Source organism: Kaistella treverensis, assembly GCF_900114045.1.
Classification (GTDB): domain Bacteria; phylum Bacteroidota; class Bacteroidia; order Flavobacteriales; family Weeksellaceae; genus Kaistella; species Kaistella treverensis.
Genome location: NZ_FORQ01000001.1, coordinates 1 through 55308, shown reverse-complemented (window position 1 = coordinate 55308; position 55308 = coordinate 1). Strand labels below are relative to the sequence as shown.

At 38.8% G+C, this 55308-nt stretch carries 61 protein-coding genes and 1 tRNA gene (1 of these 62 only partly in view); 14 read left to right on the top strand and 48 right to left on the bottom strand.

Translation table 11 applies throughout. The annotated features are described in order from the left end of the window. The 3 genes in view from BMZ55_RS00305 to BMZ55_RS00295 are tightly spaced (at most 24 nt apart) and all read left to right on the top strand, a layout consistent with a single transcriptional unit that may run on beyond the window. Positions 1-613 carry the 3' portion of a DUF6427 family protein gene (locus BMZ55_RS00305; RefSeq protein ID WP_089817652.1) on the top strand. The gene continues 293 nt to the left of window position 1, outside the view, so the window shows 613 of its 906 coding nt (coding positions 294-906); its start codon lies beyond the left edge, outside the window; its stop codon occupies positions 611-613. A 1-nt stretch (position 614) separates the two neighbouring features. Further along, positions 615-1199: a DUF3109 family protein gene (locus BMZ55_RS00300; protein ID WP_089817649.1), complete on the top strand. Its 585-nt coding sequence runs from the start codon at positions 615-617 to the stop codon at positions 1197-1199. 24 nt (positions 1200-1223) lie between these two features. Beyond that, positions 1224-1868, top strand: a complete 645-nt coding sequence (locus BMZ55_RS00295; protein WP_089817647.1) for an MgtC/SapB family protein — start codon at positions 1224-1226, stop codon at positions 1866-1868. A 66-nt stretch (positions 1869-1934) separates the two neighbouring features. Here BMZ55_RS00295 and BMZ55_RS00290 read toward each other — a convergent pair whose 3' ends face one another. The 4 genes from BMZ55_RS00290 to BMZ55_RS00275 form a co-directional block, all read right to left on the bottom strand. Next, positions 1935-3269: a trigger factor gene (locus BMZ55_RS00290; protein ID WP_089817645.1), complete on the bottom strand. Its 1335-nt coding sequence runs from the start codon at positions 3267-3269 to the stop codon at positions 1935-1937. Positions 3270-3370: 101 nt separating this feature from the next. Continuing rightward, the gene (locus BMZ55_RS00285; protein ID WP_089817643.1) at positions 3371-3934 is read right to left on the bottom strand and encodes a hypothetical protein; all 564 of its coding nucleotides are present in this window, start codon (positions 3932-3934) and stop codon (positions 3371-3373) included. 9 nt (positions 3935-3943) lie between these two features. Then, positions 3944-6307 carry a TonB-dependent receptor gene (locus BMZ55_RS00280; protein WP_233701853.1) on the bottom strand — a complete coding sequence of 788 codons (2364 nt, stop codon included), beginning with the start codon at positions 6305-6307 and terminating at the stop codon, positions 3944-3946. A gap of 108 nt (positions 6308-6415) precedes the next feature. After that, positions 6416-6772, bottom strand: a complete 357-nt coding sequence (locus BMZ55_RS00275) for a hypothetical protein (RefSeq protein WP_089817640.1) — start codon at positions 6770-6772, stop codon at positions 6416-6418. A gap of 164 nt (positions 6773-6936) precedes the next feature. Between BMZ55_RS00275 and pfkA the strand changes: the two genes are divergently transcribed. Next, entirely contained in the window at positions 6937-7923 is a 987-nt protein-coding gene (pfkA, locus tag BMZ55_RS00270) for a 6-phosphofructokinase (protein ID WP_089817638.1), read from the top strand. 32 nt (positions 7924-7955) lie between these two features. After that, positions 7956-8960, top strand: a complete 1005-nt coding sequence (gene gap, locus BMZ55_RS00265; protein WP_039345552.1) for a type I glyceraldehyde-3-phosphate dehydrogenase — start codon at positions 7956-7958, stop codon at positions 8958-8960. Between the two features lie 319 nt (positions 8961-9279). On the opposite strand, the gene BMZ55_RS00260 is transcribed toward gap, so the two are convergent. From BMZ55_RS00260 to aceB, 9 genes are all read right to left on the bottom strand, one after another. Continuing rightward, the gene (locus tag BMZ55_RS00260) at positions 9280-12150 is read right to left on the bottom strand and encodes an alpha-amylase family glycosyl hydrolase (RefSeq protein WP_089817635.1); all 2871 of its coding nucleotides are present in this window, start codon (positions 12148-12150) and stop codon (positions 9280-9282) included. A 100-nt stretch (positions 12151-12250) separates the two neighbouring features. After that, positions 12251-12985, bottom strand: a complete 735-nt coding sequence (locus BMZ55_RS00255; protein ID WP_089817633.1) for a DUF4230 domain-containing protein — start codon at positions 12983-12985, stop codon at positions 12251-12253. Between the two features lie 75 nt (positions 12986-13060). Next, a complete protein-coding gene (locus BMZ55_RS00250) occupies positions 13061-13600 on the bottom strand; it encodes a hypothetical protein (RefSeq protein ID WP_089817630.1) in 540 nt (179 codons plus the stop codon). 12 nt (positions 13601-13612) lie between these two features. Beyond that, the gene (locus BMZ55_RS00245; protein ID WP_089817628.1) at positions 13613-14641 is read right to left on the bottom strand and encodes a LuxE/PaaK family acyltransferase; all 1029 of its coding nucleotides are present in this window, start codon (positions 14639-14641) and stop codon (positions 13613-13615) included. Positions 14642-14727: 86 nt separating this feature from the next. Beyond that, positions 14728-15141: a hydroxyisourate hydrolase gene (gene uraH / locus BMZ55_RS00240; RefSeq protein WP_039345567.1), complete on the bottom strand. Its 414-nt coding sequence runs from the start codon at positions 15139-15141 to the stop codon at positions 14728-14730. 81 nt (positions 15142-15222) lie between these two features. Continuing rightward, the gene (locus tag BMZ55_RS00235; protein ID WP_089817626.1) at positions 15223-15987 is read right to left on the bottom strand and encodes a UDP-2,3-diacylglucosamine diphosphatase; all 765 of its coding nucleotides are present in this window, start codon (positions 15985-15987) and stop codon (positions 15223-15225) included. Positions 15988-16026: 39 nt separating this feature from the next. Further along, on the bottom strand, positions 16027-16473 hold the full coding sequence (locus tag BMZ55_RS00230; protein WP_089817624.1) for a 6-pyruvoyl trahydropterin synthase family protein: 447 nt from the start codon (positions 16471-16473) through the stop codon (positions 16027-16029). Between the two features lie 164 nt (positions 16474-16637). Beyond that, on the bottom strand, positions 16638-17924 hold the full coding sequence (aceA, locus tag BMZ55_RS00225; protein ID WP_089817622.1) for an isocitrate lyase: 1287 nt from the start codon (positions 17922-17924) through the stop codon (positions 16638-16640). A 44-nt stretch (positions 17925-17968) separates the two neighbouring features. Further along, positions 17969-19546, bottom strand: coding sequence for a malate synthase A (aceB, locus tag BMZ55_RS00220; RefSeq protein ID WP_089817620.1), 1578 nt, complete (start codon positions 19544-19546; stop codon positions 17969-17971). Between the two features lie 167 nt (positions 19547-19713). On the opposite strand from aceB, the gene BMZ55_RS00215 reads away from it, so the two are divergent. Both BMZ55_RS00215 and BMZ55_RS00210 read left to right on the top strand, forming a co-directional pair. After that, positions 19714-21183 (top strand): helix-turn-helix domain-containing protein, encoded by a 1470-nt coding sequence (locus BMZ55_RS00215; protein ID WP_089817618.1) that lies wholly within the window; start codon positions 19714-19716, stop codon positions 21181-21183. A 42-nt stretch (positions 21184-21225) separates the two neighbouring features. Continuing rightward, the gene (locus BMZ55_RS00210) at positions 21226-21879 is read left to right on the top strand and encodes a ComF family protein (protein WP_089817616.1); all 654 of its coding nucleotides are present in this window, start codon (positions 21226-21228) and stop codon (positions 21877-21879) included. A 73-nt stretch (positions 21880-21952) separates the two neighbouring features. Here the strand turns inward: BMZ55_RS00210 and upp are convergent, their stop codons facing one another. The 6 genes from upp to BMZ55_RS00180 all read right to left on the bottom strand — a co-directional run bounded on the left by upp (position 21953) and on the right by BMZ55_RS00180 (position 27446). Continuing rightward, positions 21953-22603 carry a uracil phosphoribosyltransferase gene (upp, locus tag BMZ55_RS00205; protein ID WP_039345591.1) on the bottom strand — a complete coding sequence of 217 codons (651 nt, stop codon included), beginning with the start codon at positions 22601-22603 and terminating at the stop codon, positions 21953-21955. A gap of 282 nt (positions 22604-22885) precedes the next feature. Then, positions 22886-24193: a ribosome biogenesis GTPase Der gene (gene der / locus BMZ55_RS00200; protein ID WP_089817614.1), complete on the bottom strand. Its 1308-nt coding sequence runs from the start codon at positions 24191-24193 to the stop codon at positions 22886-22888. A 152-nt stretch (positions 24194-24345) separates the two neighbouring features. After that, positions 24346-25653 (bottom strand): UDP-N-acetylglucosamine 1-carboxyvinyltransferase, encoded by a 1308-nt coding sequence (gene murA, locus BMZ55_RS00195; RefSeq protein ID WP_089817612.1) that lies wholly within the window; start codon positions 25651-25653, stop codon positions 24346-24348. A 2-nt stretch (positions 25654-25655) separates the two neighbouring features. Continuing rightward, positions 25656-26318: a DUF4290 domain-containing protein gene (locus BMZ55_RS00190; protein ID WP_089817609.1), complete on the bottom strand. Its 663-nt coding sequence runs from the start codon at positions 26316-26318 to the stop codon at positions 25656-25658. A gap of 220 nt (positions 26319-26538) precedes the next feature. Next, positions 26539-26949 (bottom strand): thiol-disulfide oxidoreductase DCC family protein, encoded by a 411-nt coding sequence (locus tag BMZ55_RS00185; protein WP_089817607.1) that lies wholly within the window; start codon positions 26947-26949, stop codon positions 26539-26541. Further along, entirely contained in the window at positions 26949-27446 is a 498-nt protein-coding gene (locus tag BMZ55_RS00180; RefSeq protein WP_089819321.1) for a heme-binding domain-containing protein, read from the bottom strand. Before BMZ55_RS00180 ends, BMZ55_RS00185 begins: the two co-directional genes overlap by 1 nt. Positions 27447-27682: 236 nt before the next feature. Between BMZ55_RS00180 and BMZ55_RS00175 the strand changes: the two genes are divergently transcribed. From BMZ55_RS00175 to BMZ55_RS00165, 3 genes are read left to right on the top strand one after another with little or no spacing between them, the layout of a single operon-like run. Further along, positions 27683-28318, top strand: a complete 636-nt coding sequence (locus tag BMZ55_RS00175; protein ID WP_039345605.1) for a peroxiredoxin — start codon at positions 27683-27685, stop codon at positions 28316-28318. A gap of 11 nt (positions 28319-28329) precedes the next feature. Further along, complete coding sequence (locus BMZ55_RS00170) at positions 28330-28638, top strand: thioredoxin family protein (RefSeq protein ID WP_089817606.1); 309 nt, start codon at positions 28330-28332, stop codon at positions 28636-28638. Then, on the top strand, positions 28638-28886 hold the full coding sequence (locus tag BMZ55_RS00165) for a DUF6952 family protein (RefSeq protein ID WP_089817604.1): 249 nt from the start codon (positions 28638-28640) through the stop codon (positions 28884-28886). The genes BMZ55_RS00170 and BMZ55_RS00165 overlap by 1 nt, the downstream gene beginning before the upstream one ends. A gap of 59 nt (positions 28887-28945) precedes the next feature. On the opposite strand, the gene BMZ55_RS11295 is transcribed toward BMZ55_RS00165, so the two are convergent. From BMZ55_RS11295 to uvrA, 3 genes are all read right to left on the bottom strand, one after another. After that, on the bottom strand, positions 28946-29422 hold the full coding sequence (locus BMZ55_RS11295) for a hypothetical protein (protein ID WP_177179764.1): 477 nt from the start codon (positions 29420-29422) through the stop codon (positions 28946-28948). 76 nt (positions 29423-29498) lie between these two features. Next, the gene (locus BMZ55_RS00155; RefSeq protein ID WP_089817602.1) at positions 29499-29999 is read right to left on the bottom strand and encodes a GNAT family N-acetyltransferase; all 501 of its coding nucleotides are present in this window, start codon (positions 29997-29999) and stop codon (positions 29499-29501) included. A gap of 29 nt (positions 30000-30028) precedes the next feature. Beyond that, positions 30029-32860, bottom strand: a complete 2832-nt coding sequence (gene uvrA, locus BMZ55_RS00150) for an excinuclease ABC subunit UvrA (protein ID WP_089817600.1) — start codon at positions 32858-32860, stop codon at positions 30029-30031. A 425-nt stretch (positions 32861-33285) separates the two neighbouring features. Here uvrA and BMZ55_RS00145 point away from each other — a divergent pair, with 425 nt between their 5' ends. Continuing rightward, positions 33286-33960, top strand: a complete 675-nt coding sequence (locus tag BMZ55_RS00145) for a YceI family protein (RefSeq protein ID WP_089817598.1) — start codon at positions 33286-33288, stop codon at positions 33958-33960. Positions 33961-34079: 119 nt separating this feature from the next. On the opposite strand, the gene BMZ55_RS00140 is transcribed toward BMZ55_RS00145, so the two are convergent. The 8 genes from BMZ55_RS00140 to BMZ55_RS00105 form a co-directional block, all read right to left on the bottom strand. Then, positions 34080-34153: transfer RNA gene (locus BMZ55_RS00140), tRNA-Ala, on the bottom strand. Positions 34154-34208: 55 nt separating this feature from the next. Further along, entirely contained in the window at positions 34209-35024 is an 816-nt protein-coding gene (locus tag BMZ55_RS00135; RefSeq protein ID WP_089817596.1) for a class I SAM-dependent methyltransferase, read from the bottom strand. Positions 35025-35067: 43 nt separating this feature from the next. Continuing rightward, complete coding sequence (gene hisS / locus BMZ55_RS00130; RefSeq protein WP_089817593.1) at positions 35068-36417, bottom strand: histidine--tRNA ligase; 1350 nt, start codon at positions 36415-36417, stop codon at positions 35068-35070. Between the two features lie 89 nt (positions 36418-36506). Then, positions 36507-36782 carry a GNAT family N-acetyltransferase gene (locus BMZ55_RS11380; protein WP_262493331.1) on the bottom strand — a complete coding sequence of 92 codons (276 nt, stop codon included), beginning with the start codon at positions 36780-36782 and terminating at the stop codon, positions 36507-36509. 3 nt (positions 36783-36785) lie between these two features. Further along, positions 36786-36989, bottom strand: a complete 204-nt coding sequence (locus BMZ55_RS11375) for a GNAT family N-acetyltransferase (RefSeq protein WP_233701852.1) — start codon at positions 36987-36989, stop codon at positions 36786-36788. Between the two features lie 206 nt (positions 36990-37195). Next, the gene (locus BMZ55_RS00120) at positions 37196-37648 is read right to left on the bottom strand and encodes an HRDC domain-containing protein (RefSeq protein ID WP_233701851.1); all 453 of its coding nucleotides are present in this window, start codon (positions 37646-37648) and stop codon (positions 37196-37198) included. Positions 37649-37711: 63 nt separating this feature from the next. Continuing rightward, on the bottom strand, positions 37712-38041 hold the full coding sequence (locus BMZ55_RS00115; RefSeq protein WP_089819319.1) for a single-stranded DNA-binding protein: 330 nt from the start codon (positions 38039-38041) through the stop codon (positions 37712-37714). Between the two features lie 378 nt (positions 38042-38419). Continuing rightward, positions 38420-39025: a hypothetical protein gene (locus tag BMZ55_RS00105; RefSeq protein ID WP_089817587.1), complete on the bottom strand. Its 606-nt coding sequence runs from the start codon at positions 39023-39025 to the stop codon at positions 38420-38422. A 163-nt stretch (positions 39026-39188) separates the two neighbouring features. Here BMZ55_RS00105 and rpsO point away from each other — a divergent pair, with 163 nt between their 5' ends. After that, a complete protein-coding gene (gene rpsO, locus BMZ55_RS00100; protein WP_039346238.1) occupies positions 39189-39458 on the top strand; it encodes a 30S ribosomal protein S15 in 270 nt (89 codons plus the stop codon). 129 nt (positions 39459-39587) lie between these two features. Here rpsO and BMZ55_RS00095 read toward each other — a convergent pair whose 3' ends face one another. Continuing rightward, positions 39588-39830 (bottom strand): GlsB/YeaQ/YmgE family stress response membrane protein, encoded by a 243-nt coding sequence (locus tag BMZ55_RS00095; protein ID WP_039346237.1) that lies wholly within the window; start codon positions 39828-39830, stop codon positions 39588-39590. Between the two features lie 354 nt (positions 39831-40184). Between BMZ55_RS00095 and BMZ55_RS00090 the strand changes: the two genes are divergently transcribed. Next, the gene (locus BMZ55_RS00090) at positions 40185-42536 is read left to right on the top strand and encodes a polyribonucleotide nucleotidyltransferase (RefSeq protein ID WP_089817585.1); all 2352 of its coding nucleotides are present in this window, start codon (positions 40185-40187) and stop codon (positions 42534-42536) included. A gap of 317 nt (positions 42537-42853) precedes the next feature. Here the strand turns inward: BMZ55_RS00090 and BMZ55_RS00085 are convergent, their stop codons facing one another. After that, positions 42854-44341 carry a TIR domain-containing protein gene (locus BMZ55_RS00085; RefSeq protein ID WP_089817583.1) on the bottom strand — a complete coding sequence of 496 codons (1488 nt, stop codon included), beginning with the start codon at positions 44339-44341 and terminating at the stop codon, positions 42854-42856. Between the two features lie 218 nt (positions 44342-44559). On the opposite strand from BMZ55_RS00085, the gene BMZ55_RS00080 reads away from it, so the two are divergent. Further along, the gene (locus BMZ55_RS00080; protein ID WP_089817581.1) at positions 44560-44895 is read left to right on the top strand and encodes a HopJ type III effector protein; all 336 of its coding nucleotides are present in this window, start codon (positions 44560-44562) and stop codon (positions 44893-44895) included. A 287-nt stretch (positions 44896-45182) separates the two neighbouring features. On the opposite strand, the gene BMZ55_RS00075 is transcribed toward BMZ55_RS00080, so the two are convergent. The 16 genes from BMZ55_RS00075 to BMZ55_RS11290 form a co-directional block, all read right to left on the bottom strand. Then, positions 45183-46172 carry an NAD(P)H-dependent flavin oxidoreductase gene (locus BMZ55_RS00075; protein ID WP_089817580.1) on the bottom strand — a complete coding sequence of 330 codons (990 nt, stop codon included), beginning with the start codon at positions 46170-46172 and terminating at the stop codon, positions 45183-45185. A 364-nt stretch (positions 46173-46536) separates the two neighbouring features. Next, positions 46537-46728, bottom strand: a complete 192-nt coding sequence (locus BMZ55_RS00070) for a hypothetical protein (RefSeq protein ID WP_089817577.1) — start codon at positions 46726-46728, stop codon at positions 46537-46539. Between the two features lie 99 nt (positions 46729-46827). Beyond that, positions 46828-47160, bottom strand: coding sequence for a hypothetical protein (locus BMZ55_RS00065; RefSeq protein ID WP_089817575.1), 333 nt, complete (start codon positions 47158-47160; stop codon positions 46828-46830). A 55-nt stretch (positions 47161-47215) separates the two neighbouring features. Then, the gene (locus BMZ55_RS00060; protein WP_089817572.1) at positions 47216-47410 is read right to left on the bottom strand and encodes a hypothetical protein; all 195 of its coding nucleotides are present in this window, start codon (positions 47408-47410) and stop codon (positions 47216-47218) included. Positions 47411-47594: 184 nt separating this feature from the next. After that, positions 47595-48677, bottom strand: a complete 1083-nt coding sequence (locus tag BMZ55_RS00055) for a calcium:cation antiporter (protein WP_089817570.1) — start codon at positions 48675-48677, stop codon at positions 47595-47597. 293 nt (positions 48678-48970) lie between these two features. After that, on the bottom strand, positions 48971-49333 hold the full coding sequence (locus BMZ55_RS00050; protein WP_089817568.1) for a DUF2200 domain-containing protein: 363 nt from the start codon (positions 49331-49333) through the stop codon (positions 48971-48973). 56 nt (positions 49334-49389) lie between these two features. Further along, positions 49390-49890 carry a GNAT family N-acetyltransferase gene (locus BMZ55_RS00045; protein WP_089817566.1) on the bottom strand — a complete coding sequence of 167 codons (501 nt, stop codon included), beginning with the start codon at positions 49888-49890 and terminating at the stop codon, positions 49390-49392. 28 nt (positions 49891-49918) lie between these two features. After that, positions 49919-50398 carry a hypothetical protein gene (locus BMZ55_RS00040; protein WP_089817564.1) on the bottom strand — a complete coding sequence of 160 codons (480 nt, stop codon included), beginning with the start codon at positions 50396-50398 and terminating at the stop codon, positions 49919-49921. A 186-nt stretch (positions 50399-50584) separates the two neighbouring features. After that, positions 50585-50923, bottom strand: coding sequence for a hypothetical protein (locus BMZ55_RS00035; protein ID WP_089817562.1), 339 nt, complete (start codon positions 50921-50923; stop codon positions 50585-50587). Positions 50924-50982: 59 nt separating this feature from the next. Continuing rightward, complete coding sequence (locus BMZ55_RS00030) at positions 50983-51552, bottom strand: hypothetical protein (protein ID WP_089817560.1); 570 nt, start codon at positions 51550-51552, stop codon at positions 50983-50985. Between the two features lie 250 nt (positions 51553-51802). Further along, positions 51803-51877, bottom strand: coding sequence for a hydroxyisourate hydrolase (locus BMZ55_RS11370; protein ID WP_089819317.1), 75 nt, complete (start codon positions 51875-51877; stop codon positions 51803-51805). 168 nt (positions 51878-52045) lie between these two features. Continuing rightward, a complete protein-coding gene (locus tag BMZ55_RS00020) occupies positions 52046-52663 on the bottom strand; it encodes a hypothetical protein (protein ID WP_089817558.1) in 618 nt (205 codons plus the stop codon). A 127-nt stretch (positions 52664-52790) separates the two neighbouring features. Beyond that, on the bottom strand, positions 52791-53144 hold the full coding sequence (locus BMZ55_RS00015; RefSeq protein ID WP_089817556.1) for a hypothetical protein: 354 nt from the start codon (positions 53142-53144) through the stop codon (positions 52791-52793). Between the two features lie 165 nt (positions 53145-53309). Continuing rightward, positions 53310-53816, bottom strand: a complete 507-nt coding sequence (locus BMZ55_RS00010) for a hypothetical protein (protein WP_089817554.1) — start codon at positions 53814-53816, stop codon at positions 53310-53312. Positions 53817-54051: 235 nt separating this feature from the next. Further along, the gene (locus tag BMZ55_RS00005) at positions 54052-54642 is read right to left on the bottom strand and encodes a hypothetical protein (protein WP_143068729.1); all 591 of its coding nucleotides are present in this window, start codon (positions 54640-54642) and stop codon (positions 54052-54054) included. 218 nt (positions 54643-54860) lie between these two features. Beyond that, a complete protein-coding gene (locus BMZ55_RS11290) occupies positions 54861-55010 on the bottom strand; it encodes a hypothetical protein (protein WP_177179763.1) in 150 nt (49 codons plus the stop codon). Between the last annotated feature and the right edge of the window lie 298 nt (positions 55011-55308).

Genomic DNA, 55308 nt, shown 5'->3' with positions numbered 1-55308 from the left:
ACTGATGCTTACCGCTGATGACCTTTCGGTGCGTAATAATTCTTACATTTTGGTCGGAGCTATATTGGCAATCAATTTCATTTTTCTGCCGACAACCTGGCCGATGTCTATTTTTGTGATTTTTCACATCATTGGAACGTCTGGTCAGATTGGTCTGCATATTTTCCGCTTGTTTTTCGGCTTTCTACTGATTGCAATCTGCTATTTTTCGGTGGCTTATTTTTTAAATTTAAATGGTTGGAACCCGGCTTATTTTCCGTTTACCGGATTTTCGCCCACCAGAAATTTCGATCATTTATTATGGTTGAGTCCGGTTGCAGTATTTATAATCCATTCAGTTGCTGACCATTTCCGTCATTTCAATAAAAAAAGCCCTACAAGCCGCTTTAAATATACGTTTTTACTGGTTTTTTCGGTAGCGCAGTTCATCACCATTTTTATGTACATGGGTAAAACGTACGAATATCTTTTGCTTCTAGCTTTACCCGCCTCAATTATTCTGAGCAGAATGCTGAGATTTTCCAAAAAATACTGGATGCAGGAAGCCGGACTTTGGACCGTCATTTTCTCGCTTCTGCTCTTTAAACTTTCATCTTATTTTAATTTCTTTTAACATGATTCAAATTGACGATAAATTAATTTCTGAAGATATTTTTTCTGAAGAATTTGTATGTAACTTAAGCAAATGCAAAGGCGCCTGCTGCGTAGAAGGCGACATCGGAGCTCCTTTAAATAAAGAAGAAACCGTGATTTTAGACCGGATTTTCGAGCAGGTAAAACCTTACTTGCGAAAAGAAGGCGTAGAAGCAATCAAAGCGCAGGGAACATGGGTAATCGATCCTAATGACGGCGATTACGTTACGCCTATGGTGGAAGGCCGCGAATGTGCCTATGTAATTTTTGATGACAAAGGCATTACCAAATGCGGCATTGAAAAAGCCTACGAAGACGGCGCCGTGGATTGGCAAAAACCGATTTCATGTCACCTCTACCCGATTCGCGTGGATGAATACCGAACTTTTACCGCGTTAAATTACCATAAATGGGACATTTGCAGTGACGCATGTACTTTGGGCCGAGAACTTCAAATTCCGATTTACAAATTCGTGAAAACACCGCTCATCCGGAAATATGGGGAAGAGTTTTACGAAACGCTTTGCGAAGCCGCTGACGAATGGAAAAAGGAGTACGGTTCCTAAAAAATTTCTATCTTTAAAATAAAAATGTCGGAGCACTTTGAACTTTTAGATGTTTACAAAGCTTTCTTTGCCTTGATCGCGGGACTTATCCTGGGTTTCGAGCGCGAAATGAAAGATAAATCAGCGGGTTTAAAGACGATCACCATTATTTGCCTCGGTTCCACCCTTTTTTCCATACTTTCCTATAAACTTGCGGGCACGGGAGATCCAACGCGGATTGCTTCCTATATCGTAAGTGGAATCGGTTTTCTGGGCGCCGGCGTAATTTTTAAAGAAGGTTTTAACGTTTATGGACTTACAACTGCCGGCGTAATCTGGATTGCCGCGGCGGTCGGAATGTCGATCGGGTTTGGGGAAATTTATATTGCTTTTACCTTTTTAATTTCTGCGCTGATTGTCATCTATGTTGCAAAACTATTAACCAATCGGTTTTTAGCGCATCATCACAATAAAATTTTAAAATTTAAAATTGCGACCAATCGAATTTTAGAAAAAAAAGAAATTATCGAAGACATTGATAAAATTTCGAAAGTGGGATATCAAATCGCACTCGAAAAAAAAGAGGATTATTTGGTCGTGAGTATGGAACTTCATATTACGACACAGCAACTGGAAAAGCTGGAAATGTATCTGATCAAAAATAAAAATATCGACTCATTCAGCTATTAATTTTCATTTTACAAAAAAAGTCGTCCCGATAAATCGGGACGGCTTTTTAATATTTAGAATCGAAGATTACTTCTTCACTTCTTCCAAAAATTCATCGTGAGAAATCACGGTTTCAACTTTCGAAGCTTTTTCCATAATTACATCTTTAAGTTTCGCCATTCCAACTTCCGCGGAAATCTGACGAACCTGCTCCTGATCTTTCAACATTTCAACAGCGTATTTCTGTACTTCTTCATCCGGCAAATGGTGAATTCCGTAAATCGCCAACTGGTTACGAACCAACTGTTCTGCCTGTGCTAAAACATCAGCATACTCCAGTTTAATATCGTTGTCAGTCATTAATTTTCCTTCTAAAATCTGGTATTTTAACTGATTTTTTTCAGCTTCCAGGATTTCTTTTGCCTGCTCTTCAGTTTTTACGTTTTCATTGCTGAAAACCAACCATTTCACCAAAAACTCTTCCGGAAGTTTCACTTCTTCTTTTTCGGTAATCTGCGCTAAAATTTGGTTTACGAAATGTACGTCTGCATTTTGCTGGAAATATTCGTCCAACTCAGTTTTCACTTTTTCTTTCAATTCTTCTTCAGATCTGATGGTTCCTTCACCATAAACTTTGTCGAATAACTCCTGGTTCAGTTCAGCCAACTTCAAACCGAAGAAATCTTTTACTTTAACTTCAATTTGGTCGTGGTGTAAATGCTCAACTTCTTCTTTAGAAAAACCTAATTCTTTTGCCAATTCTTCATTGCTTTCCAAATCTGCTTTAGAAACCTTTACAGAACCGTCCATTTTCAAATCTTTCACCAACTGGAACGCTTCTTTTTTAGTCGCATCAATGGTGATATTTTTTGGTGGATGATTATGTGCGCCTTCCGCATCTTCTTCAACAACCTGGCTAATTTCCAAAGAAACCGTAGTATCATCGCCGATTTCTTCCTGTGGAATTTGCTCAGCGAAACGTTTCTGCATGTTTTCAATGCTTTGTCCGATTTCTTTTTCAGAAGCTTCCACTTTATAATGTGGCGCTTCGTATTTCGCTAAATCTACGGTAAATTCCGGTTCGTAGCCCACTTCAAACTGTACCGAAAGCTGCTCTGCGTTCGGATTCAAATCGTCTACCGGCTGTGGCACTGGTTGACCTACCAATCTCAATTTATTGTCGTTCACGTAACTGTTCAGCGCTTCAGAAACCTGCTTGTTGATTTCCTCGAAAGCAATTCCGGCTTCATATTGTTTTCTCACCATGCTCAATGGTACTTTCCCTTTTCGGAATCCAGGAACCTGTGCATTTTTCGCGTAGTTGATCAATTGTTTCTCAACTTTATCTTTGTAGTCTGACTTATCTAAAGTAACTGTAAGTAACGCACTTACTTCGTCATGGTTGGTCGCTGTAACGTTCATTGTAATTTATTGAAAATTTAGGTTGCAAAAATAGTAATTTTTTTTTGATTATTTTTAAGGGACGTGAAAGTAGCACACCGAAAAATTTCCGGCTAAAACGGCTATTTTTCAGAAATTGTAAAAGTTGCCATTGCATCGGTTTCACCACCTACAGCGCTGCCGAAAACGCTTCCGTTTTTTTCTTCATTAACCGAAGTCGCATCGTGTATCAAGGTCAGCACCAATTGCGGATTGCTTCCCCTAACAGCATCTGTCACTTCCCATTTCGAGGTCAGTCCAACTCTTATACGGTCGCTTCTAACGGAACTTTCCTCGTCAATTCTGGTTAAATCCACCTCAGAATTCTGGAAGTTAAAAAGCAGAAAATGTTCGTCTTTCGCTTCAATAATGCTTTGCGTTTCATCTTCGTTTCCGTTTAAAAATATCGTGCTAACAGTGTAGATTTTTCCGTTTTCTAAATTAATGACGGGATTCGCCGGCGAATTCACGGTGTAATTATAGGTTTTCGTGATTCCCGTCGCGTCGTCTTTCACGTTCAAAATAATATTTGAAATATCTTCCTGCGACAGCACGTCTTCATCTTCGTCCGCGCGGCTGCAGCTGAAAAATATGCCGCTAAAAAGGCAAAAAATCAAAAAATTTCTAAGTATTATTAATCGTTTCATGTCGAAGTTTTAAAAGTTATATTTAATGTTGAAAATGACATTTCTGCCCATTTCGTACGAGAAATAGCGCATTCTATTCAGATAATCTTTGTAATGCAGGTTAAACAAATTGGTGACATTTACACCTGCTGAAAAGTTTTTGCTGAAGTCAAAACCGGTTTGCAAACCCCACAAAGTGTAGGTTGACGGCGGCGTGGAAAGATCCAGCCTTTTTTCCACCTGTTCGCCATTTTCGAAAATATTGATGGTCGGGTTAAAAACCGGAAATCTTTTCTGCTGAAGATAAGTTTGCTGCTGAACTTTAAAGTAGATATTGCGCCACTTTTCATTATTAAATTCCAGACTGTTTGCAAAATTCGTCGGAACCATAAGAATTAATGGCTGGTCATTCGTTTTATCCTTACCATTAACGTAGGAAAAATTACCGCGGTATTGCAGGAAATTATTCAGTTTCACCTCTGCATCTACATCCATTCCGAACATTTCAGCGTTGATTTGCTGATAAGACCAGACCGGAAAAACGCCGCGAATGGTGTTTTGGATTCCTGTCGGAACTTCGGTGATGAAGTTTTTGGTAACAAATAAATACGGATTTACATTTAAACTGAAATTCTCAAAAATAGGTGGTTTTAGCTCGAAATTTATATTGAACTGATGACCATCTTCGTTTTTCATTCCCAGATTTCCAACCTCGATAATCGCTGCAGAATGATGCAGACCATCAGCAAAAAGTTCCGCAATATTCGGTGTTCTGCTCACTTTTGCATAGTTCAGTTTTACACCAAAATGCTGCGAAGGCGTAAATTGCAAACCAGCGTTAAAAGACAGGTTTTTGTACACCAAATCAGGTTTAGTAAAAACCCGGTTTCCTTCGGTTTTCACGTAAAACTCTGAAAAATCTGCTGCGTACAAACTTTCCCAAACGCTCAGGTCATACCATTTTTTAACATTGAATTTAGTTACGTCGTAACGCAAACCCGCTTCCGCATTTAATTCCGGTGAAAACCTATATTTTAACACCGAATAAATTCCGCCCGCATATTGGTTGTAATTCGGTACCAAACGGCGTGCTTGTGTTTCCGGAGTTGAATAATTAAACTGATATTTCAGATCGATTCCACTTTCTAGGCTCCAGTTTTCGCGTTCGATTAAATCATTGATGTTGAATTGGTTTGTGAACAGTTCCAAATCCAGCGACGGAATTTGCGCCAGTTCGCCGCGCCGCACATCATATTCTTTCCGGTGATTGTACTGAAAATTATAATCAACCGAAATTTTACCGAGGTGATCAAACCTTTTAAAAGCAGAAATTTTCGCGATATGATGCTTCACCTCCTGTTTCGGATTTTCAATTTTATACGAAAATTCCCGCTGATAAATCGGTATTTTTGTTGTTATGGCTTTGTAAAAATCTTCTAGATTGCCGAGATCGGAACCGCGGTAAATGCCAATTTCCTGGTTCGTGGTGCTGTAATCGAAAGAAATTCCCTGCAAATAAGTGTTATTTTGCACCGTAAAACCAAAAGAATTATTCTGCAAACCGGTGTTCTGCAGGTAATAATCCGGCGCTTTCAGATCGCCAAGTTTTTTAAAACCACCAGCCGTTTTTATTGCCCAACCGTTTTTCCAGGTTTTCAAAATGTTTATTGCAAGTCCAAGTCCGCGCCCGTTTGAAATTCCGGAGAGATTTACACTGCCCTGAAGCGTATCTTTTCGTTTTAAAATTGCAGGTTCCAGCACCACAACACCGCCGATCGCGTCACTGCCATACTTCAGCGCAGCTGCACCTTTAATGACATCTACGTGTTCAAACTGGTTCACATCGATATTCGGCGCGTGTTCTACGCCCCATTCTTGTTCCGCCATTTTCACTCCGTTATTAATGATCGGCACGCGGCTCCCGTACAAGCCGTGAATAATAGGTTTTGCCACATTATTTCCGGATTTTAAAGCACCGACACCGGAAATTCCTGATAAAATATTTCCTAAATTTTCGGTGGAATTTCTTTCGATTTCGCTGCGGTCCAATGTTTTCACGATGATTGTACTGGCGTTTTTGTTCGCCGCGTGCAGCGTTATGGTTTCAATGTCCGCGATGTGATGTTCCAGCTGAACGGTGACCTCCAAATCCTTGTTTACCGAAATTTCTTTGCTAAAAGAATTACAGACCGGATGCGTGGCGAGCAAAGTGTAATTGCCTTTTTTAAGGGCTTTAAAGGCAAAATTTCCGTTTTCGTCGGAAAGTTGTGTGGATTTTCCGAGCGTAATTTCAGCGCCTTTTAACGGAACTTTGTCGTGAAAATCAATCACTTTTCCTTTGATGTTAAAAGTATTCTGCGCGTTTATGGTCAGCAATCCAAAAAAGATTGCCATGATATTTAAAGTAAATTTCATTTAAAATAACTGTGAAAATAAATAACTACAGAAATTTAAAAAACTGAAAATCAGCTTTTTAAAAATCGTTTCGAAAAAGAACCGTGCTTAAATGAAATTTGCCGGCGGACCGCGCAGCTGAAAGTCGTAAAAGGTTAACTGAAATGCTTTCTTTTCGGTTTCGAAGGTTTCGGAGTGAAAAATTTCAGCACAAGGAAAAGTGAGAAAAAACTGCTCCGGAACGGCATATTTTCCGTCGTGCAGAATATGACACGAGAGACAGTCGGTATATTCCGCAGTTTTAGAGTTTGCGGAAAAAGTTTTTTCGGCTTTTTTAAAATGGAAATCTTTGTAGATTTCGCCGCTGCCGTGATTGTGAAAATTTTGGGAAAACAAGGCAACAAAAAGATAGACGACCGCAAACAGCAGCGCTAAAAATTTGTGATGTTCTCGTTTTTTCATCATCCGGCAAAAATACAAAAATTTAAACATGGAAAAAATGCTGTTTTAGCACCGAATTTTTTTGAAAAATAACCCGCTGAAGACTTCATTAGTTCTGATAAAAATCTTGCCATTTAAGCCTGAGAAATTGCATTAGATTTCGTAAATTTGTGCTGAAATTTTTATATATGATAGACAGTGCAGTGAAAAAAATTGTAGTTCTTACTTCAGGAGGTGATGCTCCCGGCATGAATGCGGCGCTTCGCGCGGTTGTAAGAACAGCAAGTCACTACAAGATAGAATGTTACGGCGTGCGGGAAGGCTATAACGGTTTAATAAACAACGATTTTACCAAAATGGGTCCCCGTTCTGTTAAAAATATTATTACCGAAGGCGGCACCATTTTAAAATCTGCACGCTCGCTGGAGTTTAAAACCGCAGCCGGCAGAAAAAAAGCCTTCGAAAATTGCCAGAAACACGGCATCGACGGTTTGGTCTGCATCGGTGGTGACGGAACTTTCAAAGGTGCACAAATTTTCTGTGAAGAATATGGCATTCAGGTGATCGGTGTTCCGGGAACGATCGACAACGATATTTTCGGGACGGATAATACTATCGGTTACGACACAGCGCTAAATACTGCAATGGAAGCCATTGACAAAATTCGGGACACCGCAACATCACACAACAGAATATTTTTTGTGGAAGTGATGGGCCGCGATGCCGGATTTATCGCACTAAACAGCGGTTTAGCGACCGGCGCAATCGGAATTTTAATTCCCGAAAAAAAGGACAGCATCGAGGAACTTTTTGCAACTTTCGAAAGAGCTGAAGTTGCGGGAAAAGCTTCAAGTATCGTGGTTGTTGCGGAAGGTGAAAAACTGGGCAGCATTTATGATATCGCAAAAGCTACAAAAGCAGGTTTCCCAGATTATGATATCCGCGTTGCGGTTTTAGGGCACATTCAGCGTGGTGGTTCGCCAAGTTGTGCAGACCGTGTGTTAGCAAGCAGATTGGGTTACGGCGCGGTAGTCGGTCTGATGCAGGGAAAAACCAACGTGATGGTGGGAATGCAGTCCAACAAAATGGTATACACGCCAATTGACGAAGCAGTACAAAAACACAATGACCTCGACCAGGATTTGCTGAAAATTTCGGAAATTCTGGCCATTTAATATAAATAAATATAAATCTTAAAAAAGAAATTATGTCAACAATCAAAGTAGGAATCAACGGATTCGGTAGAATTGGTCGTCTTGTTTTCAGAGCAATGGCGGAAAGAGAAAACATCGAAGTTGTAGGAATCAACGACCTTATCAATGCCGAATATATGGCGTATATGCTAAAGTATGATTCTGTACATGGTGAATTTAAAGGTGATATTTCTGTTGAAGGAAATGACCTTATCGTAAACGGAAAAAAAATCAGAGTAACTGCAGAGCGCGATCCGAACAACTTGAAATGGAATGAAGTAGGTGCAGAATACATCGTGGAATCTACAGGTTTGTTCCTTTCTAAAGATTTGGCTCAGGCTCACATCAACGCCGGCGCGAAAAAAGTAATCCTTTCCGCTCCGTCTAAAGACGATACACCAATGTTTGTAATGGGTGTAAATCACAAAGATTTGACTGATGACATTAAAATCTTCTCAAACGCTTCTTGTACCACCAACTGTTTGGCACCAATTGCGAAAGTAATGCACGACAACTTCGGTATTGTAGAAGGTTTGATGACAACTGTACACGCAACCACTGCAACACAGAAAACCGTTGACGGACCGTCAATGAAAGACTGGAGAGGCGGACGTTCAGCTTTGAACAACATTATCCCTTCCTCTACAGGTGCTGCAAAAGCGGTAGGAAAAGTAATCCCGGCTTTAAACGGAAAATTAACAGGAATGTCTTTCAGAGTTCCTACAGCTGACGTTTCTGTTGTTGATTTAACGGTAAGATTGGAAAAACCAACTTCTTACGAAGAAATCTGTCAGGCAATGAAAGCAGCTTCAGAAGGTGAATTGAAAGGAATTTTAGGTTATACCGAAGATGCAGTAGTTTCGCAGGATTTCGTGGGAGAAAAAAGAACTTCAGTTTTCGATAAAGATGCGGGAATTATGCTTTCTCCACAGTTCGTGAAAGTGGTTTCATGGTATGACAATGAAATGGGATATTCCAACAAATTAGCTGATTTATTGGTGCACTCAGCGTCTTTATAGTTAGAAGAATTCAATTCACAATAAAAAAAACCTCTCGAAAACGAGAGGTTTTTTTGGCTGTTTTATGAAGGTTTTTTTGAGTTTTGTCTAAAATTAAAAACCGAAAATTTGCTGATTTAGCAGCTAAAATTTCGGTATTATAGTTTGAAAATATATAACTGACAAACAGGCAAAAAGTACTTTAATTTAAAACTGAAAAATCTACCCTTTTAGCAGGCAAAAAATCGATTTTAAAAAACCGAAATATTTACCGTTTATGCGGCAAATAAAACGGTCCGCAAATTTGCGGACCGTTTAATTTAAGAATGTTAAAGATAAATTACTTCACAAGCATTTTTGTTACGGCAACCCCTTTTTCAGATTTCAACTGAATCAGATACATTCCGGTTTGTAAACCGCTTACAGAAATGGTTTCATCGCCATTATCTTTGGAAAGTTTAACGGTTTTAACCAAAGCTCCGGCAAGATCGTAGATTGCAACTTTACCGTTTTTAGCGTTGGTGTATCGGATGGTCGCAATTCCGTTGGTAACCGGATTTTGCGTGAGCTTCACAGAAACAGCGTTAGCGTTTTGCCCAACCTCTGAAGTTGCCAAAGTTGCTTTCGCATCACCAAATATTCTGAAACCTCCGGGTTCAATGGTAATTGGCGCTGTGGTGCTTGTTACAGCGAATGTTGAATTATCCATTAAGTTTACCCATGTTCCAGTCGCCGGGAAATTAGGAACGATATTTTGGCTTGTTAAAGTGAAATTAGCAAGTACAACTACGTTTTTTAACGCCTCCGAAGTCGTGGTATTTCTGATGAAAATTCTCGGCATTAAATTACCGGATTCTACCGTAAAATCTTTGGTATCGAAAACTTCATTCGATAATCTTAAAGATAAAATTTTCGCCCACGTGTCGTAAACAGATTTTCGCTCTGCATTGGTATCATAAGCCAAACCAAATGCCGAAGGTTTGTTGGAAAGTTTACAATCACCCGGAATGCCATCTTCATAATCAAAATTTACGCTACCATCAGGGCAGGTAAAAATACTTTTGTCATACCCTAATTCCGCAAACTGCCAGATCATTTTCGGTCCGGGAACAGTTAGAAATACCGCTGCATAGGCTTTCTGTCTTTCTAAAGCAGTGGCTAAATCTTTCACATTATAACCAGCAGTGGAATTACCGTACGCTAAGTTTTTAAACATGATTCGTTCTTCATCGTGACTTTCTCCGTAGCTGATCGCTCTTCTTTCAGCAAAACCATGCAATTCAAAATTAACTCTGTTAAAGTTGCTGTTTGCTTCGAAGCCCATGGTATTTTCGTTATAAGGCACCGTTTCTTTGTCCCACATCATAATTCCTTTACCTTCATTTATACGGTAGTTCGCCCATTGTCTTTCTTCAGCATCTGTTCCCAAATGCTCGAAAATGATATAAGAAGAATTGTCAATCGCCCACTGTTTGTCCGCGTAGTATTTTAAAACATCTACCCTGTCCTGCTGGTACGCATTGGTACAGTTTTGATCGTTTTCGGAACAGTTTTGAGTGAAACCTTTGGTTAAATCCCAACGGAAACCATCGATTTTATACTCTTTAATCCATTGTTCCAACACTCTTTCCACATAATATTTTGTAGAAGAAGACGTATGGTTGAAATCGTTGAAAACGTTATAAGCATGCTTCGGAGTCTGGTTAAAATACGGATTATTAGCCGCAGGAGCACCGAAACCGTCACCATCGGGATCAACCGCCCACAATCTTTCAATCGGGCTTCTGCCTGTGGCGTGATTTAAAGCGATATCTAAAATTACCGCAATACCGTTTTGGTGGCATAAATCGATAAATTCCTTGAATTTTTCGGGGGTTCCGTAGGCTTTATCTAAAGCATAATGGAAACCGGTATTATAACCCCAGGATTCATTTCCATCAAATTCCATAACCGGCATCAGCTCAATCGCGTTGATATTTAATGACTTTAAATAACTGATTTTGTTAATTAAAGACTGCCAGGTTTTTTCAACAGTGAAATCACGAACAAGCATTTCATAAACGATCAAATTTTCTTTTGCAGGTTTATCAAAATTGGTGACCGTCCAGTTATATTTTGGTTTTGCAGTTTGTATAACCGAAACTTCAAAATTCTGTCCTGTGGGATAAGCTGGAAGATTTGGGTAAACGGATGCGTTGATGTACGGATCATCATATGGTGAAAGCACCAACGGTGAATATGGATCAGCGACTTTAATTCCATCCGCGGTGCGGTATTGGAAGGTATAAATTTGCTGAGGAGTAAGGCCAGTAATTTCAATCCAGTACAAATCCGGATTTGTGGTGTCACGTTTCATCAAATAAGCACTTGATACCGCCCAATTATTAAAACTTCCGATCACATGAACCGATGATTTATATGGCGCGTATAAAGCGAGCCCGACCTTGGTCCCATCTGCAGGATCGTAGGTAATACCCTGTCTCATATAGCTTGGGATCGGTGCAGATTGTACTTCTGCGGCTAGCGCTACTGAAAAAGTTTTACTTACTGGCGTACCGTCTGATGGGTTAGTTGCAATAACTTCAATATTGGCATCTGAAGTCACTGTGTAGGCGTAATTCAGCGAAGTTGAAGCTGCGGAACTGGTATAAACCGTAGTGCCGTTTGCTTTTACAACATAGTTAGCTGCCATACTTGACGTTCCCGTTATGTTTAAAACACTTCCCGAAGCTAAAATGTTTGAACTGCCTGCAGCGGGATTTGTCAGGTTAAATTGGAATTTACCCACATTCACGAGAAAATCCTGCGACTGGTTAGTGCCCGAAAAAGTTTTAACCAAATAGCCAATTTTCGTCAGCGGATTTGTTCTGTTTCCGTAGTACGACTTCACGGTGTTCATCGTGAAGGTATACGTTCCGATATTTCCGGCACTTGACACGTATGTAAGTTTGTTTGCCGAGTTAGGCGTTGCCCAGGCACCATTGGTTGGCGCATCTGTATTGACACCTGCGGTATCAATGGACCATGCCCACAAATAAAGTTCATGAGTCGTAGCTACACCGTACGCAGCTTCATCAACTTTAAAAGTAATGGTTATCGCATCCGTCTCATTAAACGTTGCGGGACTGATTGTAGAAGTTACCGGAATCGTGCCTGCCAGCGCAAAATAGGGCAGAAATACCGCCAGTAACAGCGTATAAATATGTTTCATATGAATAGGTTTTTCAAGTTGTAAAAGTACTAAAAGTTCAGTTCCGAAATGATAAATTTTTAATATTATAGAAGGAAAATCAAGCAATAAGTTGAAATATTTAATATTTCGTGGAAATATCGGGCTTATAATCGATATAATTTTTACTTTCAGAAATTGCCGAAGCATTTTCCAGGACAAAGTTTTTACCCGCTAAAATCTCAGTGAGAAGCGTGCGCATCTGTTCAGCTGCGACTTCCGGCAAATGCGATTTTTTTGCCGCCTCAATGACCTGTTTTTTGCCGTTTTGCTGAATCTTCGCCAAATCATCTTTGCTGAAAAGATTGAAAAACTGCTCCTCGATATTATAGTATTTGTAATCGGTTTCGGTGGAAAGAATTTGTGGCGCGGGGAAATTGAGCAATTTCACTTTTCGGTTCACCTCATCAACTTCCCACTGAAATTTTTCAAAATCATAACCGACCAGAATTTTCGCTTCGATAATCACCAAAGCTTTCTTTTTCGACGGAATGAAATTGAAGATTTTCTTTGATTCTTCGTAGTTGTAAATTTCATTAAAATGACCTTCCGCAGAAACCACTTTAAAAACTTTGCGCATACTTTCCGCAATCGTATGCGAACTCTCGGTGATTACCGGAGCCGAAGAAGCCATTTTTTTCGAAGCTAAAAAGGCAATTACACCGCCCAAAACCAAACCCAGAACCAGCATCAAAAGCGTCATCACCGAATTGATGGAGGAACTTTGCGTCATTTGGAAAAGCAGATACGCGATAAAAAGCACCGCGGCGATTCCCAAAGCCCAGAAAACGAATTTATATTTTTTGAAGTTCATCATTTTGAATTTACGTAAAGGTAAGAATTTTCAAAAATGAATGTAAAACAGAAAAATTTGCCGTTTTAGCGGCAAATTTTATTTTTTCGGCACAAACTGCGGCGGCAAAATCAGCTCTTCAAACCTGCCTTTCACCTCCAGTTTTTTGAAATAAAGATTTCGTGCCATAATTTTCAGCATCAGATCTTTATCAAAAAATTTCCAAAAAGGATCGTCGTGCACTTTTGTCGGTTTCCGGATTTCGGTGAAAGTCGTGACCCAGGAATCCGGATTGTGGTAAAACTCAATAATTCCACAATGTGGCGGGATATTTTTGTGGTCGATCATTCCCTGCGGTAATAAAAAACTGAACTTGTTACACGGATAATCGCCGCAGGAAATTTTATCGTGTTTTAAAAATTTTTCTTTGGTCTGATGGTTTTGATATTTCTTTTTAAAATCATTTTTAAAGTCGCCTTTTGAAAATTTAATTTCCAGCTCGTGGCTGAAACCTTCTTCATTAATGACCAAAATATCGGCTTCCCAGTCGGAATGGAAATGATTGGTAAGCACCAAATCTTTCTCAAAATCGCAAAATTTCGAAATATAATTATAGGTAAGTTCTTCTACTTTTAACATGTTGGTTGAAAATTAAGATACGAGCAAACTGCAGCCGCGAATATCAGAATGATCGATTCTGCCTAAAACCTGAAATTTTTGCGAATCAATTTCGCCTGATTTTGTTGATGAATTTTTAGCATCGCCAACAATTTTGCCCAAATCCTGAGTCGCGATAAAGCTGCAGGAATGTCGGTTTGCTAAATCGATAATGTTGATAGCGCCGGTTCTGCCGCTTTCCACGTAAGAAAAAGGATCTTCGGTGTTGCGGATTAAAACGCGCATCCAGTTCGGACTTTCGTAAATATTTTCACCTAATGAATAGGCTTGCGACAGCAATTCGGTCATGGAATACTCGGAATAAATTTTTTCAGTTTTAAACCCTTCATAAAAAATTTTCAGCAGTTCATCCTTCGTCATTTCTTCTTTTCGGCCTTTCATTCCGCCAGTTTCAATGATGATAATTTCTTCCGAAGTTTCGATTTTTTGGCTGCTTTTTTGGCAAAATTCCAGAAAATCTAAAAGGGCAAAGGCAACACCGAACAGAATCACTTTTTTATTTTCAGCCGAAAGTATTTTCAGCAAATTGAATAATTCAGCATGATTATAGAGAAAATAACCGTTTTCCGGTTTCCCCGATTTTTTCATCAGAAAATCGACCATATATATTAAGGACGAATTTTGCTTTTCCAGATAGCTCGGCAACAAACCGAGAAAAATATAGTCTTCGGCTTTGCCAATGAATCGCTCAAAACTTTTTTCGATGCTTTGCTTATAAAGGTTTTCATCTGCAATCCAGTGTTTAGAAAGATTCATCTGCGTGGTGCCGGAACTTTGAAAATAAAGATCCGCGGATTTTTTTCGGTCTAAAATCGTATGATTTTTAAACATTTCTATGGGCAGAAACGGGATTTTTTCTATTTCCAAAATTTCGCGTGGATCAATGTTTAAATAATCGACAAATTTCCGGTAAATTTCAATATTATTATATTGATAATGAAAAGTTTCCAGACATTTCTGCTGGAAATCAATTTCTGTTTTTAGGTTGAAAATATCGTTCATGATTCGTTTCGCAAAAGTCCCAAAAGAAAAGCGGAATTCAAAGTAAATTTCGAATTCCGCTTAAAATAATTTTATAAAAAGAAAACTTAGTTCCCTCTGTAAGTTGAGTAACCATACGCAGAAAGCGTGATTGGCACGTGATAATGGTCTTTGTTGGTAATTTCAAAAACTACTTCTACCCAAGGATAAAAACTTTCTGTGTTCATTGATTTGAAATAAGGACTTGTGAAGTAAGTCAATTTATAAATTCCTAAGTTAGAATTTTCGCTGCTTAAGAAATCTCCAACTCTTCCGTTTTTATCTGTAACTTTTTTATCAACCACCGTCCACATTTTTGTTTGGTTGCTGTATTTTTCCAGTTGAATGGTAACTCCCGGAGCAGGCATTCCCTTAGAAACATCTAAAATGTGACTGGAAAGTTGATAGGTTTTTTCGGTTTTTTGCCCGAATGCAGTTGTTGAGATCATCGCAAAAATAAATGCGAAAATAAAATTTTTCATAAAATAAATTAATTTGTTAATACGGTAACGCTACCGTTTTTTGAATTTGAAATTCTTACGCAAAGATAAGGTCTTTACAATTTAATGCTCGAAGGTTTTCAGTTCAAAATCGTTTGCAAATTCACCATACGTAAAGTAAGAAATCCAGTCACCGAGGTTGATGTACAACGCTTTTCCATTTTCTAAATCCAGAACCATTGGTAAATGTCGATGACCATAAATGAAATAATCTATTTTTTCAGTTTTGAGTTTTTCTTTGGAATATATGATGAGAAATTCTTTGTCTTCGCCTAAAAAAGCTTTGTCTTCTTCACCGGAAATCATCTTGTTTTTCGTGGAAAAATAAATGGCGATTTTCATCGCAATATCCGGATGCAACCATTTAAAAGCCCACTGCGCCAAAGGATTTGTAAAAAGTTTTTTCATTCTTTTATAACCTTTGTCGCCCGGCCCGAGGCCGTCACCGTGCGCAAGCAGAAAATTTTTACCGTTGATTTCAAAATACTGTTTCTCGAAAAAAACTTTGCAGCCGATTTCTTCTTCAAAATAATTTTTCATCCACAAATCGTGGTTTCCAACGAACATAAAAAGTTCAATTCCGGAATCTTTCAGCTCGGCCAATTTCCCTAAAACCCGCACATAACCTTTCGGTATAACGTGATTCCATTCATGCCAGAAATCGAATAAATCGCCCATCAAAAACAAAACCTGCGCATCGGCTTTAATTTCGTCTAACCAACGGATAAATTTTTCTTCGCGCACCTTGCTTTCTTTCGGCGACGGCGCGCCAAAATGTTGGTCGGAAGCGAAGTAAACTTTTTTATTTTGCTGTAGATTTATTTCCATCTATTTGGGCTAATTTTCACGATTTGCAAATTAGCAAAATTAAAGCTGATCTTCCGCAAACCATTCACCGTAGGAATTTTCGGTTTCGTGAAGTTTAAGATAGGCAAGTGAAACATTTTTTGGCAGGTGAAACTGTACTTTTTTCGCAATATCGTACAGCATATTTTCGCACGTCGGCTGATAATCGCAGTAAATCACTTTATGACCTTGCTTTTCCAGATCTTCACCCAAATTTTTGTGTGCTGACAGGCCGTTCAGCAAAACCGCATGATCCCAAACCGAAAGAATTTCCGACTTTACAATTTTCTTGATGTCGCCAAAATCCACCACCATTCCGTTTTTCGGATTTTCCAAATTGTCGATCGGATTTCCCTTTACCGTCACGAAAAGTTTGTAAGAATGGCCGTGCATGTTTTTGCATTTGCCGTCGTAATTATAAAGAACGTGTGCCGTTTCAAAAGTGAAAATCTTGGTGATTCGTATCATTTTGCAAAGATAAAGAAAGTTAAGGCTTTTAAAGTGTATAACTTAAGCTGAAATTTCACGCTTGGTAAAACGCAAAAATTTGCAGTTTTAGCGGCAAAAAAATAAAAATTCCCGCTTAAAAGCAGGAATTTTTTCAAATTATAATATGTAGTTATGTGTTTTAATCAATGAAACTGCTCCGCTTCTGTAGAACCTGCAAGCGCCGTGGTTGAAGAATTACCGTCAGTTACCACAGTTTGAACTTCATCGAAGTATGATGTACCTACAAAATTCTGGTGTTTCACCGCGCGAAAACCTTCTTTCTGGAGCGCAAATTCTCTTTCCTGAAGCTCGCTGTAACCGGCCATTCCGCGTTTTTTATAAGCTAAAGCCAATTCGAACATCGAAGTATTTAAAGCATGGAAACCTGCCAAAGTGATAAACTGGAATTTGTAACCCATTGCTGCCAGTTCTTCGCGGAATGTTTCCATTTCCGGCACGGAAAGTTTTGCCGCCCAGTTGAACGATGGCGAACAATTATACGCCAGCATTTTTCCCGGGAATTTTGCGTGTATTCCTTCTGCGAATTTTCTTGCGTAATCCAAATCGGGATTTGAAGTTTCCATCCAAATTAAATCCGCATAAGGCGCATACGCCAAACCTCTGTCGATGCCTTGTTCTACTCCATTTTTTACTTCATAAAATCCTTCGGAAGTTCTTTTTCCGGTTACAAACTTTCTGTCGCGCTCGTCAATATCGGAAGTCAGCAAATCTGCAGCATCCGCGTCAGTTCGGGCAACCAAAACAGTCGGAACACCGCAAACGTCGGCTGCCAAACGCGCCGCAATAAGTTTATTTACAGCTTCCTGAGTAGGAACCAAAACTTTACCGCCCAAATGACCACATTTTTTGGCTGACGACAACTGATCTTCAAAGTGAACTCCAGCGGCGCCCGCTTCAATCATTTGCTTCATGAGTTCAAAAGCATTCAAATTTCCGCCAAAACCTGCTTCAGCATCAGCAACTATGGGAACTAAATAATCTTTGCAGTTCGCTTCGTCAATATCATTCACGGACTGAATTTGGTCCGCGCGCAATAAAGCGTTATTGATTCTTTTCACCACCGACGGCACCGAATTCGCGGGATAAAGACTTTGATCGGGATACATTTCGCCGCTTAAATTCGCGTCAGCAGCAACCTGCCAGCCGGAAAGATAAATTGCTTCCAGACCGGCGTCAACTTCTTGAACCGCCTGGTTTCCGGTTAACGCGCCGAGGCCGGCCACGAAATCCTGAGAATTTAGCTTATCCCACAGTTTTTCGGACATCAGTTTTGCGATGGTGTAATCGAGTTTGTACGTTCCGCGAAGTTTCAATACTTTTTCCGCGGAATACGGTCTTTTAATTCCGGTCCATCTTGGGCTTTCAAGCCATTCTTTTTCCAGCTGCTGGATTTGTTCCTGATTTTTCATATCGATTTGTTTTTGGTTTTTTTGGTGTTATTTGGGCAAATTTTTTATAAATACTGATAAGCTTTCAGCGTTAGAAATTCTTCGAATTCTTCGTTAAAAATTAAATCATCAAATAGTTCAGTTGCTAATTCAAATTTTCCGATTTTGAAACGATCTTCACCGACGTATTTTTGGATTTTAGCCAATTCCTCTTCTTGCCATTTCAAAACCATTTCTGGTTTCAAGGTTCTTCCGTCTTCAAGCTGCGCTTCATTTTTCAGCCATTGCCAAATTTGCGTACGCGAAATTTCCGCGGTCGCGGCATCTTCCATTAAATTATACAAAGCTGCCGCACCAACGCCCATGAGCCATGATTCGATGTAAAGAATTCCGACATTAATATTTTTTCTGACGCCGTTTTCGGTAACCGTTCCTTTTGGATTTTCAAGAAGATCTGCCTCCGAAATCTGATAATATTCAAACTTTTTATCGATTTGATTTGGCGACGGCATAAATTCAACGAAGATTTTTTTTGCCATTGAAACCAATCCCGGATGCGCCACCCAGGTTCCGTCGTGCCCGTTTTTCACCTCACGTTCTTTGTCTGCACGAACCTTAGAGTATGCGATTTCATTTTCTTCTTCGTTGTTTTTCACCGGAATTTGCGCTGCCATTCCACCCATTGCGTGAACATTTCGCTTGTGACAAACCTGAATCACTTTTTTGGAATAGGCACTCATAAACGGTGAAGTCATTGTAACCTGATCGCGGTCTGGCACCAAAAACTCGGGTAGATTTCTAAATTTTTTGATGTAAGAAAAAATATAATCCCAACGGCCACAGTTCAGTCCGGCGCTGTGTTCTTTTAATTCAAATAAAATTTCGTCAAGCTGAAAAGCCGCCGTAATGGTTTCAATTAAAACTGTAGCTTTTATGGTTCCCTGCGGAATTTCCACGTAATTCTGAGAAAATTCAAAAACCTCATTCCACCAACGGGCTTCCAAATAATGTTCAAGTTTTGGCAAATAAAAATACGGTCCGCTGCCATTATCGATTAATTTTTTAGCATTTCGAAAAAAGAAAATTCCAAAATCAATGAGTGACGCTGAAGCTTTTTCGCCATTAAACTCAATGTTTTTTTCAATCAAATGTAAACCGCGCGGCCGGACTATTAGCGTTGCTAAATTTTCACCCAACTCATATTTTTTACCGTTTTCGTTTTCAAAGGAAATCGTTTTTCGAACTGCATCATAAAGATTTTGCTGACCTTCCATGCAATTCTTCCAGGTTGGCGAATTGCTGTCTTCAAAGTCTGCCATGAAAGTTGAGGCGCCGGAATTTAAAGCATTAATCACCGTTTTTCGATCAACTGGACCGGTAATTTCGACGCGGCGGTCTAATAAATCTGCGGGCAAAGGACTACAAACCCAATCTCGGTTTCGGATGGCTTCAGTTTCCGGTAAAAAATGCGGCAACTGATGATGGTCAAATTCCACCTGCTTCATTTTTCGGGAATTCAAAAGTGCTCTTCTTTTGGCATCAAATTTCTGATGAAGTTCCGCTAAAAAATGCTCTAATTGTGGCGAAAAAATATCGCTATATTTTTCGGCTGGGAGAATCTTAAGTGCTGTTACCGTTTCCATTACGTTTGCGTTTTTCTGATTTGGTATTACAAACTTAATAAAAATATTTTCACCAATAGCGAACGTTCGCTATTTTATTTTTAAAAAAATGTGCAAATAGCGGCAAATTTTTTCTCTACCTTTGTGTTCATCGGTTCTCACAATCTATTTAGAAATATTATAAATTAATGATTCGCGACAGTGCATTTATAAAAACGGTTTTCGGCTTGAAAATGAAACAGTTCCGCCAACGGAGCAACCTTTCTTTGCAGGATTTGGCCAATGTGACCGGCGTTTCTAAATCTTATTTAAACGAAATAGAAAACGGAAAAAAATACCCAAAACACGACAAAATTTCCCAGCTTGCTGCCGCGCTGAATTGTACTTACGACGACTTGGTGTCAACAAAACTTGATAAAAGTTTAGCACCAATTGCGGAAATAATTCAGTCTGAGTTTTTTAAAGAAATTCCGCTGGATTTATTTGGTATTAACAAAAGCAACCTGATCAGCATCATCAGCGATGCGCCGAAAAAAGTCACGGCGTTTATAAATACTCTAATTGAGATTTCGCAGAATTACAACCTCAGCAAAGACCTTTTTTATTTTGCCGTTTTGCGCAGTTTTCAGGAACTGTACGATAATTATTTTCCGGAAATCGAAGAAAAAGCACGGGTCTATATTTTAGAAAATTTGCTGTCGAACAAGCCAAATTCCGCGGAATTTGAAAGCATTCTGCGCGCGCAATTCGGCTATGAAATTCAGTCGCTAAATTTCGAGCAGTATGGCGCTTCCGGAAAATTACGGTCGCTTTATCTGCCCGAAAAAAAACTGCTTTTTCTAAATGAGCTTTTAGATGAAGACCAGAAAACTTTCATCTTAGCAAAGGAAATCGGTTTTAATGTTTTGAATTTAAGTCCGCGGCCAAACACCTATTCCTGGTTGGATTTTAAGAGTTTTGAAGAATTGCTGAACAACTATTTTGCGGGATATTTTGCAGGTTGTCTGCTGATTCGGAAAGAAATTCTGGCGCAGAAAATGGCATTTTTTTTCCAAATGACGGAGTGGCATCCGATGCTTTTTGAAAACCTGATAGAAGAATTTACCAGTTCGCCTGAAACTTTTTATCAACGACTGACGAATATTCTTCCGCAAGAACTGGGCATCAAAGATTTGTTTTATCTGTGCTTTACCAAAAAGAAAAATTCAGATAAAATACAGATATTAAAGGAATTACACTTGAATCAACAGCAGGCGCCACACGCGAATTCAACTAACGAACATTACTGCCGCCGTTGGATTGCTGTGAAAAATCTGAGCAATTTAAAGGAAAATGAGCAGCTTACGGACGCACAAATTTCACACTACAAAGACAGCGGCTTAACGTATCTGGTGCTTTCAACTTCGCAGAAAAACCCGTTTTCGGACGGCACGAACCGCAGCTATTGCATCGGAATTTTGTTGAATTCCAATTCATTACGAAAAATAAAATTTGCGAAAAGCGACCGGATCAAAACCATCAACGTGGGCGTTACTTGTGAATCATGCAGCATTCCGGATTGTGAAGTTCGGCAGGCTCCGCCAATTCGACTCGAAAAGGAACTTTCCAATGAAAATATGAAAAGATCAATTGAAAGAATTCGCGCCAGCATTCTTTAAAGATTCTATCTAAAATGGTAACTTTCACTAAATTAGCATGATATGTATTTGGTGGATCTGCTTTTCCCGAACCGCTGTCTGGAATGCAACCGCATTATTCCTGCGGATGAAGTTGTTTGCGCGGCGTGTTTTGAGCAAATAAATTTTACACATCACCGGTTTTCAGTAAATAATCCATTAGCAGATAAATGCCGGCTTTTGTTTCCGGTTGAAAAGGCTTTTGCTCTGATGCAGTTTGAGGAAGAAAGCACGAGCCAGAAAATAATTCACCAACTGAAATATGGTAAACGTGAAAAAATCGGTGAAATTCTTGCTAAATGGACTTTAGAAAAAGCAGATTTTTCGACCTTTAAGCCCGATATTTTTGCGACTGTGCCGCTGCATCCGAAAAAGCTGAAAGAACGCGGTTATAACCAGCTGCATCTTTTCGCCGATACTTTGTCCAAAGAATTGAATATTCCGTGCGACCACAATCTGATTAAAAGAAATTTTTACAAAAAAGCACAGGCGCAGAAAAACCGCGAAGAACGGATGTTTAAAGAAAATCTATTTTCTGTAAACAAAGAAATTTCACATCAACATGTTTTGCTGATCGATGATGTTTTCACCACCGGAAACACCATGAGCGCCGTGGCGTGGGAAATTTTAAAAGCTGGAAATAATAAAGTTAGTGTTTTGGTAATGGCGGTGGATTAATCCTGATGCGAGATTGGGTAATTTGAGAATTAACAAATTTCCGCATCGGCACATTTTCAAATTAGCACATCAACTAGCGCTGGAGTTTTTCACCGTAAGACAGATCTCCTGCATCCCCCAAACCTGGAGTGATATAACCTTTCGAAGTAAGTTTTTCATCAATGACACCAACCCAGATTTTTGCATGCGGATATTCTTTTTGAATTGTTTCTACTCCTTGTCTTGACGCGATAGCTGCTACAATATGAAGCTGAGTTGGCTTTCCGTGATTCAGCAAATCCTTGATGGCTTCAATTAAGCTAGCGCCTGTGGCGAGCATCGGATCTGCAACGATGAGCGGTCGACCGTCGATGTTTGGGCAAGTTAAATAATCCTGTTTTATAGAAAAATAATCGTTGGCGTCGTGTTTTCGGTAAGCCGCTACGAAACCGCAATCTGCTTTATCGAGGTAATTCAGAATTCCCTGAAAAAGAGGGACACCAGCCCGTAAAATCGTGGTGATTACAGGTTGTACTGCAACTTCTTTTGAAATTATTTTATCTAATGGCGTGGTGATTTCAATTTCCTTTTGTTCTAGATCTTTACTGATTTCAAATGCGGCAATTTCCCCGATTCTTTCCATATTGCGGCGAAATCTCATGCGGTCATTTTGCAGCTCCACATTTCGGAGCTCGTTAATCCAGGTATTGACCAAAGAAAATTGGTGCGATAAAACTGTAACCATTCCTTATTTTTAGGCGGTAAAGGTCGGGAATTTTTAATTAAATCAGAGCCAGAAAATTTTCTATGGTGAAAATTTTGGCTGTTAGATGGGCATATTTTTCGAAAACAGGAAAATCTTTCTTCTAGCCCCGATTGCAGCGGCATCCTTTTGCGAAACGAAGTGCAGCAAAAGATACAGCGGAAAGCGGGTTACCAAATAAAAAAAGAAGCAACTATCTTGTTGCTTCTTTTTAAATTCTACTTTAGCCGGTAAATGAACAAATCGACTGATCATCACATCAAATTATTTTTGTCTGAAATAAATCTCAATCGGTACGCCGGTGAAACCAAAATGTTTCCGAAGTTGGTTTTCAGTAAACCTTTTGTAGGCTTCTTTTACGTACTGCGGCAGGTTGCAGAAAAATACAAACTGCGGACTTGGCGTTGGAAGCTGTACGCAATATTTTATTTTCACGTACTTTCCTTTCAAAGCTGGCGGCGGCGTAGCTTCGAAAACGGGAAGCATTACCTCGTTCAGTTTTGAAGTTTTGATTTTTTTTGCACGGTTTTCATAAACTTCCATTGCAACTTCTACAGCTTTCAGGATTCTCTGCTTGGTTAAAGCGGAGATAAAAAGCACCGGAATATCGGTAAACTGCCCGATTTTTTCTTTGATTTTTGCTTCGAAATCTCGTGTTGTATTGGTGTCTTTTTCTACCAAATCCCATTTATTAACCACGATAACGATACCTTTTCTGTTTTTCTGTGCCAAACCGAAAATGTTCATATCCTGAGATTCCCAACCTAAGGTCGCGTCCACCATGATGATTACGACATCAGAATACTCAATTGAACGAACGGAACGCATGACAGAATAAAATTCAAGATCTTCTTTTACTTTGGCTTTACGGCGCATTCCTGCGGTATCAACCAAAACAAATTCGTAACCGAATTTGTTGTATAAGGTCTGAATGGAATCGCGTGTCGTTCCTGCAACATCGGTAACAATATTTCTTTCAACATCCAACAATGCGTTGGTTAAAGTTGATTTCCCCACATTCGGGCGGCCGGCGATTGTAATCTTCGGCAAACCTTCGAACGGATCTTTGTATTCGTCTGTAGGAAAATCCTTTACGATATCATCGAGAAGTTCTCCGGTTCCCGAACCTGTAGCTGATGACAAAGTGTAATATTTATCAATTCCGAGCTGGTAAAATTCAGTAGCGGCAAGTTCTTCTTTTGCAGAATCTGCTTTATTTATTACGATGTACACCGGTTTATTTGCGCGGCGTAACATTTCGTAGATTTCCTGATCAGTGTCCGTTAAACCTTCGTGAACGTTCAGCATAAAAATAATTGAAGTGGCTTCATCTACAGCCAATTCAACTTGCTTGGTGATTTCTCCTTGAAAAACATCTTCGGAATTAACTTCGTAACCGCCGGTATCAATAACGGTGAATTCTACACCATTCCAGTCGGATTTCCCGTAGTGACGGTCGCGCGTTACGCCCGAAGTGGCATCTACAATAGCTTCTCTTCTTTCGAGAAAACGGTTAAAAAGGGTGGATTTCCCAACATTGGGACGGCCAACTATGGCGACAATGTTCGACATAAAATTTTGTTTAATAATGACATTATTAATGGGTTACTCGAACTTTTCGAGCCCAAAAATTTTTGCAAAGATAAGTTTTTTTGACGGTTTACTTTGGTAACGAAAAACGCCCAGAAAAATTCGGGGCGTTTTGACCATTTTTTTTGGTTTTACTAAATCCTTTCAATATCGGCGCCAAGCGCTTTTAATCTTCCGTCGATGTTTTCGTAACCGCGGTCAATCTGTTCGATATTCTGGATTATTGAAGTTCCTTCCGCGCTTAAAGCCGCAATAAGCAAAGCATTTCCGGCACGGATATCCGGGGAGACCAACGTTGTTCCGCGCAGCGGATATTCATGATTTAAACCGACAACCGTAGCTCTGTGTGGATCACACAAAATAATCTGTGCACCCATATCTATGATTTTATCTACGAAGAAGAGGCGCGATTCAAACATCTTCTGATGTACCAGTACCGTTCCTTTCGCCTGAGTTGCTACGACTAAAATAATCGAAAGCAAATCCGGTGTAAATCCGGGCCACGGTGCATCTGAAATGGTTAAAATTGAACCGTCGATGAACTTCTGAATTTTATAGTTTTCTTGCGCAGGAACGAAAATATCGTCACCGCGTCTTTCAAGCTGAATTCCTAATTTCCGGAAAGTGTTCGGGATAACGCCCAGCTCATTCCAGTTTACATTTTTAATGGTGATTTCAGATTTGGTCATCGCTGCCAAACCAATCCAGGAACCGATTTCCACCATATCCGGTAGCATCGTGTGTTCCGTTCCGTATAGAATATCAACACCTTCTATGGTCAATAAGTTCGAGCCAATCCCGCTGATTTTTGCGCCCATGCGGTTCAGCATTTTACAAAGTTGCTGCAGATAAGGCTCACACGCCGCGTTGTAAATCTGGGTAGTTCCCTGCGCTAAAACTGCCGCCATAATAATATTTGCAGTTCCGGTAACCGAAGCTTCCTCAAGCAAAATATAGGTTCCGTGCAGCGCCTCAGCTTTCAGCGAATAATATTGCTGTTTTTCGTCGTAATGAAATTTCGCACCCAGTTCTACCAAACCCTGGAAATGCGTATCCAAACGGCGGCGCCCAATTTTATCACCGCCCGGCGTTGGCATATATGCCTCGCCATAACGCGCAAGCATCGGACCTAAAAGCATAATTGAGCCGCGAAGCCGCGCGCCGTCCTGCTTAAATTCCGGAGACTTTATATAATCAAAATTTACAGCATCTGCCTGAAAAGAATAATCGCCGTGTGCATTTTTGGTAATTTTCACGCCAAAATCGCCCAAAATTTCAATAAGTCTGTTTACATCGTGGATATCCGCAATATTTTTTACGCGAACCACATCATCGGTAAGTAAAACCGCGCATAAAATCTGTAATGCTTCATTTTTCGCTCCCTGTGGCGTTATTTCCCCGTGCAGCTTTTTTCCTCCTTTAATTTGAAAACTTCCGCTCATTCTTACTTCCGGTTTTTATTGTTTTGAAAATTTCTACGCTTATTCTGGCCGTTCTGGCTGTTTTGGTTGCTTTGATTATTTTTACCGTTGTTGGGTCTGTTTGTACGGCTTGTCGCGTAATAAATCTTGCTTTTCTCCAAAGAATCAAGCACTGTAAGATCCAGTCGGTTTCCAGAAAGATCTTTCAAATGGCGGAAAATAACATCATCCTGCACGTGCTCTTTGTTGTACACGTTGTAGGATTTCTTCATATTATTGGCAATTACCTGGATCAAAGCGTCTTTTTCTTCACCCGCTTCCAGTTCAATTGCTTTATCGATTAACTGTAAAATGCTTTTACCATAAAATTTAAATTCTCCCTGTAAAACCGGGTAATCCATGCGTTTTGGCTTTACTTTCATTTCTTCCGCGGTTGGTATATGGTATGGTGAATCTACATCCAAGTCATAGCTTGCCAGGATAAATAAATGGTCCCAAAGTTTGTGCTTGTAATTTTCTTCGTCGCGCAGTTGCGGGTTGCGCTGCCCCATGAAATCTACAATCGCCACTGCCATTTCATTTCGCTCTTCTCTATTTTCAATCTCTTTACAGCGTTCGACGAGCTGCTGTATAATTCGGCCGTATTCTGGCATCTGCAATAGCGTTTTCTGTGTATTATATTCCATGGGCGCAAAGATATGAATTTGTAAAGTTTTTTGGTTTGGGAAAGCGATATATTTTGGGCGTGCCCCTTGCCGGGCTCGGCAGCCACACGGGTCGGTCTTCGGCTCCAATCTTTGTTTTTAGCGCGGCGGCTGCGCCGCCGCGCTAAAAACAAAGAATTTCCGCCTTCGCCCTCACGCGGGAGCGCGTCTGCTATTGGAAATTTGCAAAAACTTGCCTGTTTTACCCGATAAATTTCTTGCGCTCTTCCGGCGTGGGAATTTCACAGGCCTGTGTTGCGAGTTTTTTTCGGTTTTCTGCAACGCGGTCGTAAAGAAAATCGGTGATTCCGGTTGGTAAAAATCTCAGCACTGATATAAACTGATAAATTCCGCCTAAAACCTCGGAAATTTTAAAAACTGCATGCGATTTCCTTAAGTAATATTCATCTGGTTTCCAAAGATAAAGAGTGTCGAGATCGGTCAATTCCAGATTTCTTTCACTTAAAAACTTCTGGCCAAATTCACCCTGTAGAGCAGCAAATAAAAACAGGTCTTTGTCATCACGTTTTAAAATCCAGTGAACCCAGAAATTACAGAATCCGCATTCACCGTCGTAAAAAACATAATATTTGGTAGCATCTGTGTTTGTCATTATTGTATTTTAAATTCTGATTTTTCAACCTGCGTCGGCAGCGTGTTCATCAGGCGTGTTTCTTCTGCAAGCGTTTTAAAATAGTGAATCAGTTCCTGTTTTTCCGCCGCCGTAAATTTAGCTTCGGGATGCAGAATAATATAAGAATCCAACGGCATTTCGTTTTTTTCGATCAGTTCCGCGGCTTCCTGCATTTTTTTGAGTTCTCTTTTCAGTGGATATGTTGCGAAGGTGGAGAAGTTTAATTCCTTTCTGCCTTCTTCAATATGATCCTGCAGAAACCACGCCATTGGTTGGATGTTGGAATACCACGGATATTTCGACTCATTGCTGTGGCAGTCGTAGCAACCATTTCTAATTAAATTTGCCGTTTTTTCGGGAGTTTTTTTAATATTTAAAAAATCCATTTGTGGCGTCGGTGCCGGGTTGTTTTTGTCAATCGGAAAAAACTGAATGAGGATAAAAGCAACCAGCAGAATAACAAGAATCTTTTTCACGGTAAGTTTTTGATACGTGAATTTACTCAATATTTTTTTAATACCATTTAAAACCACCGGCAAATAGCTGACATTTCTCAGTTTGGTTGACCTTTTCAGCGAAAATTGATAAATTAGCTGCTAAACGGACCAATTTTTCGATATTTCAACATTATAGATTTTATAAATCAAAATTGATTTTCTAATTGATAAAAACGGTGTACTTTTGCACCTGTAAATAACAAACAATATATATTATGTCATTAGTAGGAAAAAAATTCCCGAACGTTACCATCGATGCAATGTCTGAAATGGGTGACGATTTAAGAATCAACGTATTCGAAGAAGCAGTAAATAACCAACAGAAAGTGCTTTTGTTCTGGTATCCAAAGGATTTTACTTTTGTGTGCCCGACAGAACTTCACGCTTTTCAGGAAGCTTTAGGCGAATTCGAAAAAAGAAACACCAAAGTTATCGGTGCTTCATGTGACACCAACGAAGTTCACTTCGCGTGGTTGAACACTTCAAAAGACAACGGCGGCATCGAAGGCGTTACTTACCCTATTTTAGCAGATACACACCGTCAGTTGGCAAATATTTTAGGAATCGTAGATCAGGATTTTGATTATGATGAAGAAGGTAACGAATCTTTCACAGGTTCCAACGTAACTTACAGAGCGACTTACCTTATCGACGAAACCGGAAAAATCTTCCACGAAGCGGTAAACGATATGCCACTTGGAAGAAACGTAAAAGAATTTTTAAGATTAATCGATGCTTACGCGCACGTGCAGAAACATGGTGAAGTTTGCCCTGCAAACTGGGAAGAAGGTAAAGATGCAATGCAGGCGAACAGAAAATCCACAGCGGAATATTTAGCATCACAAAATTAAAAAAAAGCATTATGTACACAGAATTAGCAGAAGACACTTTGCAGCAGATTGTTGCAGATAATGAAAAAGTTGTAGTACAATACGGCGCTACCTGGTGCGGAAACTGCAGAATCATGAAGCCGAAATTCAAAAAATTAGCTTCTGAAAACGAGGAAATTCCGTTTTTATATGTAGATGCCGAAAAATTGCCGGAAAGCCGGAAATTAGCAAAAGTTGATAATTTACCTACGTTTGCCATTTTCAAAAATGGTGAGTTGGTAAATCAGGTTCAGTCTAACCAGGCTGAAAGTTTAAATAATCTTTTTAAAGTATTAAATTAATGAAACTCCCAATTATCAGACAGTTCTATCAAACGCAGACTCCCGAAAACCTGGAAAAAACTTTAGAAGTTTTGGAAGCTTTTTCGGAATTCCGCGGAGCTTCTGAAGAAGATTTAAACGTCGTGGGCGAATTGATTACCAATATCTGCGGCGCGCTCGAAGTTCACGCTGATGTTGCAAAAGGAACAGCAGAACGCGATGCTTTAAATGCATTTGCCCAAAAAGTTCTGGGTTCCATTGACAAATAGATCAGAATTTAATTTCACAAAAAAAAGCGGGTTTAACCCGCTTTTTTTATGTTTTAGAACTATTTTCTTTTGTGGTTTTTCTTACCTTTATTACCTTTCGCTTTTTTGTAAGCGTGGTCGTTATCGTTTCCCCAGTTGTCGTACTGTTTAGCCCGCTTTTTTTGCTGACCTTTTGCATAATCTGTCGCCTGACCACCGTAGATTTTTTTTGCCTGCCCTGGAGGCAAATTTTGACGATTTTTATTGTTTGGGTAATAAACGGTATTATTACCTCCGCTTAATATTCCCGGATTTCCGGTGACATCACCCGTACGGATAACGCGGCCGTTTTGGTATACATTTCCGCTTCTGTCACGGTACACTTCACCTCTTCTGTACACCGCACCGTCATTAGCACGGTACACAGTTCCGTTCGTTCCGTTAGTTGGATATTTGTTGTTCGGGTAATTGTTGCCGTAGGCGTCATTTTGCGTTCCACAAGAAGATAAAGCCAATGCTAGACCAGAACCGATAATTATATTAAATAAATTTTTCATTTTAATTGTTTTGATTTAAAACCTTACTTTCAATGTTAGTGCCAAACTTTTTAAGAAAAATTATACCTGCTGAAAATCAATCAGTTCCAACAACAGCGCTACGGCGTTCCAGCAACACTACATCGCGCCACCTGCCGTTCAACTGTCCTAACCGTTCGCGCCTGCCCACCACGCGGAAACCCAGCTTTTCGTGAATGGCAATGCTGGCTTCATTTTCCGGAAAAATTCCCGCCTGTAAGGTCCAAAATTTCTGTTCTTCGCTGTCGAGAACTAATTTTTTCAGCAAGAGTTTTCCCAAACCTTTCCCCTGCACCGAGCCGTCGAGGTAAATACTCACTTCCGCCACGCCTTTAAAACATGCGCGGTCGCTCACGGGCAAAAGCGCGCACCAACCAACGGTTTCATTAGCTTCATTTTCAAGTACAAAACGACAAACTTTCAGGTATTTAGAATCCCAAGCTTCCCATGATGGTGCTGCTTTTTCGTAGGTGGCATTCCCACCATCGATGCCCTGCTGATAAATATCGATGATTTTCGGAGCGTCCTCCTCTTGCATGATGCGGATTTCGTAGTTCATTTTTTTCGGTGCTTTAAAGGCAAAATTTTTCAGTTTAACTCTTTTTTTAAAAACTTCGCAGTAAGTGATTTTTTTGATTTTGCCACTTCTTCGGGAGTTCCTTTCGCAATTATTTCACCGCCGTGTTTTCCGCCTTCCGGACCGATATCGATGATATGATCCGCAAGTTTGATAACATCCATATTATGCTCGATAATGATGAAGGAATTTCCGAGGTCTACGAGTTTATTGATGGCATCCATCAACACTTTTACGTCTTCGAAATGAAGTCCAGTGGTAGGTTCATCTAAAATATAAAGCGTGTTGCCAGTTTGTCTCTTCGAAAGTTCTGTGGCTAGTTTAATACGTTGTGCTTCACCGCCGCTTAAAGTAGTTGATTGCTGACCAAGTGTAATATAACCAAGACCAACATCCTGCATGGTTTTCACTTTGGAATAAATCTTTGGAATCGGCTGGAAAAAATCTGTCGCTTCGTTAATGGTCATTTCCAAAACATCGGAAATAGATTTTCCTTTATAGCGGACTTCCAGCGTTTCGCGGTTAAATCGTTTGCCATTGCAGGTTTCACAGTGAACATATACATCAGGCAGAAAGTTCATTTCAATCACTTTCAAACCACCACCCTGACAAGTTTCGCATCTACCGCCTTTTACATTAAATGAAAATCTTCCCGCTTTATATGCCCGAATTTTAGATTCCGGCAGTTCTGCAAAAAGATTTCTGATGTCTGTAAACATTCCGCTATATGTTGCCGGATTTGAGCGCGGAGTGCGCCCAATTGGCGTTTGGTCAACATCTACAATCTTGTCGATGTTATCAATCCCTTCAAATTTTTTGTATGGCAAAGGTTCCTGAACGCTGCGGTAAAAATGCTGGTTCAGAATCGGATATAAAGTTCCGTTAATCAGCGAAGATTTTCCGCTTCCTGAAATTCCGGTTACGACAACCAGCTTGCCAAGCGGAATTTCTAAGTTGACATTTTTCAGGTTATTTCCGGTTGCACCTTTTAAAATTAAAGATTTTCCGTTGCCTTCGCGCCTTTTTTCCGGAATTTCTATTTTGCGTTTTCCGGTGATATAATCCGCAGTAATGGTGTCGGCTTTCAGCAAATCTTCAGGTTTTCCCTGCCATAAAATTTCACCACCGAATTTTCCGGCGCGAGGTCCGATGTCCAAAACCTCATCAGCTTCCATGATCATATCTTTGTCATGTTCAACAACAATCACAGAATTTCCGATGTTACGTAAGTTTTTTAGCGAGTTAATAAGTCTTTCGTTATCGCGCTGATGTAAACCGATGGAAGGTTCATCTAAAATATAAAGTACATTTACGAGCTGAGAACCTATTTGCGTCGCAAGACGGATGCGCTGAGATTCACCGCCGGATAAGGTGCGCGAACTTCGGCTTAAACTCAGATATTCAAGGCCGACATCCAAAAGAAACTGCAAGCGCGTTTTAATTTCCTTCAGAATTTCGTGCGCGATAATTTTATTGTTTTTGCTGAATTTATCTTCAACATTAATGAGCCATTCTTTCAAATCGGAAAGCGAAAGCGCGTTGATCTCCGCAATGTTCTTACCGTCAATTTTAAAGCTTAAACTTGATGGTTGCAAACGCGTGCCGTGACATTCGGGGCAGGTTTCTTCGGTGGTGAAGTGGCGCTCGAGCAAGATCGCATCATAACTTTCTTTATCATCGATCATGTCGTTGATCAAAGAAATCAAACCATCGAAATTGACCTTTATTTTCTTGTTGATTCCGGCGTATTTCAAATCTTTGTTGAATTCCTTGTGGCAGCCGTTGTAAATATAATCCAGTGCTTCCGCCGGAATATCTTTAATAGATGTCGCAAGCGAAAGACCGAAAATTTCCAGAATATTTTTAATTTGTCCCAAAATCCATTTGTTGGACTTGATGTCTTCCAACGGCAATAAGCCACCCTGGTTAATAGAAAGTTTCGGATTATCAACAAAATAATCGGTGTTTACTTTTTTTACGGTCCCCAGACCTTTGCAATACGGGCAACTTCCTTTTGGTGAATTGAAGGAAAAGGTGTTTGGTTCCGGCAAGGCTAAGGAATGCCCGGTTTCCGCGTCCATTAAATTTTTCGAGAAATATTCGATGTTTTGCGTGTCCAGTTTTTGAATCCCGACAATACCATCGCCCATTTGAAGCGCGGTTTTCAGGGATTTTTCCATGCGGTTTTCGGAAGCGCTTTCGCCGATGATCCAACGGTCGATAACGATATCAATATCGTGGGTTTTATAACGGTCGAGCTTCAAATCGTATTCAATATCCTGAATTTCACCATCAATTCTTGCTTGTCCGTAGCCTTTTTTCGCCATCTGCACGAAAAGTTCGTGATAATGACCTTTTCGGGAACGTACAACCGGCGCCAAAAGCATGACTTTTTCGCCTTTATAATTGGTTTTTATGGCTTCTAAAATCTGCTCTTCGGTATAGCTAACAAGCTGCTGACCAGAAGTCAGGGAATACGCATCGGACACGCGCGCGAAAAGTAAACGTAAAAAGTCGTATAATTCTGTAACCGTGCCGACTGTAGAGCGCGGATTTTTATTGGTTGTTTTCTGCTCAATGGCAATAACGGGCGAAAGTCCGTCTATTTTATCGACATCAGGCCTTTCCAAACCGCCGAGAAACTGCCGCGCGTAGGCGGAAAAAGTCTCGATATAGCGGCGCTGACCTTCCGCGAAAATGGTATCAAAAGCGAGTGAAGATTTTCCGCTGCCGGAAAGTCCGGTAATCACAACGAGTTCGTTACGTGGAATTTTAACGTCGATGTTTTTTAAATTATGTTCACGGGCGCCGTAAACTTCTATATATTCTTTGCTTTCTTTCATTTATGTGCTGAAATTTCAATTTTCAGAGTTTGCAAAAATACGGAAAAATTGCGGCATAAGAAATTGGCTTTGACGCTTTTGAAATTAATGAATAAAGAATTATTAATTATTAAAATGAAAAAATTTGCTGTTTTAGCGGCGAATTTTTATAGACCACAAAACTGAAAAATTAGGTGTTTTAGCAGGCAATTTTTGTGGGAAGGAAAATTTTGAAATGGCGGAAAATTTGGGAGGTGGGATGCGCCCCGACCTGAGTGGAGCTCTTTTTGCGAGGAGGAACGACGAGCAAAAAAGCGGGAACGGAGGGCGGATAAAGGCGCCCAAATAAAAACAACCACCAAAAGCGTTTCTTAACATAGGTCAAGTCGCAGCCGCCCGAGCCGCCGTACTTTTGCACTATAAAACAAAACAAAAAATTTAGATCAATGAAAAAAGTAACAATCTTAGCACTTTCAGCATTTTTATTTGCAGTGTCTTGTACCGAAGCAAAAGCTGACCAGGTAACCACTGCAACCGAACAAACTGTAGCGGAAACCACAGGACAAACCTTCGCAGTAGACACTAACGCCAGCACGGTAAACTGGACTGCAACGCACAAAGGTGGCCTGAACCCAAGATACGGAACTACGGAAGCGTCCGGAACTTTGGCATTCGAAAACGGACAGTTGACTGCCGGAAGTTTGGTTTCTGACATCAACAGTCTGGTAACAAGCCCGGAATCTGTAGACCCAGCAATGAGCGACGGTAAAACTTCTGCAGACCTTGACGCACACCTGAAAAGTGCAGATTTCTTCGATGTTGAAAAACACCCAAGCGTAAAATTCGACATTACAAAAGTTGAAGATTTAGCTGCCGGAACTGAAACTAAAACTGTTGGCGCAAATAAAACGGTAAGCGGAAACCTGACCATTAAAGGTAAAACCGTGAACGTAACTTTCCCGGCGAAAGTTGTGGTTACAGAAAATCAGGCAAGTTTAGAGTCTAAATTCACCATCAACAGAGAAGATTGGGGATTGGCTTACGGCGCTGAAGGCGACCCGAAAGACTGGATGATTTCGCAAGGTGTTGACCTGGAGCTAAACATCGTAGGTAAAAAATAAGATTTTCTTATAGAAATAATTAAAGCCGCAATTATTGCGGCTTTTTTTCATGTGTTTCTTAGTGTTTCACAGAAAACAAAAACGCCGCAAACATATATTTGTGGCGTTCTTGAAAATTGTGGAGGATATCGGGATCGAACCGACCACCTTTAGACTGCCAGTCTAACGCTCTAGCCAGATGAGCTAATCCCCCAATGTTCCGAATTTTTCTTGCATAAAAATTCAGATTGCAATGATACAAATTTTTGTTATTCTAAAACAAGATTCTGCGTTATATTTTTCTGCGCGACCAAAGAAAATACAAGAGGAACTTTATTCCCAAATGGCGGAATCTGATATTTCCCTTTTTCCACCTCCTCAATATGGGAAAAACACGGATACGGCGACCAATTGTATTCCTGAAACGAGAGTAGTTTCAGATTTTCGTCCAAGAGACTGGTAAGCACTTCCGAGGTTGAATGATTCCAGCCTACTTCTTCTTCTACAATATCCGCATCACGGTCTGCATAAGTTCCCGATTTGGTTTCGATGATTTGCTCATCGTTGAAATAGCTGTATTTAATATATTTAAAATCGTCATCGAACATCCAGACAAACGGATGAAATTCTACAAAAACGAATTTTCCGCCCGGTTTCAAAAAATGAGAAATGACCTGCGCCCATTTTTGTAAATCAGGCAACCAGCCAATGGTGCCGTAGGTTGCAAACACGATGTCGAATTTCTGAGGTAAAATGTCCGGCAAATTATAGACGTCAGAAACTAAAAAATTGGTATCGGTGCCGCATTTTTCTGCTAAGTCAATCGCGGCGTCGATGGCTTTATCTGACAAATCGATGCCGGTAACCTTGGCGCCGAGGCGTGAAAGCGATATGGAATCCTGACCGAAATGGCACTGAAGATGCAGAATATCTTTGCCTTCAACATCACCTAAAAGGTCGAGTTCAATTGAATTTAAGGAAGTTCTGCCCTGCAGAAATTCTTCCAGAAAGTAGAAATCTGATTTTAAATGTGCGTCAACTTTTGCGTTCCACAATTTCCGGTTGATATCGAGGTAATTTTCCATTGCTTGTAAAATTTAAAAATAGCAATTAAAATGGAAATCATTTTTATTGCAGAAACTCATCAACCGATTTGGTGATTTGCTCGCCGGTTTCGAGGTTTTTAATGGTAATATTTCCGTCGGAAATTTCCTGTTCACCAAAGAAAACCAAATTTGGGATTCCCTTTTTTTCGGCATAAATGAACTGTTTTTTCAGTTTTGCCGATTCCGGATAAAGCTCTGCGGAAATGCCTTTCTGGTGAAGTTTAGCAATAATTTTCATGGCTGCTAAAGATTCTTTTTCACCATAATTGGCAAACAGAAATTCCACTTTTTTTGCCGATTCTTCCGGGAATAAATTGAGTTCTTCCATCACCAGATAAATTCGGTCCAAACCAAATGAAACACCGATTCCAGGAATATTTTTCACACCGAAAACTTCGGTTAAATTATCGTAACGACCGCCACCGCCGATAGAACCCATCGCAACATCAAGCGCCTTGACTTCGAAAATTGCGCCGGTATAATAATCAAGACCGCGCGCTAAAGTAATATCGAATTTCAAAGTTTCTTCGGAAATTCCAAGTTCGAAAGAGTTCTTCAAGACAAATTCAAGCTCTTCCACTCCACTCGTTCCGATATCATTTCCCTGAAATTTCTCTTTTAGCTGAGCTAAATTTTCAAGCGCATTTTCGCTTTGGTTAAATAAAAAGTCGAGCTTTTCAATAGATTCATCAGAAATGTTTTTTTCTAAAAGTTCTTTCACCACGCCGTCTTTTCCGATTTTATCCAGTTTATCCAGCGCGACGGTAAAATCTATTAACTGGTCTGAAATGCCCGCAAATTCTGCAAGACCGGAAAGGATTTTCCGGTTGTTAAGGTGAAGTGCAATTTTCAAATTTAAGTCTGCAAATGATTTTAGATACAGCTGCACCAATTCCACTTCCTGCCATAAGCTCACGCTACCTACAACGTCGGCGTCGCACTGGTAAAATTCGCGAAAGCGCCCTTTTTGCGGACGATCAGCGCGCCAAACCGGTTGAATTTGGTAACGCTTAAAAGGGAAATTCAGCTGCCCATGATTCATTGCGACGTAACGCGCAAACGGAACCGTAAGATCGTAACGAAGTGCTTTTTCGGAGATTTGCGCAGTCAGTGTCTGAGAATTTTTCGCCGTCCAGTCTTCATCTTTAGTTTTCGAAGCGTAATCGCCGGAATTCAGAATTTTAAAAATCAAGCGGTCGCCTTCCTCACCATATTTTCCAGTTAAAGTTGACAGATTTTCGAAACTTGGCGTTTCTAATGGCTGAAAACCAAACAGTTCAAAATTTTTCTGTAAAATATTGATAATGAATTTTCTGCGGTACACTTCTTCTGCGGAAAAATCACGCGTTCCTTTGGCTAAACTGGGCTTCATATTTTTGGGCTGAATTTTATGTTTTTTATTGACGGCAAGGTCAAATTAAAAGTAAGTCCGCAAAAATACAAAATTATTGCGCCAAGTACCTAAAGCTCCTTCAGCATCCAGAGGTTGCAGCCGCTGTGTCCGGAGTTGCCCAATGGTTTTTCGAGATAGCGAAAACCTTGTTTTTCGTAGATAGAAACCGCGTTGGAAAATTCAGGTAAACTTTCGATGTAAATAGATTTATAACCGGATTTTTCTGCAAATTCAATGCTTTTTTCCATCAATAATTTCCCGAGCCCTTTGCCGCGCGAATTTTTATGGAGGTAAAATTTTACCAGTTCCGCGCAATTTTCCGGTAAACCTTCGGTTGGAAAAATGCCTCAACAGCCGGAGATTTCACCATCGACTTCAGCAACAAAAAGTGCCGATTTTGGATCTGTGAACAAATCGTAAAGATTGTCGGTCATTGGATCTTCATAGACCGTTCCGGGCGTGGCGACATTGAAGTCGTGAAAGCAACTGCGGATGATTTGCGCTAAAATTTTATTATCTGATTTTTGAATTTTTCGAATTGTGATTTCCATTTTATAAAAGTAGAAAATTTTTTAGCGACAAAAAGCACAAATTTTGTGATTTTGAAATGTTGAAACTTTGAGTTAGTTTTTAACCACGGAGTACACAGAGGTTTCACGGAGGACACAAGTAAAAGAAAGCTTTTGCTTCTTTTGCGGTTCCAAGAAAGCCGGAGCAAATTTCTCCGGCTTAAAAAAAAATATATGAAGATGTGTTTTTATACCATTTCTAAAATTTCAATGATTTCCTGGCCATAATTTTCGATTTTGTGTTTTCCAAAACCTTTGATATCCCGCAGCTCCTCTTTTTTAGCGGGTTTAAACTTCGCTATCGAGAAAAGTTCTTTATTGGTGGCAATAAAATAAACCGGTAGTTTTTGATCTTTCGCTTTTTCCGACCTCCAGATTTTGAGCGAATTCAGGATTTGTATTTCATCGGCAGACAGCACCCAATCTGCATCGGCGCTGTATTTTTCCGGCTGATTTTCATTAACCAGAACTTTCAATTCTTCGAAATACAACACGACGGACCAATAACTTTCGTCATCTTTTACAAAGGCTGTTTCATATTTCAGAATATTGTTTTCTTCTAAAAAACGGTCCAGTAATTTCTGATCTGAGTAAATAAAATCCTCAGACAATCTGATTTTAAATATTTTAACTTTCATCATTTGTGTTTTTTGAAATTAATTTTTTAGCAGAGCTAAATCGAAAAAATCTGGCCTTTTAGCGGCTTATTTTCCACTGAGCAGCAACAGCTCGTCCACGCGAATTTCTGTAGTATGCCGTTTTATGCCATCTTTGTCGTCGTATGACCTGTAAACGATTTTTCCTTCCACGGCGATTTCTTTGCCCTTTTCCACATATTTTTCCATAACGTCGGCGAGCTTTCCGTTGACAACCAGGTTGTGCCATTGCGTTTCTTCTACTTTTTCGCCTACCGAGTTCGTGTAAAAATCGGTGGTGGCAAGACTTACTTTTGCCATTTTTCCCCAATCGAATTTTAGAATTTCGACTTCTTTTCCGGTGCGGCCTACGAGGCTCACTTTGTTTCTTAGTGACATGACTTTAAATTTTTTAATTAAACTTTTGAAATGAGGCTTGGTTTTTATTTCCTCAAATCTCTGGAGCAAAGATTCATCAGCGGGCAAAAATTAGCCGGTAAGGAATTATTTATTGTCGTTTGTAGTCGTTTGCATCGGATATTAAATTGAACTTCAATTGTTTACAGTTAATTTTTCGGAAGCAACAAAAATGGTATTTCCTCAGAAAAGTTTCAACCCGCTGTCCATTGCAATCTTTTTTGCCGAGGGACGGCAAAAAAGGATTTTCATTTCCATCGGGGCTAGAAGGAAAAAGTTGTATTCTTTCGGAGATTTAAAACAAAAAATTTCCCGCTAAAAGCAGGAAATTTTCTATTTTGTATCGTAATATTTCTTGAATTAAATGCGGGAAAATTGGTAGGTGGGAATTTCCAGTTGATTCAGCGTGCTCCATTCTGAATTATATTTTTTGCGAAGCTGCTTATTGATGGTTTTCAAGGCGCCAAAAGTCCCGACTTTGATGGAGTTTTCAGCGGAACCGACTAATCTTCCGCCTTTTTTGTAGGTGTCGTACGAAGTTTCAGCCAAAAGATTTCCGGTCGCGGAATAAACCTTTAAACTCACAATGACTTGGTTTGAAAAAACATATTTCCCGAAACCAACTTTAAAATATTTAACTTTCGGCACGACCGCAAAATTCGCATTGTTGTTTTCACAAAATTCAGAAATCAGCGCCGGATCAGCATCGTCAAAAGATACGTTATAATCAACACGAAGCAGCCTGTTTGCACCGCGTTTGCTGAGCTGATCGGAAAGTGCTGAAAAAAATGCGGTATAAGTAGGTTCTTTTATCTCGTCGATATCCGGAAAAACTTCAGGATTAAAATAAAGAATGTTAAAAGTTTCTGAATCTTTATTGGAGACCATGGTTTGGCCAAAAAAGCTATAGCTCGTGAGCAGTAAAAGAACTGTAAAGGAATTGCGAACTAAATAAAGATTTTTCATGGCCTTGTGTAGTGCAAAGATATTGCCACGGCTGAATATAAACAATAAATTTTTAAGATATTTTAACAAATTCCTTTAAAACACTTTAATTTTAGTTTTAAGGAACAGAAAAATAGTTGTACTTTTGCACCCGTTACATAATAATCATTAAAATAATATTGGAATGTACTTAACAACTGACAAGAAGAAAGAAATCTTCGCAAAACATGGAAAGTCTGATGCTGATACCGGCACAGCAGAAGGACAAATTGCCCTTTTTACTTACAGAATCAACCACCTTTCAGGTCACCTGAAAAAAAATCACAAAGATTACGCAACTGAGCGTTCTTTGGTACTTTTAGTAGGTAAAAGAAAAGCCCTTTTAGATTATCTGAAGAAAAAAGATATTACTAGATATAGAGCTATCATCGCAGAACTTGGATTGAGAAAATAATCTTCCGCGAAGTGAAAAAAATAAAAGCAACTTAGAAATAAGTTGCTTTTTTTGTTCTTCAGTTCGCAAATTGGAGATTCCTAAATATTTCCCGCAAAACTGTTTAATTTTTCAAAAGTGTAAACTGAGTTACACCCTACCTCTGGTAAACAGGTTAACAATCGCTAAGAGTACGATGGCACCGATGGTTCCGGTTAAAATCTCGCCAACTACGCCTTCGCCCAGTCTGCCGCCTAATAACCAATAACCAATAAATCCACCGACAATACCTACGATGATATTCCCGATTAGTCCAAGGCTGCCGCCTTTAAAAATTAATGATCCTAAATAACCTGCGATTGCTCCAATAATGAGCGTCCATAGAATTCCCATAATGTTAAATTTTTAATGTTTATAAATGTTTGATGTAAATTCCATATCCAAAGTTGTGCCGAATATTTTTCACATCTAAATTTTTCAGCTTTGGTTTTTCAGTGAAAACGCCGATTAACAGGAGATTTGCGCTTTATTTCATTTATTTTTAAAATTTATATTTTCTCGGTTTTCCATGAAATCCTTTATTTAAAATTCCGAACTATATTTTTAAATTTTACCTGCTAAACAGACCAAAAACCGCGGTTTTTCTACATTTTTAAGTGGTGAAAAAACCGTATATTTGCACACGAAAATTTAAATAAATTAAATAATAACGCACTCAATACGGAGTGTCCAAGACGATCAAATTTTATGAATGCTCCACAAGCAATTATTGAAAAAATTCAATTAAATGATGGTAGAGAAATCACCATCGAAACAGGAAGATTAGCGAAACAAGCTAATGGTGCTGTTGTAGTAAGAATGGGCGGAACGATGCTTTTAGCAACCGTTGTCGCCAGTAAAGATGCAAAACCAGGGGTAGACTTTTTGCCTTTAACAGTAGATTACCGCGAGAAATTTTATTCTGCAGGTAAAATCCCCGGAAACTTTTTCCGTAGAGAAGCAAGACCTTCTGATGAAGAAATTTTAACGATGAGATTGGTTGACCGCGTTTTGCGTCCGCTTTTCCCTTCAGATTTCCACGCAGAAGTTCAGGTGATGATTTCCCTGATTTCTTATGATAAAGAATGCATGCCGGAATCACTTGCAGGTTTGGCGGCGTCTGCAGCCATCGCAATTACCGATATTCCTTTCAACGGACCAATGTCCGAAGTTACTGTTGCCAGAATCGACGGTCAATTGGTAGTAAATCCAAGCATGGAAAATCTTGCAAAAGCAGATTTGAATATTATGGTGGGCGCTACGAAAGATTCTATCGTAATGGTAGAAGGCGAAATGAATGAAATTTCTGAACAGGAAATGATCGAAGCGATCAAATTCGCGCACGAAGAAATTAAAGTTCAGGTTGCAGCTCAGGAAAGACTTGCCGAAAGAGTTGGCAAATCACTTCCAAAAAGAGAATATTCCCACGAAGAGCACGACGAAGAAATTCGCGAGAAAGTTTGGGCAGCAACTTACGATAAAGTGTATGAAGTAGCAAAAACCGCTTCTGCAAAAGAAGAAAGACACGACAATTTCCAGGCTGTTTTAGAGGAATTTTTAACTCAATATTCAGAAGAAGAATTAGAAACCGTAAAACCTTTTGCAAAAATCTATTTCCACGACGTGGAAAAAGAAGCCATGCGTCAGATGATTTTGAACGAAAAAGTTCGTTTGGACGGAAGATCTCCGGATACCATTCGTCCAATTTGGTCAGAAATCGATTATTTACCGGGCGCGCACGGTTCTGCAATTTTCACCAGAGGTGAAACGCAATCTTTAACCGCTGTAACTTTAGGTTCTGTAAAAGATGCCAATATGGTAGATACCGTAGCCATCAATTACGACCAGAAATTCTTCTTACATTATAACTTCCCGCCGTTTTCTACGGGTGAAGCACGACCTTTAAGAGGAACTTCCCGAAGAGAAGTTGGTCACGGGAACCTGGCTCAAAGAGCTTTGGCGAAAATGATCCCAACGGAAAATCCTTACACCATCCGTATCGTTTCTGATATTTTAGAATCCAACGGTTCGTCTTCCATGGCGACAGTTTGTGCCGGAACTCTAGCATTAATGGATGCCGGTGTACAAATTTCAAAACCGGTTTCCGGAATTGCAATGGGCTTGGTAACTGACCCGAAATCCGGGAAATTCACCGTTCTTTCTGATATTTTAGGAGACGAAGATCACCTCGGTGACATGGATTTCAAAGTAACAGGAACTGCAGACGGAATCACCGCTTGCCAAATGGATATTAAAGTAGAAGGTTTAACCATGGACATCATGGAAAAAGCTTTGATCCAGGCAAAAGACGGAAGATTACACATCCTGAACGAATTGTTGAAAACCATCGATGCTCCAAGACCAGACGTGAAACCTCACGCACCGAAAATGGAAGTTTTGGAAGTTCCAAAAGATTTCATCGGCGCCATTATCGGACCTGGAGGAAAAATTATCCAGCAAATGCAGAAAGATTTCGAAACAGTTATCGCGATTGAAGAAATTGGCGAAATCGGTAGAATCGAAATTTCCGGTGTTAACAGAGAAAATATCAACGCGACCATCGCAGCGATCAACGAAATCTGTTTCGTACCAGTTGTTGGAAGCGTGTACAACGGAAAAGTAGTGAAAGTAATGGATTTCGGTGCTTTCGTAGCAATTGCGAAAGGAACTGAAGGTCTGCTTCACATCTCAGAAATCGAGTGGAAACGTTTGGACAAAGTTCCGTACAACGAAGGCGATATGGTGGAAGTGAAATTTATGGGCTACGATGACCGTAAAAAAATGAAACTTTCCCGAAAAGTGCTTTTAGAAAGACCTCCGAGAGAAGAAAGACCGCAAGGCGATCGTCCGCAGGGCGATCGTCCACAAGGTGACAGACCGCAAAACCGCGATAACCGAAACAACCGTGACAACGGCCAAAGAGGTGATCGCAGAGACGGAAACGGTGGAGACAGAGCTCAACACAGCGGACAAACTAATGAGCGACCAGCTGGCGATGATACTTTCAAACCTCTAAATGAAGGTGAAAACCCAACCGATACAAAACCAGAAGGTTTTTAATTAAAGGTTTAAAATAAGAAAACCCACCTCAGTTGAGGTGGTTTTTTTTTGTGGGGTGATATTTTACTTCAACTTTTGTTCTGATTATCATGTTTAAATAAGTACCATTTTAAAATTAGCTCCGGCAACAATTAAACCTATTACAATGATGATTGAGTATTTGCTATTCTTCATCGATGTGTGCCAACGGTCAAGGCTAAGAACAGGCGGGCATTAAACTCGATTTACTTTCCACCACAACAAAAAGTTATTAAAGGCAAGCACTTTAAATTTAGCACTTTGCGACCGCTTGCTCTTAGGTGATGTTGTAGTGAGTTTTATTCTTTTTGCTTACTTCTATGGTCTGATAATTTTTCAACTATAATTTCTGTAATTTCTTTAGCTTGTAGATCAATGTCTTTAGTAGGATCAAAACTTAAACCACCAAGTTTTTGAGTTTCATCAAATAAACTTGGGTAATTATCAGTATACCAAATAGGAATAATCGAGTTAGTACCAAATCGCTCTTTGAAATTATCAGATTCAAATTTTGTCCAAATTTTTTTAGGATATTCTTTGCTTAATAATACTACTACAAAATATGCTTCTGATTTATATATAGGTGCTAAATATTCTTCGACATTTTCGGCTAATATTCTTGACTGCTCATTTTTATCATAAAAGACGGAAATTTCTCGCTCAAGTAGTAGATCATTTATTTTCGAGGCGAGGTTTCTGTTTTCTCCTGCAAACGATAGTGCAAAATCATACTTATTTGAGAAGGTAAGACTAATGTAACCGACTTTTTCTGCAAACTTAGACCAAAGTATATTTCGTAAATAAAACATAAATTTCGGGTCTTCCACAGCTAAAACCCTTGAGTTCGGATCAAAGTGAATTACATCTTTCAACTCCTCATTATCACGTATAATTGCTTCTAGAAATCCCTTGTCGACAATTTGCGCAATACTAAGTTTGTTTTCTGGATATTTTAAGTATAAGTCATCAATTTGAATAGCCCATTCCTCAGAAGTCGAAAGCCAATATAAAAGGTGTAAATAAGGTGCCCTTCCTTCTCTTCTTAATCTATTTCCAATTGCAAATTTTCTAGCTTTTGGATAAAATATTCTATCAAAGTCTAATAATACCTTTTCTTTAATTACCTCAATACTAGATTTTAAATCTTTTGTTTCATTACAAGTTTCTAAGACTTCAGAGTATATACAAGTTTCTTTTGACAGCAACTGTGCTATATGAAAACTGCCTTTCGCTAATTGAGCAATTTCTTCTTTTGTATTTATCTGAATATTAAGGGCTTCCTCCCCGAGTTCGATTAGCTCAATAATTTTATTTAGTGGATTTTGTTCAAATTTGATTGTGTCAATTCTGTTATTTAAGTCACCTGCTATTTGTACCAATGAATCTCCTGCTTTATTTATTCCAATGAGAATTAATTTATCATCAACTCTCTCTTCATCTGCTAACACTTTCATATAGTCTGCAATCGAAGATTTTAAATCAAATTCTAATAAATGAAAGTCATCAATGATAACCGTTCCCATACCTTGGAATTCTGGCAGAAGCTTAATTAGTTCTAAATCATCCTTTTTTCTAGCGGTTAATGAGGTAACATTTTTATTAAGACCTAATTCTTCAATAACTTTAATTACACAAGTAGTTTTCCCAATTCCTGACGGTCCCTCTACGATTAAACACCTACCTTTAGTTCTTAAAGAAACTAAAATCGTGTTATACTCCTCAGGTCTTACGAATGTATGAGTCGGAATCCCTGATGTCTTAAATACATCTTCTAAATATGCTTTCATAGTTTGTTTCTAATTGCACTACACTAGTAAAAAGATCTAACAAAAATAACACAAGTGACACCATATTATGTTTAATTTGTCCAATTAATGTGATCCTAGCTATCAATCAAATATAAGCAAGTTTTGATCATTTTATGGGAAAAATTTATCAACATTCCTTTGTAGATAGTATTGGAAATCCGCCAAATAATAGAACTTTGTTGAATTAAAAAATAAAAATGATCCTAAACCAACTCAGAACCTCCCCAGAAACCATCAACTTTAAAGAAGTTATTGCTTATATCGACGAACATTATGATTTCACGCCGACAAAATTCACCAATGGAAATACGGTGAACGAAGCGGGTGAAAATAGCGGTTCCTGCAAAATTTTCAGTTTCGCGAAACTTAATAAACTTTCGAAAGAGGAAACGCTGGCGCTCTTCGGTGATTTCTACAGAACTGATGTTTTGCAAAATCCGGAAGGAAGCGATCACCAAAACATACTGAATTTTCAGCAATTTGGTCGGAACGGAATTTCTTTCGAAGGAGAAGCGTTGAAAGTTTTAGGTTAGTGATTTTGAAATTGGGATTGCTTCATTTCTCGCAATGAAAGCTGCTCAAAAAAATATCGGGCTTTTTTGGCAAAATTTTTGCAAATCAAGTTTCAATTAAAAAATACAATTATGGGAACATTATTTAGAAGAGCTTTAATTTTCGCGGCACCAATGATTTTAGGTTACGTGATGAAAAAATTTAACGGTAAAAAACAAGGCGCTCGACGACCGATCTAAGTTAAAACCGTACACCACACTTCATATTAATAAAGAAAATTCCGTCTCTTTTTTGAGGCGGAATTTTTTTATAAGTCTATTGCAGTCGCTTCCCGATATTCGCGCAGCAGATTTTCGAACACTTTTTCTACGGGCAAAATTTCCTCAATCAACGCCGAAACCTGCCCGATTTCCAATTCGCCTTCTTCCAAATCACCTTCGAACATGCCGCGTTTTGAGCGCGCACGGCCTAAGGTTTCACGCAATGCTTCGGGATCGCGCCCCTGGTCGTATAATTTTTCAAGCTCGTAGAAGAATTTATTTTTTACCATACGCACCGGCGCCAATTCTTTTAAGGTTAAATGCGTGTCGCCTTCGTTCAGCGAAACCACCTTATTTTTCCAGCTTTCATGGGAGCTCGCCTCCACTGTCGCCGCAAACCGCGACCCAATTTGCACGCCATCAGCGCCCAAAATCATCGCCGCCTTCATTTGAGAACCCAGCGCGATTCCGCCCGCCGCGATCAATGGTTTTGAAATATGTTTTTTCACATTTGGAATAAGGCATAAAGTCGTGGTTTCATCGCGACCGTTATGGCCGCCGGCTTCAAAACCTTCCGCAACAATTGCGTCTACGCCGGCATCTTCACATTTCATGGCAAATTTCGTGGAGGAAACGACATGCGCCACTTTTAAACCTTCTTTTTGAAGCATTTCCGTATACGTTTTCGGATTTCCGGCGGAAGTGAAAACGATTTTCACCTTTTCCTCCAAAATTATCTGGATGACTTCATCGATATTTGGGTAAAGCATCGGCACATTTACACCAAAAGGTTTGTCCGTCGCTGCCTGACATTTCCGGATGTTTTCGCGCATAATATCGGGATACATACTGCCGGCACCAATCAGGCCCAAACCACCATTGTTAGAAACCGCCGACGCCAACCGCCAACCGGAATGCCAGATCATTCCACCCTGCACAATCGGGTATTTGATATCAAATAAGTTACAGATTCTGTTCTGACTTTCCTGCAGTTGCTTCAGCTTTTTGGCCGCGCCGAAATCGATAAAATTACTCATGCCGTAAATTTAAAGAAAATATGATAATGTGGTAATTTGGTAATTTGAAAATGTGGAAATTTGAAAATTTGAGAATGTGGGAAAATGGAAATATCTGCTGTTATAGAGGTGAAAAAATACAATTTTAAAAAATGCGCTGTTAAAAGCAGAAAGAAATACTTACAAAAATATGGTGTTAAAAGGGCGAAAATTTTCAATTTGAAAAATGCGCTGGTAAAGGGCATTTTTTTTACGTTTTTGCATTTTTGAAAAAAATTGTCAAAAAGCGGCTAATTTTTTTGAGAAAGGTTTGAAAATTCTGAGTTGTTTAAGCCAAATTTCTTGCTTTGACCAAAGCATCCACCGCTTTTTTGCGGGAACGGTTTTACAGCAACATCTGGATGAAAAGCAGCGGGAAAAATGTCAGGATTCCGAAACCGTTTTTCATCGTGCTGTAAGTTGCGACGCCGATCATCACTCCAAACAAAACCGCATTGATAAACTGCGTGGATTTCATTCTTCTACTTTCCAGCAAAAGTTCTGCATCGGTGAATTCTGAAAGGATTTTTTGAATCATGAATGATGATATTTTTGTGCAAATAATTCTATTTTTTACGAAAAAAATCGCCCGATTTTGAAATTTTCGGGCGATGATCTTTAATTTTTTCAGCTCAACTTAGCTGCCGGAAAAGCCGGGAATATTGAAAATTCCGACGGCAAGATCAATCCAGATCAAGACAAAAGCCAACAGAACTAAGGTACAGATTAAAATCCGCATATTGCGGGTTTTTACTTTTCGAAGGACAAATTCGATAAGCAAAGCGGTGCCAAGCAGCAAGCCGCCGATAACGACGAAATCGTCGAGTTTCCAGTTAAAGCCCTGCCCGTCGATTCCCGTTCCGATGGTGACTTGCAAAATGGCAAAAAACGATAAAATCGCAGCGACGCCGACCAATAAACCAACCAATCTTTTGTTGGAATTCTTTTCGAATGTTTCTAGTGTTTTCATTTTTTCTGAGGTATTTAGGTGTTTTCTTTTAAATGTAGTTTAGAAAAATCCGCCGCTATTTGGCAAGATTTTTCAGTTTTAAATGGAAGTAAAGCGTAGCTGAAATTCCGGAGAAAAATAGCAGCAACGGCAAAAGTCCAGGCTCACTTTCTACGGTGATCATAAAAATCAGTAGAGCAATTCCGATTAGTGTAATTATCAGCGAAATGATGCGATAGCTATTTAATCTTTCTTTGGTGAGCGTTTTCATAATTTGATTTATTTTTAAATTAATTTTAAAAGTACTTTGTACTACAAAGTAAAATATAAAAATTCGAACAGCAAAATTATTTCTTTAAAAATTTAATAATTAAGCGTTTACAAACGTTTAGAAATTTCGGTCAGAAAAAAAAAATCTTAAATAATAAAAAAATCCGTGCTTGAACCGCCTTTTTTTACGGATTGATGGTCAGGAAAATATAAGCTAAAAGATTCACCAACAATACCACACCATACACCGAATTGCTGCGGCCACCAATAAGTGAAATAAGCACGGTGAATATGGATATCACCAGCAAAATAATAGGCACGATATCCAGCCCCAACACTAGCGGAAAACCGTATATGTAGCTGGCTAAAGATACTGCAGGAATGGTTAAACCAATACTTGCTATTGCGGAACCTAAAGCTAAATTTAAGCTGGTCTGGAGCTTATTGGACCGCGCGGCATTCACCGCTGCAATACCTTCCGGTAAAAGAATGATCGCGGCAATGATTATACCGACTAAACTTTTCGGCAAACCATAATACAAGATTAAGTCTTCAATCGGAATGGTTAAGACTTTGGCCAGTAAAACCACGATGATGAGACTGATTAAAAGAAAGACAATACTGATCCACAACGACTGTCTGGAAACATCGTCGGTGTGATCTTCCTCGGGAGAGTCGCCGGTTTCGGTGAGGAAGTATTCGCGGTGTTTGCCGGTTTGTGCGGAAATAAAAGCGATATAAATCGCCAGACAGGCGATAAATTCAAATACAAGCTGCGCTTCAGTGTAAAACGGACCCGCTTGACCTTTCGTAAAAGTGGGCAAAATCATGGTGAAAGCAACGATCGAAATTAAAGCGACAAGCGCGATCCTTACAGAATGTGGCGAAAAAGTCTGGGTGTGAAATTTATTGCCACCGATGAACAAAGAAAGTCCGACAATTCCGTTTAAAATGAGCATCACTGCAGCATATACCGTGTCTCGCGCGAACGGCGCATATTCTTCGCCGCCGCTGATCATGAGGGAAACGATAATCGCAACCTCAATAATCGTGATGGAAACCGCCAGAATAATGGTTCCGTACGGCTCTCCTACCCGATGCGCGATGATTTCGGAATGGTGCACCGCGGACATCACGCAAAAAATAAGTAAAACTCCCGCGATCGCCTGGAAAACCAAATTATCATTCAGATAACCGGACAGATATAAAACGCACGCCAACAAAGGGATTGAAGTGGTCCACGTATAATATTTTCGGATTTTTTTCATTTAGTTTTTGTTGTGCGGTTGTGGCGAATTTTTAAGAATTTAAGAAAGAATAAACTTTGTTTAAGTTTTAGTTTCCTGTCAGTTTTCGCTAAGATAAAAAAAACGCTGAAAAAAGCCCGAAAAAATTGATTTACAAAACAAAAAAATACTGGCTTTTAAGGGCAAATTTTTAAGTTTTACAAAATTTAATTAAAACATAAAGCAAATTCAATTTTTGAAATTGAACCCAAATTTAATTTAAACCAAAAGAAAAAATTGATGCTTTACGGGCATTTTTTTTAATTTTAAAAAAATTACTGTCGTAGAATTTTTTCCATTTTTTTGCCTTTAGCGAGCTCGTCGATCAGTTTATCTAAATACCGCACCTGGCGTGTCAGCATATTTTCAATCTCTTCAATGCGGTAACCGCAAATCACGCCGGTAATTAGTTCTGCTTTCGGATTCAGTTTCGCACTTTCAAAAAAGGTTTTAAAAGTGACATTTTCGTCGATGAGTTCCTGGATTTTCTGTTCATTAAAACCAGTCAGCCATTCGATAACCTCGTGAAGCTCAGCTTGTGTGCGGCCTTTTTTCTCAACTTTTGCCACATAATGCGGGTAAACCGAAGCAAAAGTAAGTCTGGCAATTTTTTCGTTATGTTCTGGTGTAACTTTCATTTATCTGATTTAAAAGTTTATAATTGTTTTTCGGTGAGAAATATCTTCACTTCACTTTAAAAAAGTTCAAATTTTACCTGCTTTTCGGGCAAATTTTCAGTTTTTACAAAATTCAGTCTTTCGAGAAGAGAAATTGCTTTTTGATTTTCAGAAGTGGAGACGGCAAAAATATGCTGCAATTTGAGGACATTTTTCCCAAATTCACAGGCTAGCTGAAGCGCGGCAGTCATTAAACCTTTTCCGTAGAATTGCGGAAGCAAAACACAACCGAGCTCGCCGGCATCGTTTTCAAAACCGCGGTAAAAGCCGCAGGTTCCGGCAATTTCACCGGAGGAATTTTCCACAATTCCCCAATGAAGAGAATTTCCGCGCGCGTAATCTTCATTTATTCTGTTATTCATTGCAAGCGCTTCTTCGAAAGTTTTCGCGGGAATTCCGTCGTAGAAAGAAATTTCAATTAATGACTGAAGATCAGCAGCTGAAATTTGTCGCAGCGTAATTCTGTCATTCATTAAAACCGGAAATTCCGGGAAAGGCGGACGGATTTTTTTGGGCATAAAAGCTGTATTTTTTCTTTTCCACGTTTTACTCTTCGGAATCCAGACGGTTGAAAGTGCGGCGCCCTTTGATGGTGCCTTTCAGACAATATTCGCAGGAGCAAGGCTTTTTGTTGTGACTGTCCGGCATGTATCGCCAACCCAAGGTTTGCGGCAAATGCTTAATACCGACAATTTCCTTTACTTCGATTTTCCGGTCCACGATTAATTCATAACCTAACGCATCGTCCAAAGCCATAATTTCTTTGATCGCCTCGCCAGCCGTAATATGGCGGTGACGCTGCCCGTAGCGGCCCGCGAAAACCATTTCAGCCGAAGACATTTTGAAATACACTCCGACAATCGATTTGGTGCCGTCTCTTTTCAGCTCGCGCAGCCACTGGTGCGAAAGGTAAAAATTCTGGATGACCGGCATGCAGTAAACGCCGAAGTTTTTGCGAGATTTTATGCCGTTTTTCCGGATTTTCTCAGCGTCGCGTTCGTCGGCAAGATGTACAAAAGTTGGCATTTCGGCTTAAGGTTTATGAAATTAAATGTTTAAAATTTTTGAATATTCCGGATCGCTGAAGGGAATATTTTCACCGTTTAATACGCGTTGAAATATGGTTTTGGTTTGCATGAGGCATATAATTTCAAGTAAAAATAGAGAAAAAATCAGTGTATTTCAAGTGAAAGGGTTTTGAGCTTTTAAAATTTATTCCGCGTCTTCTGGAGCAATTTTTCGCATTTCGGGCGAAAATCTACGAATCAGCATTGGAGCAACTATACAAATTATACCAAAAATTTCCACCATCGTACTTTTCGGAATAAAGTTCATCAATATGAGATAAATTCCACAAAAGAAAACTATAAATTTAATTGATTTGTTTGGTGAAGTAAAACCGAAGATATAATAAAGACCGATAATTGTGAACATGAAATAATTTATATAACTATTAATCTGATCACTAAAACCAAAGATAATATTTGCAATTTTCGCAATAAGTATTAGCGCACCAGCGAAAAAGAATAAGTTCGATCCGTATTTTTTCATGGTTATTTTTTAAAATTTTAATGAAGTATTTCTGAGGTTTTCGTCGAAAAAATTTCGTGCTATTTGGAGGTTTTTTTCGGTTTTTTCTTCAAGAAATTTTCAACTTCTGAGTAGTAAACTGATCCATAATATTTTATAAACTCACCATTGGGTTTTAAAATAAAAAATGCGCTACAATTTTCATTCAGCGTAAAAATATATTTCGCAAAAAAACCGGAATCCAGCAGGAAATTTTTTCTATTCTCATACCGGTGCTTATTCAAAACTTTAGTGGTATAAACAAAAAAATCCTGTGCGTTATTTTCTTTTGACATTCTGGCAGAGATGCTAACTCTTCTATCGATGACGGCCATAGCGGTTTTTTCGTTATGCTTACTTCCAAAACAGTTTACACCATATTGATCAAAATTAATTAGAATTGATTTACCAGCTGGAACTTGCGTTTTTATTTCATCGGAAATAAGTTTTCGGATTTCTTTATAATCTTCCGGAGAAAGTTCTCCGACGAACGATTTTTTACTCGCCAGATATTCTTTGTTAATTTCAGAATTTATTTTTACAGAATTTTTCTGTTGCGCCTTACAGGAAAAAAGGAAGAGAGAAAAAATAAAAAAGTAAAGTTTAATCATAAAATCTGCAGTTTTTAGAAGTTGAATATACTATAATTCGTTCAGAAATTATTCAGTACTAAAATTTAAAAATTTAGCCTTTTAGCAGGTAATATTTTCCACAGAACTTATGCTTTAATGTTGTCCAAATATTCAGAAAAATTTGCCGCTTAAACGGCATTTTTTTTTCACTTTAGTCAAGAAAAAAGCCACCGCAAGAAATTCTGCTGTGGCTTGTAAAAAAAGGCGGCCTTTTTTCTTCGCAATAATTTTAATTCCCTCTGTACGTGGAGTATCTGAACGCCGAAAGCGTAAGCGGCACGTGGTAATGATTGTTGTCCTTTATGCGAAGTACGGACTACTGCAAACCAAAAGTGGTAAGAAAAACCTCCACGAGCAAAGGCTTTTTCAGATTTCTAAATTAAGAAAAAAAGAAAGATGAAAAGAATTTTTGCGGATATTAAAACCAAATTTTCAACGGAAAATTTCAACCCCGTTTTTTGCAAATACACTGTTATCTGTAGTGAGAATTTCTACTTTGAAACTTTTGGAGGTTGCTTCCCCTCGACCATTTATTTTTTAAATCATATTTTAAAGAATTATAGTCAACTATTATAGAAAACACAAAATCAAAATTTACTACAATACCATAATAATTTGCCGGCGACCACTTATTAAAGTCCTCGGTAAAAATCAATTTCTTTATTTGATTACAAATTTTTCTGTCGGAACTTTTGAGGCATCGGAATTTTCTCGCTTTTCCAGCTTTATCAATAAATATTGACATCGTATTTAGCCCTAATTTTTTCTCATCAAGTTTAATATTTTCTAAAATCTTATTTTTGAATACTGCAGTAGCACTATCAAATCTAGGAAAATCAATTGTTCTGTCATCTATGACTGTGACGAATATATTTGGATTAGCTTTTAATATGCTATCAGTTTTTCTTTCGCTTTCTAGAAAATCTTCAGATTGCTTTTTATATATTTTATAACTTTTCTGATCGAAAAGAAATTTTCCCTTTTCAACAACAAACCTGACCTTTGGTTTTTCTTGACTGTATCCCCAAAAAGGAGTAAGCAAAAACAAAAGTAAAAATAACTTGATTTGTATGTAAATTTTTTCACTCATTACAGATAACGTTTGGCAGATTGGCGATGGGCGGGCTTTTCAGCACAGAAGTTTGTTCGGAGAACTGAACTTTCGGCTACCACAAAACTGTCAAGCGGAGACGAAACCCCGCCTATAGCCAATGCTGTTAGCGGTTGCCTTTCTGTCCGTCATTGCTTCCAGTGTTTGGTTTAACTTCTTCGTCTGGTTTGTCCAATTCAGGTGTCGCCATTATTCTTGACATAAACCAAATAGTTCCTTTTCCTTTCCATTGTTTTGTCGCCCAAATTACACCTATAACAAGTCCCAAGGTCGCTACAATAATTCCCAAAGCAAGTCTTGTCGTTGTTGGATCAGGAAAATAGATAATTGCACCTAAAATTAGTCCAATCAAAAGAGGAGAAGCAACTATTTGTAACCAACCAATCGATTCCGTAATTAATTCGAATATTCGAAAAATTCCTCCGTCAGTTTTCTGTATGTTCTTTTTTTCCTTTGTCATTTTACTATGGTCGTCATAAGGTTACCGCTAACGGTTGGGTATTTCTGTTGGCGGGGATTTAATGACAAGTCTTTGTAAATATAACGAAATGAACAATTAACAAAAATCTTTATGATGTAAACTTCAACCCCGCTAATAGAAATACACTGTTAGCAGCAGTTTTTATTATTTTAAAGTTTTTCTTTTTTCAAACACAGATATCCAATTTTTATCATCAAATATTATTTTATTTCCCTCAATTCTTGCTTCGTATATTCTTTTATAAAATCTTTTCATATCTGGATATCTTCCAAAAGATTCAAACAAAATTTTGTTACCAATAATTTTATATTTTCCACCATAGTAAACAGAATTTTTACCTCTTACTTCATTCCATTTGCCAAAATATTTCACAGATTCTCTTTTGAAAAATCCATCATTATGAAAGATTATTATTCTTGGATTATTTTTTTCATCCTCGTTGTAATATCTTCCTTCAAAAACTTCGATATAATATGCTGTTGTATCAATTTTTTTGGAGTTTTCTTCAGAAAGAAATTCATTAAAAGTATATTTCGCTTTATCATTTAATATTGGTTCTCCATATTTGTTATTCTCAATTTTATAAAGTTGTACACAACCAAAAAATGAGAAAAGAATACTTAATAATATAATGATATATGGAAATTTCATATCGATTAATTTAAACACAAAATTTTGTAAAATTTCTGCTAACGGAAAAAGTATTTGCGAAGTGCGGGCTGATTTAACTGCAACTTCAATTCAGATCGAGCGAAGCAAAATGCTTTTTCAGATTGTTAAATTACAAATAAAATCAAGATGAAAAGCATTTTTGCGTGTAAATTGTTGATGCTTTTCAACTTTGATTTAAGCCCCGCATTTTGCAAATACACTGTTAGCCGCAGTATTATTCTATACAACATGAAGAAATTCCTCCACAAGAGTAACAATAAGGATTTGATATATTTTTTTCTGCTATTCTAAATTGTTCTTTTAAATTTATTTTATTGTCGATAAGTGTAATTAAAATTTGAGCTTTTCTCCTTATAAAGTTTTTTTCAATGTTATTAGAATTCAATTCTTCAGGATAAACTTCAGAAAATTCAAATGTCTCGGATGAGTTTTGAGTATTTATTTTGAAAACAAGAAAATCACTATCTAGAAATTTGATTGATTTACATTCTTCATTCGAATCACATTTCTCAAGACTATTAATTCCAGCTTTATTTAAATCATTAATTGTTTCTTTTACAATAGTTGAATCCAAATTAGTTTTGATTTCTATTTCACTATACTTTCGTAACGTAATTCCTAAAAAGTATTTACTAGGTTTATAAAATTTAGTAATAATTTTTCCACTGTAATTATTATTTAGGTCTTTTTTTAAAAATATTTCTTGAGGCTTGCCAATCATTAAAACATGATATTCTATTTCCTGTGAATAAAATTTGGGTATAAATAACATTGTAATGAATAGAAAGAAAAATTTTAACTTCATTGCGTTTTTCAAATATTGTGGCTAACGGGAAAGGGCTTGGCGCAGTGCGGGCTTAATTGAACGGAAAGTTCAATTCAGACCAAACAGAGCCAATGCTTTTTCCGTGGAACTAACTTAAGAAAAATTTGTGAAACGGAAAAGCAGTGGCGGATAAGTTTTTCTAGAAGTAAAACTCGGACGAATCCCCGCATTGCGCCAAACCTATGTTATCTGCAGTGCTATCTTTTCAGAGGGGCATCGTTATAGCCGTCCTTAAATCCTTGTGTCATTGCTCCAATAGTTCCTTCCCAGTCAATAATGCACTGAATTAAAAATAATGTTAAAATTCCTGCGAAGAAAAAAATAATGTCCCGTTTAGTAATTTTCATTATAATATTTTTTGTTTTTTAATTCTGTTAGCCGCATTTATGTCATTGCAGATAACGGCCGGGTATTTCTGCAGGCGGGCTAAAAATACGAAAACTTTCTACTTGCTAAAAACTGAATTAATCGCAAAAATCTTCGATGAAAACTTCATACCCGCTTGTAGAAATACCCTGTTATCTGTAGTGCTTTTCAGGTTTCTGTTTAATTAAAAGAAAGTTCAAATTTATTATTTTGTTTTGTTGAGTTTATGAAAATCAAGATAATAAATGGAATTAAAAGTGGATATCCAAATTCGATTTG

Excerpts from the sequence above, each read along its gene's own strand:
- BMZ55_RS00280 (WP_233701853.1), bottom strand. The coding sequence starts at position 6,307 with ATGGCAATCTTTTTTGGATTGCTGACCATAAACGCGCAGAATACTTTT.
- BMZ55_RS00095 (WP_039346237.1), bottom strand. The coding sequence starts at position 39,830 with ATGGGAATTCTATGGACGCTCATTATTGGAGCAATCGCAGGTTATTTA.
- BMZ55_RS00040 (WP_089817564.1), bottom strand. The coding sequence starts at position 50,398 with ATGCCAACTTTTGTACATCTTGCCGACGAACGCGACGCTGAGAAAATC.
- BMZ55_RS00035 (WP_089817562.1), bottom strand. The coding sequence starts at position 50,923 with ATGAAAAAATACGGATCGAACTTATTCTTTTTCGCTGGTGCGCTAATA.
- uvrA (WP_089817600.1), bottom strand. The coding sequence starts at position 32,860 with ATGAAAGAAAGCAAAGAATATATAGAAGTTTACGGCGCCCGTGAACAT.
- BMZ55_RS00030 (WP_089817560.1), bottom strand. The coding sequence starts at position 51,552 with ATGATTAAACTTTACTTTTTTATTTTTTCTCTCTTCCTTTTTTCCTGT.
- BMZ55_RS00050 (WP_089817568.1), bottom strand. The coding sequence starts at position 49,333 with ATGAAAGTTACACCAGAACATAACGAAAAAATTGCCAGACTTACTTTT.
- gap (WP_039345552.1), top strand. The coding sequence starts at position 7,956 with ATGTCAACAATCAAAGTAGGAATCAACGGATTCGGTAGAATTGGTCGT.
- BMZ55_RS00115 (WP_089819319.1), bottom strand. The coding sequence starts at position 38,041 with ATGTCACTAAGAAACAAAGTGAGCCTCGTAGGCCGCACCGGAAAAGAA.
- BMZ55_RS00170 (WP_089817606.1), top strand. The coding sequence starts at position 28,330 with ATGTACACAGAATTAGCAGAAGACACTTTGCAGCAGATTGTTGCAGAT.
- BMZ55_RS00185 (WP_089817607.1), bottom strand. The coding sequence starts at position 26,949 with ATGACAAACACAGATGCTACCAAATATTATGTTTTTTACGACGGTGAA.
- BMZ55_RS00020 (WP_089817558.1), bottom strand. The coding sequence starts at position 52,663 with ATGAGTGAAAAAATTTACATACAAATCAAGTTATTTTTACTTTTGTTT.
- BMZ55_RS00080 (WP_089817581.1), top strand. The coding sequence starts at position 44,560 with ATGATCCTAAACCAACTCAGAACCTCCCCAGAAACCATCAACTTTAAA.
- BMZ55_RS11295 (WP_177179764.1), bottom strand. The coding sequence starts at position 29,422 with ATGAAAAATTTATTTAATATAATTATCGGTTCTGGTCTAGCATTGGCT.
- BMZ55_RS00235 (WP_089817626.1), bottom strand. The coding sequence starts at position 15,987 with ATGGAAATAAATCTACAGCAAAATAAAAAAGTTTACTTCGCTTCCGAC.
- BMZ55_RS00155 (WP_089817602.1), bottom strand. The coding sequence starts at position 29,999 with ATGAACTACGAAATCCGCATCATGCAAGAGGAGGACGCTCCGAAAATC.
- BMZ55_RS00065 (WP_089817575.1), bottom strand. The coding sequence starts at position 47,160 with ATGAAAACACTAGAAACATTCGAAAAGAATTCCAACAAAAGATTGGTT.
- aceB (WP_089817620.1), bottom strand. The coding sequence starts at position 19,546 with ATGGAAACGGTAACAGCACTTAAGATTCTCCCAGCCGAAAAATATAGC.
- BMZ55_RS00245 (WP_089817628.1), bottom strand. The coding sequence starts at position 14,641 with ATGAACGATATTTTCAACCTAAAAACAGAAATTGATTTCCAGCAGAAA.
- der (WP_089817614.1), bottom strand. The coding sequence starts at position 24,193 with ATGTCGAACATTGTCGCCATAGTTGGCCGTCCCAATGTTGGGAAATCC.
- BMZ55_RS00290 (WP_089817645.1), bottom strand. The coding sequence starts at position 3,269 with ATGAACGTTACAGCGACCAACCATGACGAAGTAAGTGCGTTACTTACA.
- BMZ55_RS00295 (WP_089817647.1), top strand. The coding sequence starts at position 1,224 with ATGTCGGAGCACTTTGAACTTTTAGATGTTTACAAAGCTTTCTTTGCC.
- rpsO (WP_039346238.1), top strand. The coding sequence starts at position 39,189 with ATGTACTTAACAACTGACAAGAAGAAAGAAATCTTCGCAAAACATGGA.
- BMZ55_RS00010 (WP_089817554.1), bottom strand. The coding sequence starts at position 53,816 with ATGAAATTTCCATATATCATTATATTATTAAGTATTCTTTTCTCATTT.
- BMZ55_RS00060 (WP_089817572.1), bottom strand. The coding sequence starts at position 47,410 with ATGAAAACGCTCACCAAAGAAAGATTAAATAGCTATCGCATCATTTCG.
- BMZ55_RS00260 (WP_089817635.1), bottom strand. The coding sequence starts at position 12,150 with ATGAAACATATTTATACGCTGTTACTGGCGGTATTTCTGCCCTATTTT.
- BMZ55_RS00070 (WP_089817577.1), bottom strand. The coding sequence starts at position 46,728 with ATGATTCAAAAAATCCTTTCAGAATTCACCGATGCAGAACTTTTGCTG.
- BMZ55_RS00015 (WP_089817556.1), bottom strand. The coding sequence starts at position 53,144 with ATGACAAAGGAAAAAAAGAACATACAGAAAACTGACGGAGGAATTTTT.
- pfkA (WP_089817638.1), top strand. The coding sequence starts at position 6,937 with ATGATAGACAGTGCAGTGAAAAAAATTGTAGTTCTTACTTCAGGAGGT.
- BMZ55_RS00145 (WP_089817598.1), top strand. The coding sequence starts at position 33,286 with ATGAAAAAAGTAACAATCTTAGCACTTTCAGCATTTTTATTTGCAGTG.
- BMZ55_RS00075 (WP_089817580.1), bottom strand. The coding sequence starts at position 46,172 with ATGAGTAATTTTATCGATTTCGGCGCGGCCAAAAAGCTGAAGCAACTG.
- BMZ55_RS00275 (WP_089817640.1), bottom strand. The coding sequence starts at position 6,772 with ATGATGAAAAAACGAGAACATCACAAATTTTTAGCGCTGCTGTTTGCG.
- BMZ55_RS00135 (WP_089817596.1), bottom strand. The coding sequence starts at position 35,024 with ATGGAAAATTACCTCGATATCAACCGGAAATTGTGGAACGCAAAAGTT.
- BMZ55_RS00255 (WP_089817633.1), bottom strand. The coding sequence starts at position 12,985 with ATGATGAACTTCAAAAAATATAAATTCGTTTTCTGGGCTTTGGGAATC.
- BMZ55_RS00210 (WP_089817616.1), top strand. The coding sequence starts at position 21,226 with ATGTATTTGGTGGATCTGCTTTTCCCGAACCGCTGTCTGGAATGCAAC.
- BMZ55_RS00165 (WP_089817604.1), top strand. The coding sequence starts at position 28,638 with ATGAAACTCCCAATTATCAGACAGTTCTATCAAACGCAGACTCCCGAA.
- BMZ55_RS00190 (WP_089817609.1), bottom strand. The coding sequence starts at position 26,318 with ATGGAATATAATACACAGAAAACGCTATTGCAGATGCCAGAATACGGC.
- BMZ55_RS00005 (WP_143068729.1), bottom strand. The coding sequence starts at position 54,642 with ATGAAGTTAAAATTTTTCTTTCTATTCATTACAATGTTATTTATACCC.
- hisS (WP_089817593.1), bottom strand. The coding sequence starts at position 36,417 with ATGAAGCCCAGTTTAGCCAAAGGAACGCGTGATTTTTCCGCAGAAGAA.
- BMZ55_RS00230 (WP_089817624.1), bottom strand. The coding sequence starts at position 16,473 with ATGATACGAATCACCAAGATTTTCACTTTTGAAACGGCACACGTTCTT.
- BMZ55_RS11375 (WP_233701852.1), bottom strand. The coding sequence starts at position 36,989 with ATGGAAATCACAATTCGAAAAATTCAAAAATCAGATAATAAAATTTTA.
- BMZ55_RS00090 (WP_089817585.1), top strand. The coding sequence starts at position 40,185 with ATGAATGCTCCACAAGCAATTATTGAAAAAATTCAATTAAATGATGGT.
- BMZ55_RS00285 (WP_089817643.1), bottom strand. The coding sequence starts at position 3,934 with ATGAAACGATTAATAATACTTAGAAATTTTTTGATTTTTTGCCTTTTT.
- BMZ55_RS00215 (WP_089817618.1), top strand. The coding sequence starts at position 19,714 with ATGATTCGCGACAGTGCATTTATAAAAACGGTTTTCGGCTTGAAAATG.
- BMZ55_RS11290 (WP_177179763.1), bottom strand. The coding sequence starts at position 55,010 with ATGAAAATTACTAAACGGGACATTATTTTTTTCTTCGCAGGAATTTTA.
- BMZ55_RS00250 (WP_089817630.1), bottom strand. The coding sequence starts at position 13,600 with ATGTTAAAAGTAGAAGAACTTACCTATAATTATATTTCGAAATTTTGC.
- BMZ55_RS00055 (WP_089817570.1), bottom strand. The coding sequence starts at position 48,677 with ATGAAAAAAATCCGAAAATATTATACGTGGACCACTTCAATCCCTTTG.
- BMZ55_RS00300 (WP_089817649.1), top strand. The coding sequence starts at position 615 with ATGATTCAAATTGACGATAAATTAATTTCTGAAGATATTTTTTCTGAA.
- BMZ55_RS00085 (WP_089817583.1), bottom strand. The coding sequence starts at position 44,341 with ATGAAAGCATATTTAGAAGATGTATTTAAGACATCAGGGATTCCGACT.
- murA (WP_089817612.1), bottom strand. The coding sequence starts at position 25,653 with ATGAGCGGAAGTTTTCAAATTAAAGGAGGAAAAAAGCTGCACGGGGAA.
- BMZ55_RS00105 (WP_089817587.1), bottom strand. The coding sequence starts at position 39,025 with ATGAAAAATCTTTATTTAGTTCGCAATTCCTTTACAGTTCTTTTACTG.
- uraH (WP_039345567.1), bottom strand. The coding sequence starts at position 15,141 with ATGAAAAATTTTATTTTCGCATTTATTTTTGCGATGATCTCAACAACT.
- BMZ55_RS00175 (WP_039345605.1), top strand. The coding sequence starts at position 27,683 with ATGTCATTAGTAGGAAAAAAATTCCCGAACGTTACCATCGATGCAATG.
- BMZ55_RS00120 (WP_233701851.1), bottom strand. The coding sequence starts at position 37,648 with ATGATGAAAGTTAAAATATTTAAAATCAGATTGTCTGAGGATTTTATT.
- upp (WP_039345591.1), bottom strand. The coding sequence starts at position 22,603 with ATGGTTACAGTTTTATCGCACCAATTTTCTTTGGTCAATACCTGGATT.
- BMZ55_RS00045 (WP_089817566.1), bottom strand. The coding sequence starts at position 49,890 with ATGCCCAAAAAAATCCGTCCGCCTTTCCCGGAATTTCCGGTTTTAATG.
- aceA (WP_089817622.1), bottom strand. The coding sequence starts at position 17,924 with ATGAAAAATCAGGAACAAATCCAGCAGCTGGAAAAAGAATGGCTTGAA.